We start from the raw sequence: 55,024 nt of genomic DNA, 5'->3' as shown, positions 1-55,024 counted from the left end.
CAGCTCATCCTTGACATCTTCGCCCGCCGCGCCCTTTCGCGGGAAGGCAGGCTGCAAATCGAGATGGCCCAGCTCAAATACCTGCTGCCTTTTCTCGCCAGCCGGGACGACGCGCTCTCGCGGCTCACCGGCGGCATTGGCGCGCGCGGCCCTGGCGAGACCAAGCTGGAGATTGACCGCCGCCGGATCAAAGACCGCGTCGCACGCCTGAGCGACGAGCTGAAGGAGGTGGGCCGCCAGCGGCAGCATCGCCGGAGCCGCCGCCGCAAGCACGAGGTGCCGGTGGTTTCGCTTGTCGGCTACACCAACGCGGGCAAGTCCACCCTGCTCAACAGCCTGACCGGCGCGGACATTCTCGCTGAAGACATGCTCTTCGCCACCCTTGACCCGACCTCGCGCCGCTTCCGCCTGCCCGGCGGCACAGAGGCAGTGCTGACCGACACTGTCGGCTTCATTCGCAATCTGCCCGCCGAGCTGCTCAAGGCTTTCGCCTCGACGCTGGAGGAGCTGCACGAGGCGGACTTGCTTCTGCATGTGATTGACGCAGCCAATCCCGCTTGGCCGCAGCAGGCTGAGACTGTGGACAGCCTCCTGCGCGAGCTGGAGCTGGAGCAGATTCCCTGTCTGCGGATCTACAACAAAATAGACCTGCTCCCGGACGCGCTCCTGCCGCCGCAGATTGCTGCGGCTGAGGACGGCCTTTGCCTCAGCGCGAACAGCCCGGCAGGGCTGGCTGGACTGCGGGAGCGGATTGAGGTGCTGATTGGCAAAAAATAGAGCGCTCTTCAACACGCACAGCGATTGCAACAGCGGCTCGATCAAAAAAAAACGGCCCCCCGGTTTGCTCCGGAGGGCCGCTGAAACTGTTTCTGCTGCTGCCTGCTACTTTCTCTTCACCACGCCCGGCACCCGGATGTCCTCAACCAGATGCTGGATGTGCTCCGGCGGCGGCGGGGTGACGCTGGACACCGCATAAGCAACAACGAAGTTCACCAGCGCGCCGATCGGGCCAAAGGCTTCGGGAGAAATGCCGAAGAGCCAGTTCTCAGCCACGTCCTTGGCCATCTCGGTGCCAGGCACAAAGAACCAGCCCTTGAACCAGAAGATGTAAACCATGGTCACGCCGATGCCGGAAAGCATTCCGGCGATGGCTCCCGCTTTATTGATCCGTTTGACGAAAATGCCCATCATCAGGGCCGGGAAGATGGAGGAGGCGGCCAAGCCGAAGGCCAAGGCAACCACCTGCGCGGCAAAGCCCGGAGGATTGAGGCCGAAATATCCGGCCACGATGATCGCTCCGCCCATGGCGATGCGGCCTGCCAGCAGCTCGTTCTTGTCGCTCATGTTCTTGGCGAAGATGCCTTTGAGCAGGTCATGCGAGATGGAGGAGGAGATGGCCAAGAGCAGACCGGCGGCCGTGGAAAGCGCGGCGGCAATGGCGCCTGCGGCCACCAAGGCGATGACCCAGACCGGCAGATGCGCGATCTCCGGGTTGGCCAGCACCATGATGTCGTTGTCCACCTTGACCATCTCGTTCTGCGCTGCGTCGCTGAGGTACTGAATGCGGCCGTCGCCGTTCTTGTCCTCAAACTGAAGCAGCTTGGTCGCCTCCCACTTCTTGAACCACTCAGGCCGCTCGTCGTACTTGATCCACTCGCCGGCGTTGGGGCCGGAGGTCGGCTTGATGGTTTCCATCAGGTTGAAGCGGGCCATCGCCCCGACCGCCGGAGCGGTGGTGTACAGAGCGGCGATGAAGACCAATGACCAGCCCACTGAGGAGCGCGCGTCCTTGACCTTGGGCACGGTGAAGAAGCGGGTGATGACGTGCGGCAGACCGGCGGTGCCGATCATCAGGCAGAGGGTGTAGAGAAAAATGTTCTGCATGCTGCCTTTGCGGGCGGTGTATTCGCCGAAGCCGAGATCAAGCAGGGTATTGTTCAGCTTGTCTAAGAAGAACATGCCGGAGCCGTCGTTCATCTGGCCGCCGAGACCAAGCTGCGGCACAGGGTTGCCGGTCAGCTGGAGCGAAATGAAGACAGCAGGCACGGTGTAGGCGAAGATCAGCACGCAGTACTGGGCAATTTGGGTGTAGGTGATGCCCTTCATGCCGCCCCAGACCGCATAGATGAAGACGATGAACATGCCGACCATCAGCCCGTTTTCGTAGGACATCTCGAAGAAGCGGGAGAAGGTCACGCCGACACCCTTCATCTGGCCGATGACGTAGGTCAGCGAGGCGATGATCAGACAGATGACCGCGACGATGCGGGCCGCATCCGAATAGTAGCGGTCGCCGATGAAGGCGGGCACGGTGAACTTGCCGTACTTGCGCAGATACGGCGCCAGCAGCATGGCCAGCAGGCAGTAGCCGCCGGTCCAGCCCATGACGAAGACGGACGCGTCATAGCCCTTCATGGCGATCATGCCCGCCATGGAAATGAAGGAGGCGGCGGACATCCAGTCCGCGCCGGTGGCCATGCCGTTGAGGACCGGATGCACGCCCTTGCCGGCCACGTAGAACTCGCCAGTGGAGCCGGCGCGGGACTTGACCGCGATCCAGATGTAGAGGGCGAAAGTCGCGCCCACCACCAAGTAGTTGACTAACTGCGGACTCATGGGTCAGTTCTCCTCTCAGTCTTCTTGAACGCCGAATTTCTTGTCCAACTGATTCATCCGCCAGGCGTAGACGAAAATCAGAATGACAAAGCCGTAGATCGACCCTTGCTGGGCGAACCAGAAGCCGAGCGGATAGCCGCCCAGTATCCTGATGCTGTTCAGCGGCTCGGCAAAGAGCACGCCGCAGCCGTAGGAGATGAAGAACCAGACGGCCAGACAGCCCAGCACCAGCCGGATGTTGGCCTTCCAGTACGCCTGCGCATCGTTGTTCATAAATGCCCTCCGTTAAAATTTTTAAATTTCTCCAGACGGCAGGAACACCCCGCCGCCCCAGAGAGTGTGTTTCATTTTCGTATGGCGCATAAGTTTACCTGCTGCCGTGCTTTTCGTCAAGCCTGAAAAGAATGCGGAAAAGGTTTGCCCGCCTCAGAAGCCGCGCTGACGGCCAGCGCCGTACAGCTCCTTCAGTGTGGCAATGCCGTCCTGACGGAATTTTTTCACCAAGTACAAAAAAAGATATGCTGTCTGAAGCGCGTCCTCCAGCGCGTCGTGCGGCTTGAACTTGGGCAGATTGAATTCCTCCACCAGCGCGTCGAGGTTGCAGGCCGCCGACTGGTCGCAGCCGCCGTAGAAGTCCTTGTTTTGCGCTTTTTGACAGCGGCGGGCCAGCCGCATGGTGTCAATGCTGGGATTGGAAATGGAGCCGCCCAGCTCCTTTTCCGCCGCCTTGTTGAGGAAGTGCATGTCAAGGTCGACAAAATGGCCGACCAAGAGGCTGTTGCCGCAGAATTCGATGAATTCCGGCAAAACATCCTCTAAAGGCGGCGCATCTTCCAGCTGCTCCGGGGTGATGCGGTGGATGAAGGTGGCGCTGTTCGGCTGAATGCTGTCAGGCCGGATCAGGCTGTGGAACTGCTCGCCAGGGATGATCTGCAAGTTCTCAACCCGCACCGCGCCGATGGAGATGAGCTGATCCTTGCGGCGGCTGAGGCCGGTCAGCTCGGTGTCAAAAACCGTGAAGCAGTATTCGTGCAGCGGCCTGCCTTGATTGAAATCCGTGAACAGCTGCGCATTCCGCCGCAGGATGGGATGCGGCTCGCGCAGGCCGAAGACTTTGCGCAGCAGAGTCAGCATGATCAGACCGCCGGATAGAGCGTCCGCAGCATCCCGTGCAGGCGGTCAATCACCTCAAAGGCATCGCGGAGCAGCCGCCGGTCTAATTCCGACAGATGCCCTGGATCAATATGGTTGTCCGGCTCCTCCTCCGCCTCCAGCTGGTTGAGCTGATGCACCAGCCGCAGCTGCTGCTGCATCTCGTACGCATCAGTGGCCGCTTTCAGCAGCTCGCCGCTGATGATGTTCTCCTGAGCCAGCACATGCAGGCGGGCCAAGGTGTTGGTCTCGCGGATGCCGTGCTTGAGAGCCAGCACGCGGGCGAAGTTGACAAAGGGCGTGATGCCCTGCACCTTGATGTCCAACTTGTTCTTGTGCTCGCCGTCCTTTTCAACAATGAAATTCTTGAAAAAGGAAAGCGGCGTGCGCGCGGCCATGCACTGCCGGGCAAGATGGAGCAGGTACAGCTCCTGCCGCCGGGTGACGGCGCTCAGATGCTGGCGCAGCTCGTCGGCCAGCGCGGACTTGCCGAAACCGGCGCGGAAATCAAAGAAGATGGTGGCGTGCAGCAGCTCCTGCGGATCCGGCGTGGCCGCCCAGTCAGTGAAATACTGCTTCCAGACCGAGAGCGGCTGCCGCCATTTGGGATTGACAGCCATGATGCCGCCCGGACAAAGCGGGTAGCCGCACTGCACCAAATGGCCGATGGCCCGCCGGGCGAAACCGGAGAAATACGCCGCGCATTCCTTGGCATGGGCCTCGTCCGCCGGGTCTTCGTAGATGATGGCGTTGTCCTGATCAGTGCGGAAGGTCTGTTCGCGTCGTCCTTCAGATCCCATCAGCAGCCAGCAGTAGTCTGCCGGCGGCGGCCCCAGCTCCTCTTCCAGCAGGGTGAGCAGCTGCTCCAAAATTTGATCATTGAGGATGGAGATCATCCGCGAGATGTGGCCAGCCCGCGCTCCTTCGCGGATCAGGTTGCGGATCATCTCCGGGATTTTGCGCGAGAGCGGATGCAGGCCTTCAATCTGCTGCTGCCTGCCTATTTCCTTGAACAAGGAATACGGCGCATGGCCTTGGAGCAGCGCAATGTCGTGCGAGGTGATCACGCCGATGATCCGCTCCGCCCGCTCCACAGCTAAATGATGGATGGAGGTGGACATCATCTTCAGCAGCGCGTCAAAGCAGGTGGACTCCGACAGCACCGAAGCCACGGGCGAGGACATCACCGCCCGGATCGGTTCGCCGGAGTCGCGGCCCGGCGCCAGCACTTTGTTGCGCAGGTCGCGGTCTGTGACAATACCGATGATCTTTTCCTCGTCGTCCGGCTCATGGATGAGCAGCGATGCCACGCGGAACTCGGCCATTCTGCCGGCGGCCTCGCGGATGCTTGCGTCAGCCGCGATCTTGCGCGGTGCCTGCCGGATGATGTCGCCGACCTGAATGGAGAAAAGATGCAGGTTGCTGTCGCTGCTCCGGCCCATGCGGTGCCGCCGCAGCTCGCTGTAGGCTGCGGCCACCACTTTTTCAGAGAAGCTCTTGAGGTAATACTGGGAAAAGCCGGGCTGGCTGCTGATCAGCTCGAGGAACACCGCTTTCGGCAGCAGGAAACAGAAGGTGTCCTCCACCGTCTCCACGTCGAGATTGGCGAGCGCGCCCCGGATGATGCCCAGCGCGCCGATGTAGTCGCCCTCGCCCCGGTAGTCCTTGAGTGTCACCGCGCCCTCATCGTCGATGATGAAGGACTTCACCCCGCCCTGCTGGATCAGATAGAGATAATTGATCTCGCTCTTGCCCGCTTGCAGCAGCTTGGTGCCCTTGGGGAAGAAATCAATTTTGACCTGCCGTGCCACCTGCCGGATGGTTTCAGGATCAAGCTCCTTGAAGGGCATGATTTTGCCGAGAAATTCTGCCACCGTCTCCGGTACCGCCGCCTGTCCGCCGCCTTTTTTCATGCTCTTTTCCCTTGGTGTGATAGCTGCACGATGCTGAATGCGCTTCGTGCCTTCCGGCTGCGCTCAGGGCACGAAGCTCCCTGAGCGCAGCCGAAGGGAGCCGCTGTTCTGGCCCCTATCATAGCGGCATCCGCCGCCTGCGGCCAAGGGAAAAACGAGGCAGCGCAGGCCATTTCTGCCGGGCCGCGCTTTTTTTCTTGGCATGAGCAGGCTTTTTTGTGTATGATTTTACTTTTTAGTGTCCCGCAGCCGCGCTGCACGACAGGTGCCCATCGTGAAAGTTCCATTTGCAGAAATCCCCGCCAACGGAAGCCGTTACAGCATCACGGACGACGCATGGCTGGCTGAGGCCGGTCTGCGCCGGGCCGCTTCGGTGCAGGCTGAATTGGAGCTGCATCGCAAAGGCGACAGCCGCACCGAGGTGCGCGGCAGCCTGCACACCGGCCTGCGCCTGACCTGTGACCGCTGTCTGAACGACTACGATTTTCCTGTGGACACCGACTTCTGCTTGGTGCTGGAAGTCGCGGAGGAGGCGGACTGGAGCGTCAAGGAGTTAGACAGCGCGGCGGAATTGGACGTGGTGCAGGTGGACGAGCCTGCGGCTGACTTGGAGGACATCCTCCGTCAGCAGGTGCTGCTCTGCCTGCCGGTCAAGCAGCTCTGCTCACCCGGCTGCCGTGGTCTTTGCCCCGGCTGCGGTGCCGACCTCAACTCCGGCGGCTGCGGCTGCTCGTTGGAAACGAAGAAATCCCCCTTTGCCGTTCTGGCGGCATTGAAGAACAAATAACCCTTCCGGCCCTGCCTCAGGGCGGAGACATTTCAAGGAGAACCATCATGGCCTTGCCTAAGAGAAGACATTCCTATTCCCGCACCCACAAGCGGCGGGCGCACGACTTCCTCACCGCTCCGTCCGTGGGCCGCTGCCCGAACTGCGACGAGCCGAAGATGCCGCATCAGCTCTGCTCCGGCTGCGGCAAGTACAAGGGCAAAACCATCTATCAGCTGGGCGACGAGCTGGCTTAAGCCGCTGTGAGAATAGCCCTTGACGCGATGGGCGGCGACCGGGGTTCCGGGCCGCTGATTGACGGGGCCGTCCAGGCGGTCGAGCAGCATCCGGGCATCGAGGTGCTGCTGCTCGGCCCGGAGGAGCTGCTGCGGGCCGAGCTGGCCCAGCGGGGCAAAGGCGCGGAGACGCGCCTTTCCGTCGTTCATGCCCCGCAGACTGTCTCGATGGACGAGGCGGCAGTGGACTCGGTGCGCCGGAAAAAGGACTCCACCATTATGGTGGGCTTTGATCTAGTCAAGCAAGGCCGTGCTGACGCGCTGGTCTCAGCCGGGCATTCCGGCGCGACCATGACCGCCGCCATCCTCCAGCTCGGACGGTTGAAGGGCATTTCTAGGCCCAGCATCGCCAGCGTCTTCCCCACGCTCAAAGAGCCGGTTTTAGTGACCGACATCGGCGCCAACGTGGACTGCCGCCCGCAGCATCTCTATCAGTTCGCGGTCATGGCCTCGTCCTGCTCTGAGCTGCTGCTGAACCGGGCCAAGCCCCGCGTTGGTCTTCTCAGTATTGGTGAAGAGCCGGGCAAAGGCAACGCGGCAGTGAAGGAAGCCTATGACCTGCTCAAGGCGAGCAGCCTGAACTTCATCGGCAACGTCGAAGGCCGCGATGTCTTCAGCGGTGACGTGGACGTGGTGGTCTGTGACGGCTTTGTCGGCAACATCGTTCTGAAGATCAGCGAAGGGCTGGCCGAAGCGATCCAGCAGATGCTCAAGACCGAGATTAAGAAATCCTTGGGAGCCAGCATAGCCTCCTTCTTCATCCGCCCAGCCTTCCGCGCCTTCCGCAAGCGGGTGGATTACGCCGAATACGGCGGTGCTCCCCTGCTCGGCATCAACGGAGTGGGCATCATCTGCCACGGCACGTCTTCAGCCGTGGCCATCCGCAATGCGATCAAGGAAGCGGCCAAAATGGCTGAATGCCAAGTCAACGCAGCCATCACCCGTCATCTCCAGCAGGAAGCGGTGCAGGCATGAGACGGGCGGCAGTGCTGGGCACCGGCTCCTGTCTGCCTGAACGCTCGCTGACCAACGCGGAGCTGGAGCGGATGGTGGAGACCTCGGACGAGTGGATCACCGCCCGCACCGGCATCCGCAGCCGCCGCATCGCCGGGCCAGACGAGCAGAACTACCAGCTTGCTACGCGGGCGGCCCGCCGTGCCTTGGATGCAGCCGGAGTCCGCGCCGAGGACATCGGCCTGATCATCGTCGCCACCATCAGCCCGCACATGCTGATGCCCTCCTGCGCCTGCTTTGTCCAAGCGGAGCTGGGCGCGGCCAAAGCCTTCGCCTTTGACCTCAACGCGGCCTGCTCCGGTTTTCTTTATGGGCTAGATGTGGCGGCCAAATACATCGCCGCTGATCCGAGCATGAAAGTGCTGGTGATCGGCTCGGAAACGCTTTCGGCGCGGGTGGACTGGGACGACCGCAACACCTGCATCCTTTTCGGCGACGGAGCCGGTGCCTGCGTGGTCGGCGGCGCGGAAGGACGCGGCATTGTTGATAGCTGCCTGCTTTCCGACGGCAGCCTGTGGAATCTGCTCTACATGGACAGCCCGGCCAGCACCAATCCTGACCTGCTCGACCCGAAGAGCAAAGGCTGCGTCATCCAGATGTCTGGCCGCGATGTCTTCAAATACGCCGTCAGGGCGATGGAGGATGTTGTCCGCCAATTGTTGGAGCGGCAGCGGCTCGCTGTCAAAGACCTCTCGCTCATCATTCCCCATCAGGCCAACATCCGCATTTTAGACAATCTTGCCGAACGGCTCGGCGCGGCACCGGAGCAAATTTTCTGCAACGTGAACAAATACGGCAACACCTCAGCGGCCAGCATCCCTATAGCCTTGGATGAGGCGGTGCGCGAAGGGCGGCTGCATCGCGGCGACAAGCTGCTGCTCTGCTCGTTCGGCGGCGGCTTCACTTGGGGTTCGATGCTGCTGGACTGGTAGCGTCGTTTGGCCAGACCGCGCATGGAAGGAACAGTTTCATGCACATGAGCGGGAGAGAATCATGTGCATGAGTGTCAGACGGTCATGTACATGAGTGAGAGGCAACCATGTACATGACTGCCTCGCATCTATGTGTATGGAACAGGTTCATCTATGTACATAGAACGGTTCTTCCCATGTGCATAGGGAAAAAAGTTTCATGCCCATGAACGGCAGACGGTTGCGAAGCAAAGGAGAACACGGTGGATTATTTTCTGACAGAAGAACAGCGGATGATCAAAGAGACCGCCCGCGAGCTGGCCGAGGCGAAGATCATTCCCAAGCGGGCCGAGCTGGACGAACGCAACGAGTTCGCAGGCGAGCTGCTGGCTGACATCGCTAAAGCTGATCTCTTCGCTGTGCTGGTGCCTGAAGCCTACGGAGGCATGGGCACCGGCATCTTTGACATTGTGCTGGCTCTGGAGGAGCTGGCGCGGGGCTGCGTCGGCGTGGCCACCAGCTTTGCCGCCTGCGGTCTGGGCATTTTGCCGATTCTGATTTCCGGCAGCGAGGAGCTGAAGCAGAAGTATCTGCCGGCTGTGGCTGAAGGTAAGAGTCTGGCTGCTTTTGGCCTGACTGAGGCCAACGCCGGTTCCGATGCGGCAGGCATCCGCACCACGGCTGTGGACGGCGGCGATTGCTGGATCCTCAACGGCACCAAGCAGTGGATCACCAACGGCGGCGAGGCGCAGATTTACTCGGTCATAGCTCTGACCAACCCGGAGAAAGGCATACGCGGGGCCTCGATGTTTGTGGTGGAGGACGGCGATCCCGGCTTCTCCTACGGCAAGAAGGAAAACAAGATGGGCATCCGCTCGTCCGCCACTTGCGAGCTGGTGATGAAGGACTGCCGCATTCCCAAGGATAGGCTGATCGGCAGAAAGGGCACCGGCTTTATCACGGTGATGAAGACCTTGGATGTGTCGCGGCCAGGTATTGCCAGCTTGGGCGTGGGCTTGGCGCAGGCGGCACTCGACGAAGCGGCACGCTACGCCAAGCAGCGCGTGCAGTTCGGCAAACCGATCATCAGCTTCCAGGCTGTGCAGCACATGCTGGCGGACATGGCCATTCAGACCGAGGCCGCACGGGGCTTGGTTTATGGCGCAGCCCGGCACATTGACGCGCATCCTGAGGACGCAAGCAAGATTTCCTCCATGTGCAAGGTCTTTGCCACAGACACTGCCATGAAGGTGACGACAGATGCGGTGCAAGTCATGGGCGGCTATGGCTACATGAAAGAATATCCGGTGGAAAAGATGATGCGCGATGCCAAGATACTACAAATCTATGAGGGCACAAACCAGATTCAGCGCAATGTCATTGGTCAGAAACTGAACCGGGAATACGCATGAAGATCATTGTCTGCATCAAGCAGGTGCCGGATGCCAAGGATGTGCGTCTTGATCCCAAGACCAACACCTTGGCGCGGGAAGGCGTGGCTGCGATCATGAATCCCTTTGACCGCCATGCTTTGGAAGAGGCGGTGCGCTTGAAGGAGCAGCTCGGCGGCACGGTCACGGCTCTGTCTATGGGGCCGCCCCAGGCTAAGGACGTGCTGCTGGAGGCGATTGCCTGCGGCGCGGACGAGGGCGTGCTGGTCTCTGACCGCGCCTTTGCCGGGGCAGACACGTGGGCGACTTCCTACACCCTTGCCAAAGCGGTGCAGAGCTTGGGCACGTTTGATCTGATACTCTGCGGCAAGCAGGCCATTGACGGCGACACGGCGCAAGTCGGGCCGGGACTGGCGGCGCAGCTCAAGCTGCCATACATCACCTGTGTGCAGAAGACCCGCGAGGCAACACCGACGTTTCTTCAGGTTGAGCGGATGATGGATGACGGCTACGATGTGGTGCAGCTGCCGCTGCCTGCCTTGCTGACCGTGGTCAAGGACATCAACGAGCCACGGGTGCCTTCTCTGAAAGGCAAGATGCGGGCTAACAAGGCGGAAATCAAGGTGATTTCTGCTGCGGATATCAAGGCGGAGCCACAGTACATCGGCTTGGCTGGTTCACCGACCAAGGTGGCGCGGGTCTTCTCGCCAGAGCCGCGCGGCAACCGGAGGATGTTCTCTGGCACAGCAGCGGAGCAGGTGGCGCAGTTGGTGGCGGAGATTCGGGGGTGTTTGTGAGAACAGTCAAATATACCTGTTGGCAAGACGGAGAGTTCTACTTAGGTTATCTGAACGATTATCCAGAGCATCAGACTCAGGGGATGTCGAAAGAAGAGCTGATTGCCAACCTGCAAGACCTTCGTAATGATATTGAGATGAAGGATGAATACGATTTCACGGATGCCGAGCAGGGGAAGTTTTATAGGCCGTTAGAGGAATTGGAAATCTTGCAGAAGCACCTGAGTTCAAGCCGCTTACAAGGGAAGAGATATATCGCAGGAGTTGATCGCAATGTCTGAAAAGAAATCGTGGCAAACATATGAAGAGGTTGTGACATATCTTCTAAATAAATTTGCGGAGCATTTTGGCCTTGAATGCGTAGAAGGAAAGCAGCATGTTCCAGGAACATGTGGCACTGACTGGGAAATCGATGCTAAAGGTGTTGCTAAGAATGGCGATGGTTTTCTGATTGTTGAATGTAGGCGTTATACAACATCTCGTCTTGACCAAGAAAGCGTGGCTGGGCTTGCGTTCCGTATTCAAGATACAGGTGCTCAGGGCGGTTTTGTTGTCACTCCTCTTGATTTGCAGGAAGGAGCGAAAAAAGTAGCCGCTCATGAAAATATTCACCATGTCATTCTTGACCCAAACAGTACGACAAATCAGTACGTGTTACGCTTTTTAAAGAAAGTTTTTGTTGGTGTCACAGCCTCAGTTGGTATTAGTGCAGAAGCGCGAGTGGGATTTATATCACCGGAGGAAACGAAAATAATCAACGCAATGCCTCAAGCTGAACGAGAAGCATTTATGGAAAATTTTATGGAAAATTTATAACGAAATATGCTCATAGTTGACACCACCCTATGTATCGGCTGCGGAGTCTGCGAAGCCAACTGCGCCTTTGGAGCCATCATCCTCAAGGACGGCGTTGCCGTGGTCGGCGAGGGCTGCAAGCTCTGCGGCTCCTGCGTGGACAACTGCGAACCCGGTGCCCTGCGCATTGAAACCGCTGCCAAAGCCGCGCCGAACGACTTGTCTGCTTGGTCTGGCATCTGGGTCTTTGCTGAAGCGCGGCACGGCGTGGTTGCGCCAGTGGCCTTTGAGCTGCTGGGCATTGGCAGAAAGCTGGTTGATCAGCGCGGCACTGCCCTGACCGCCGTTCTGCTGGGTGCCAATGTCGAGAGCAAGGCCGCCGAGTTGATCGCGGCTGGCGCGGACAAGGTGCTGCTGGCTGATGACCCCGCCCTTGCGCAGTACCGCGAGGATGTGTACGGAAAGGTCTTAGAGCATTTGATTATCCAGCATAAACCCGAAGTGGTGCTGGCCGGAGCAACTGCCATTGGCCGCTCGGTTATTCCGCAAGTGGCGAACGCCTTGGGCGCGGGCCTGACCGCCGACTGCACCGCCCTTGCCATCCGCCCGGAAGACGGGGTTTTGCTGCAAACCCGCCCGGCCTTTGGCGGCAACATCATGGCAACCATCGAATGCCCGCAAACCCGCCCGCAGATGGCGACGGTGCGGCCTAATGTCATGGCCCCGCTTGCGCCTGATTTGGCCCGCAGCGGCGAGGTGATCAGAGTGCCGCTCGCACCGGAGCTGCTGGCCTCTAAGGTTGAAGTGCTGGAAACGGTGTTCAGCCAGGAGCAGCAGGCGAATATTCAGGAAAAGGAAGTGTTAGTCAGCGGCGGGCGCGGCTTGGCGAGCGAGAAGGGCTTTGCCTTGCTCCACGAGCTGGCGACCGAGCTGAACGGCGCGGTGTCCGCCTCGCGGGCCGCTGTGGACGCAGGCTGGATTGGCTATCCCTGCCAAGTCGGCCAGACCGGCAAGACGGTCAGCCCCAAGCTCTACATCGCCTGCGGCATTTCCGGCGCGGTGCAGCACACGGTCGGGATGCAATCGGCAGAAACCATCGTCGCCATCAACCGCGATGAAAAGGCACCGATCTTCGACCTCGCCACCTACGGCTTGGTTGGCGATCTTTTTGAAATCCTTCCCCTGCTGACGCAGAAAATCAGGGAGCAGCGCAGGCTATGACACTTGCAGGAAAAACAGCGTTAGTCACTGGCGGCAGCCGGGGCATAGGCCGGGCGATTTGCCTGCTTTTGGCCGCTCAGGGCGCGAATGTCGGCATTAATTACGTCAGCCGGGCCGCAGCCGCTGAAGAGGTGTTGTCGGAAATCACCGCTGCGGGCGGCAAGGGCTTTGTCATCGGCTTTGACGTGACCGACAGCGCGGCAGTGCAGAACGCGGTAAAAACAATTTCCGCAGACCACGGCGGAGTTGATATACTGATCAACAACGCAGGCATCACCCGCGACGGCCTGATGGCCCGGATGAAGGACGAGGACTGGGACGCGGTGCTGAACACCAATCTCAAGGGCGCGTTTGTCTGCTCGAAAGAGGCGATGCGCGGCATGATGAAGAAACGCTGGGGCCGGATCATCAACATCAGCTCGGTGATCGGCTGCGTCGGCAACGCGGGCCAAGTGAACTACGCGGCAGCCAAGGCCGGGCTGATCGGCCTGACCAAATCAATGGCCAAAGAGCTGGCCTCGCGTAAAATTACGGTCAATTGCGTCGCGCCGGGGTATATTGTCACGGACATGACCACCGAGCTGCCGGAGGAGATCAAGGAGAGCATCCTTGCCAACATCCCGCTGGGCAGCATCGGCCAGCCGGAAGACGTGGCCGCTGCGGTGGCGTATCTTGCCGCCGAGGAAAGCGGCTATGTCACCGGCCAGACGCTGCATGTCAACGGCGGCATGTACATGGGCAATTAAGGCGGAAAGCCTGCCTCAAATGCCTTGCCGGGCACTGCGAACGCCGCATCCGAGGCTGCGAATGAGGCATTGCACGCATCGAATGCCTCATTCGCAGTGTGAAACGAGACGTTGGCAGCGTTGAATGAAGCATTCGCCGCGTCAAATGAGGCATTTGATGTTTTAAACGTCGCATTCGATGCGTGAAACGTGGCAGACGAAGCGTTGAATGAGGCATTTCGAGCTGCAAATATCTCGTTCGCAGTGTGAAACGAGGCGTTCGCAGCCGCAAACGGAGCGTTTGCAAGCGCGGACAAGGCAGTTCAGCGCGAGGAACAACTGTTCGGAACGGCGGATTTCCGTCCGAAATATTTGCATATCTAAAAAAGAACTATCAGGAGAACGAGCATGGCAGCAGTTGCGGATAAGATGATTGATATTATTGTCGAGCAGCTCAGTGTGGACAAAGAGAAGGTGGTTCCAGCCGCTTCTTTTGTGGACGATCTGGGCGCGGATTCTCTCGATCAGGTCGAGCTGATCATGGCGATGGAAGAGGCGTTTGACATCGAGATCCCGGACGAGGACGCGGAAGGCATCAAGACCGTCCAGAACGCGATTGACTACGTCGAGAAGCTCCAATAGCAGCAGGCAACAGGTCAGCAGGCGGAGCGTCCTGCTGACAGCCGCCGTTTTGACTCATTTCAACAGGATCAGGACGTGAAACAGCGACGGGTTGTTGTGACAGGAATCGGCTTGGTGACTCCGCTGGGCACCGGCACGGACAAGACGTGGGAAGGGTTGCTCGCTGGGCGCAGCGGCATCGGCCCGATCACCCGCTTTGACGCATCCGCTCATGCGGCCCGCATCGCCGCCGAGGTCAAGGATTTTGAGCCGGAACGCTGGTTCGAGCCGAAGCAGGTCAAAAATCTCGATCTTTTTGTTCAGTATGGCGTGGCCGCTGCGGACTTGGCCATGCAGGACAGCGGCTTGATCATCAGCGAGGAGCTGGCCGAGCGGGTCGGCGTGATCACCGGCTGCGGCATGGGCAGTTTGCCCACCATCGAGGAATATCATTCGGTGCTGCTGGCCAAAGGGCCGCGCCGGATCACGCCGTTCTTTATTCCGAGGGTGATTCCCAACATGCCCTCCGGCCACATTTCGATGCGTTTCGGGGCCAAAGGGCCGAATCTTGCCCTGTCAACGGCCTGCGCCGCTGGCACCCACGCGGTGGGCGAAGCGTACCGTCATATTCTTTTCGGCGACTGCGACGCGGCCATCACCGGCGGCGCGGAGGCGGTTATCTGCCCGATTGCGGTCGGCGGTTTTGCGGCGATGAAGGCTCTGTCCACCCGCAACGAAGAGCCGGAACGCGCCTCGCGGCCTTTTGACCGCGACCGCGACGGCTTCATCATGGCTGAAGGCGCGGGCATGATCCTGATCGAGGAGCTGGAGTCAGCCAAGCGGCGCGGAGCGAAGATTTACGCGGAATTAGTCGGCTACGGCCTGAGCAGCGATGCCTACCATATCGCCGCGCCGCCTGACAACGGCGAGGGCGCGGCTCGCTGCATGAAGATGGCCCTGCGCAGCGCGGGCATGAACCCGGACGAGATTGACTACATCAACGCCCACGGCACTTCCACCCCGCTCAACGACAGCTGCGAGACAGCGGCGATCAAGACGGTGTTCGGCAATCACGCTTACAAGCTGGCGGTCAGCTCGACCAAATCCATGACCGGCCACATGCTCGGCGGCGCCGGCGGGATTGAAGCGGCGTTCATTGCTCTTGCTGTGCATCATCAGTGTGCCCCGCCAACCACCAATTACGAAAATCCTGACCCGGCCTGTGATTTGGATTATGTGCCGAACACGGCCCGCAAGATGCAGATCCGGGCGGCGATGTCCAATTCTTTCGGCTTCGGCGGCACCAACGGGGTCATCATCATGAAGCGGTTTGAGGGCTGAAATCGTGAAAATTGCAGTCGGCAGCGACCACGGCGGCTTTGAGCTGAAGCAGCAGGTGGTGGAATTTCTGAGCAAGGCCGGGCATGAGGTCGAGTCCGTGGGCTGCTTCGGTCTAGCCTCGGTGGATTATCCCGATTTTGCCGAAAAGGTCTGCGCCTTGGTCAAATCAGGGGCCTGCGAGCGGGGCATACTCATCTGCGGCACCGGCATCGGCATGTCCATCGCCGCCAACCGGCACCGGGACATCCGGGCCGCGCTCTGCCACGAGGCCTTCACCGCCCGCATGAGCCGCGAGCACAACAACGCCAACGTCCTCTGCCTCGGCGCACGGGTGATAGGCCCGGAGCTGGCCTTGGAGATCGTGCGGGCGTGGGTGGCGGCGGAGTTCGCAGGCGGCAGGCACCAGCGGCGGCTGGATATGCTGAGTTAGCGATGTGATGAAATCATTTCATCACATCCGTTTTACAGCTTTCCACAAAAAATTTTAAAATGCCGACAATCTTGCTGCCGTCATCGAAAGGATAAAGAAAACTGTCAATGGTGGCGATGCTGTTTTCAAGCGACAGGAATTGCCACAGCACGCCATCTGTGACGGCTCCATAAATCGGGGATATCGGACTGCCATTCTGCTCGTTGAAGATGCGCGCCGCTTCCATTTCCGCAATGCACTGCGCGTATCCACTTCCTAAATCTGACTTTTTCGCTTCAACCAGCACCACAACCGGCGATTGAATATAGAGTTGGTTCTCGCTTTTGCTGATAATTGCATCAGGGTTTCCTGTTAAGCCTCTTTCAGAATCCACATTAAATGCATTTTGCAGAAAAAAACTGATGCCAATATGCTGACTTAGTTCAGTTAAAACATTATTGACAATCAACGATTGCCTTGCGTGTTCTGTGTTAATTTGAATCGCTCTTATGTAAGATATTTTGATGGTTTCTATGAACCATTGCGAGAGTTTCACAGGCGCAATGTGTTTATAAAGTTCATTGCCGCTTTTGATGTTTATTCCTAATATTTTATGCACCTGATTAAGCGTCTTGAAATCGCTGTATGGCATTTTATCCCTCTTTTTTGAAAATAAAGCGCAGTTTCAAACAAATGCTATCATACCGCACGTCAGGCGTGAACGCAAGCCAAACCGGTCGCTTGCCGCTGAGAGCAATTTCTCCCCATCACAATTTGCGTATCATCGCGAGAAGGCAAAAATTATGACAACCTTGAAAACAATCGACACCGATGTGCATCAATATATTCAGTACGAGCTGGAGCGGCAGGCCAACCAGCTTGAGCTGATCGCCTCGGAAAACATCGTTTCTCCGGCGGTGCTGGAAGCGCAAGGCTCTATTTTCACCAACAAATATGCGGAAGGCTATCCCGGCAAGCGCTACTACGGCGGCTGCGATTACGCCGACAAAATCGAAACTTTGGCCATTGAACGGGCGAAAGAGATTTTCGGGGCAGAGTACGTCAACGTCCAGCCGCATTCGGGCAGCCAAGCTAACATGGCAGTGTATTTTTCCTGCCTCAATCCGGGCGACAAGGTGCTGGGCATGGACTTGGCGCACGGCGGCCATCTGACTCACGGCGCGGCGGTCTCCTTTTCCGGTAAGCTCTTCAATTTCATGTCCTACGGCGTGAAGCGCGACACCGAGACCATTGACATGGCCGAGGTGGAGCGCATCGCCTTTGAGAACCGGCCCAAGCTGATCGTGGCCGGAGCCAGTGCTTATCCACGCATCATTGATTTTGAGCATTTCCGCCACATTGCCGACCAAATCGGTGCGCTTTTCATGGTGGACATGGCCCACATCGCCGGGCTGGTGGCTGCGGGCGTGCATCCCTCGCCGGTACCCTATGCCGATTTTGTCACAACCACCACCCACAAGACTTTACGCGGGCCGCGCGGCGGCTTGATTTTGGCGAAGAAAAAATACGCCAAGGCTTTGGATTCCAATATCTTCCCTGGCATTCAGGGCGGGCCGCTGGTGCATGTGATCGCAGCCAAGGCGGTCAGCTTCAGGGAGGCGATGACCGAGGAATATCGCCAATATCAGCGGCAGGTTGTGACCAACGCCCAGATGCTGGCCGCGCAGCTCAAAAGCCACGGCTTCCGCATCGTTTCCGGCGGCACGGACAATCATCTGATGCTGATTGACCTGAGCAGCAAAGGGCTGACCGGCAAAGAGGCCGAACATCTGCTCGAAGAGGCGGGCCTGACCGTGAATAAGAATGCCATTCCCTTTGACACCCAGCCGCGCTTTGTCACCAGCGGCATCCGCATCGGCACGCCGTCTGTGACCACCAGAGGGCTGAAGGAGCCGGAGATGGTCAAAATCGCCGATTGGATCAATCGCGTGCTGATCTCACGCAGCGCGGCGGTGATCGCTCAAGTGCGGCAGGAAGTACGCGAGCTGTGCGAAGAGCTGCCGCTCTATCCTGAAATGGCGAGGGAGGAGGAGTTCGCGGCCTGATGAAATGCCCCTACTGCGGCGACATCGACAACCGGGTGATTGACTCCCGCCTGAACCGCGACAAGACCATCACCCGGCGGCGGCGGCACTGCGCCGCCTGCGAGCAGCGCTTCACCACCTACGAGCGCATTGAGATGACCCTGCCCATGCTGGTGAAAAAGGATGGCCGCCGCGAGCCGTGGGACCGGGGCAAAATGCTGCTTGGTCTCGAAAAAGCCTGCGAAAAGCTGCCGGTGAGCATGGAGCAGCTCGATGCCTTTGTGGACAAGATCGAATGCAGGCTGCAAGACGTGGGCAAAAAGGAGATTCCCACCTCGCAGCTCGGCGAATGGGTGATGGAGACCCTGCCGGAGCTGGACGAGGTGGCTTATGTCCGCTTTGCCTCGGTTTATCGCCAGTTCAAGGATGTCAATGAATTCATGGAAGAACTCAAGTATTTCCTCCACAAGGAGAAATGACAGGGGACGACCTGCGCTTCATGCGCCAGGCCCTTGAGCTGGCCAAAAAAGGGCTGGGCCGCACTGCGCCGAATCCCTGCGTCGGCGCGGTGATAGTCCGGGACGGGCAGCTTGTCGGCAGCGGCTGGCACCACAAAGCTGGAACGCCTCATGCCGAGGTTCATGCCATTGCTGAGGCCGGGGCCGCCTGCGCCGGAGCCACGCTCTATGTCACCCTTGAGCCGTGCAATCACACCGGCAGAACCCCGCCGTGCAGCCGGGCGGTCTTGGCCGCCGGAATCGCCCGCGTGGTTGTGGGCATGGCGGACCCCAACCCGGTCGCCGCAGGCGGGGCGGCGTTTCTTAGCGCACATGGTGTAGAGGTCGAAATCGGCATTTTGGAGAAGGAATGCCGCCAGCTCAACTGGCCTTTCATCAAGCATTCGAGCACCGGCCTGCCGTGGGTGGTTTTGAAGGCGGGCATGAGTTTGGACGGCAGAATCAGCCGAACGCGCGGCCAAGGCGGACCGATCACCGGGCCGGAGTCGCTGCGGCGGGTGCATGAACTGCGCGACCAGCTCGATGCCATTCTGATCGGCATCGGCACCGCCTTGATTGACAATCCCTTACTCACCACGCGGATCGAGAATGGACGCGATCCGCTCCGGGTGCTTTTGGACAGCCAGCTCCGCCTGCCGCTGGAGGCGAAATTGCTGCGGCAGCAATCAGCTGCGCAGACGTGGATATTTTGCAGCCGCGAGGCATCCGCTGAAAAGCAGCGCAGGCTGGAAGCGGCTGGCGCGGTCGTTCACCGCGTTGCTATTGATGAAAACGGCCAGCTTGATCTGAAGCAGGTGCTGCGGCAAATCGGCAAGGCGGGCCTGACTTCAGTGCTGGTTGAAGGCGGCGCGGCAGTGCATGGAGCCTTTCTGCGGGCCGGGTTGGCCGATGAAGCCTGCCTTTTTGTCGCCCCGTGTTTCATCGGCGAGAATGGAACGCCGTTCCTCAGCGGTGATGCGCCTGAAGCTCTGCTGACGGAAATGACGGCGGAAAAGCTGGGGCAGGATGTGCTGCTGCGGGGTCTGCTGCAAAGCGAAGTCAGCCTGCATTGAGACGGCCGCGGCCTGACATGACGCATGTCAAGCCGCAGATGGCGCAAGTGAGGCCCGACATGCTCCATCTGCGACCGTATTTGCCTCATGTGAAGCCGTATCTGCGGCATGTCAAGACCGACACGGGGCACTCTTTTCTTTCCTTGGAGGCATTATGAACCTGCGACGAATTCTCCCCCTGCTTCCTGCGTTGTTTCTCCTGCTTTGCTCTCCCGGCAGTTCCAGCGCCAAAGAGACGGCTCCGCCCGCCTCCTCCTGCTTCAGCACTGGCTGGCCGCAGGATCAAATCGATCTCAAGCCTGATCCGGCCCTGACCTTCGGCACTCTGGAGAACGGTGTCCGCTACATGATCATGCCCAACAAGGAGCCGAAAAACCGGGTCGGGCTGTATCTGAACGTCCAGGCAGGCTCGCTGCACGAGACCGAGGCGCAGCGCGGCGCAGCGCATTATCTGGAGCACATGCTCTTCAACGGCACTCGTCATTATCCGGCGGGCAAGCTGGTGGAATACTTCCAGTCCATCGGCATGGCCTTCGGCCCGGACACCAACGCCCACACCAGCTATGACGAGACGGTCTATAAGCTCCTGCTGCCGGACGGCGGCGAAAAACATCTCGACGAAGGCCTGCTGGTGCTGGCTGATTACGCGGCGGGCGCGCTGCTGGAGCCGAAGGAGGTGGAGCGCGAGCGGGGCATCATTCTGGCCGAGAAACGTGAGCGCGACTCAGCGTCCCGGCGGGTCTTCAAGGCGGACATGGAGCAGGGTTTCGCAGGCACGCTGGTCGCGCAGCGGGATGTGATCGGCACAGATGAAGTGCTGAAAACGGCGGATGCGGCCCTGCTCCGGCAGTATTATCAGCAGTGGTACCGGCCCGGCAAGATGATCGTGGTCGCGGTCGGCGACACCAAGGTGGAGCTGGCGGAAGCACTGATCAAAAAGCATTTCGGCCCGCTCAAGGACGAGGAAAAGCAGCCAGTCTGCCCGGATTTCGGCCAAGTCGCCGAGGGCGGCATTTCCGCCTTTTATCAGCGCGAGCCGGACCTTGGCCACACCGAGCTGACGCTGGCTTCGGTCTGGAACACCAAACCGGAAGCCTTCACCAAGACTGCCGCCCTGCGGCGGCTGCAAGAGGGCGTGGCGGCGACGATGCTGAACAACCGCCTCCAGCGGCTGACCAGCAGCAAAGGCAGTCCGCTGACCAGTGCCTATTTTTATTCCTCTATCATGCTGGGACGGGTTGGCTTCAGCAGCATGAAGGCGAAAAGCTCCGCCGGGCAATGGCAGGCCAGTTTGGAGCTGCTCAACCTCACCCTGCGGCAGGCCCTGATCGAGGGCTTCGCCGAGCCGGAACTGAAACGGGCCAAAAAGGAGGTCATGAGCCAACTGCGGCAGGCGGCGGAATCTGCCGCCAGCCGGAAGAGCGACGAGATCGCCGCCGTTCTTGTCAGCTTGATCAACAGCGATGAGGTGCCGCTGTCGCCGCAGCAGGAGCTGGAGCTGTACGGCCCGGCCTTGGAGGCGCTGACCTTGGCCGAGGTCAATCAGAGCTTCCGCAGTCTCTGGCCGGAGCGGCGGCTGATCAAGGCCGCAGGCACGCTGGATTTGTCCGGCAGCGGGCCGTCCCCGGAGGAACGGCTGCTGGCGGTCTTCAAGGCTGCCGAGGCGGCGGAACTCAAGCCGTGGACAGCGCAGGCCGAGGCGGTCTTTCCCTATCTGCCGGAGCCGGAGCAGGCCGCCGAGCTGACCGGCTGCGTCGCGCACGGCAAGATCGGCGCGGAAACCTGCACCTTCAGCAACGGTCTGATCCTGAATCTGAAAAAGACCGATTTTGAGCCGAACGAGCTGCAACTCGCCGCTGTTTTCGGCAAAGGGCTGCTTGCCGAATCCAAGCCTGGCCTGGCTGTTCTGGCCAAGATGCTGCTGCCGGAAAGCGGGGTCGGCAAGCTGGATCAGGAGCAGCTTCGGGCCGCGCTGGCAAAATATTCCTTTGTCCTCAATTTTGGCGTGGATGAGGAGAGCTTTCAGTTCAAAGGGCAGGCGCTGAAGAGCGAGACCGAGCCGCTCTTCCAGCTGTTGCGCAGCAGACTTGACGATCCGGCCTTCCGGGCTGATGCCTTTGCGCGGGTCATGCGCAAAATCGAGCAGCTGTACGCTCAGATGGCAAGTTCGGTGGAAGGGGTGATGCAGCTGCGGGGCGAGAATTTTCTTGCCGGCGGCAATTCCCGCTACGGCCTGCCGCCGCTGGAGGCGCTGCAAAAGCTGACTTTGGCTGAGATCGAAGGCTGGCTGGCTCCGGCGCTGCGGGAAGAGTCGCTGGAAATTTCCGTGGTCGGCGATTTTGATCAGGAGCAGGTGCTTAAGCTGGCGGCGAAATATTTCGGCGGGCCACGCAAGGGCAGTCAGCAGGGCGCGGGAACAACAATTGCCTTTCCGGCGGGCCAGCAGCTGAAGCTCAATGTGGCGACTGCGACCGGCAAGGCCTTGGCCGCTGTCGCCTGGCCGACTGATGATTTCTGGGACATCGCCCGCACCCGGCGGCTCGGCGTGCTGGCGGCGGTGCTGGATGACCGCCTGCGCAAGCAGATCCGGGAGTCCTTGGGCGCGGCCTATTCGCCCTATGTCTATAACCAGTCGAGCACGGTTGATCCCGGTCACGGCGTGCTGCGCGCCGTGCTGCTGGCCGAGCCGGGCCAGGCCGGGCTGCTGGCCAAAAAGCTCCGGCAGGCCGGGGCGGAGCTGGCCGCAGGCAAGGTCACGCAGGAGGAGCTGACCCGCGCCCTTGAGCCGACGCTGACCTCGATCCGGGACATGGTGCGGACCAACCGCTACTGGCTGGACTCGGTGCTGATCTCGTCCTCGCGGCACCCGCAGCGGCTGGACTGGCCGACCACCATCCAGTCCGACTTCGCTGCGGTCAAACCGGAGGAAATTGCCGCGCTGGCCGCCAAGTATCTTCAGCCGGACAAGGCGGCGGAGATCATCCTCCTGCCGGAGGCTCCGACAAAGGAGGACGCAGTGCCTTCAGCCCTGCCTGCTGATAAAACGGAAAATGCGGCAGAGGCAGGGTCTCGCACCGCTCCCGGCCCCAAGCTCTGACCTGATTGCGGGCCGGAAAAACGCGGTCGCGGGCGGTGACAATCCGGCGGCTGTAGATGTCCGGCAGATCCTCCGCGCAGCTCTGGCAAAGCGCGCGCAGCTGCTCCAGCTCCTCCCGCAGCTCCGCCGGAGCGCGGCGCGGCGGGCAGCGCAGAAAGCGTTCCGCCTCTGCCTCGCAGTCGAACATGGAGCGGCGGAACTGCTCCAGCGCAGCCGGGGAAAAATTGTCCAGCATCGCGGCGAAGTTTTCTGTTGGAATGCCGCAGCGGTCGTTCACCGGAGAAAGAGTGCCGCCTAAGGCTGTGGCGGAGCTGAAACGCAGCCCGGCAAAAAGCGGATCGTGCCGCGTCAGCCACGCTGCGGCCCAGACTCCCATAGACCAAGCCAGCAAATGCAGCCTGCCGCCCTTTGGCAGGAGGGAGAACAGCCTGCCGCTGTCCATGCTGCGGTAGTCATAGACCAGCAGCACGTCTGCCGGGCCGAAATTTATATCGGCGAACGGCTCCGGCCCCATGCCCCAGCCGCTGAGGAAGAGCAGGCAGTCGCCGCTGCTGCCGCGCCGCAGCCAGCAGCTGTTCATGCGCGAAGCGCGGCGGCGATCTGCTCCGCCAGACCATCCAGCTGCGCCGTGTCCAAGGCCGCGCTGAGGGACAGCCGCAGCCGGGCAGTGTTCGGCGGCACGGTGGGCGGCCTGACCGCATGAACCCACCAGCCTTGCCTGCGCAGCCGTTCCGCCGCCGCCTGCGCCTTGGCCGGGTCGCCGATCAGCACCGGCACAATCTGGCTCGCGCCGCCGGTGGTCAGACCGAGCTGATGCAGTCTGCCACGCAGCTGTCCGGCCAGCGCTGCCAAAATTTTCCGCTCCTCGCCCATGCTCACGATATGCGGCAGCAGGAAATTGAGCCAGCTGATGCTCACCGGCGGCAGCGCGGTGGTGAAGATCAGCGGGCGGGCGGTGTTGATCAGAAAATCGCGCAGCAGGCGGCTACACACGACAAATGCCCCCTGTCCGGCCCAAGCCTTGCCAAAGGTGCCGACAAAGATGTCAATCCGCTCCAGCACCCCATGCTCTTCGGCCAGCCCAAGGCCGCATTCGCCGCGCACGCCGACCGCATGGGCCTCGTCAACATACAGCACTGCCCCGTACTGATCCCGCAGCTCGGCCAGCGCGGTCAAATCGGCGCAGTCGCCGTCCATTGAAAAAATTGACTCGGTGACAATGAAAACGGTTCCGGCGAAACCGGCGAGCTGCTGGAGCAGCTGCTCCAGCTTGCCGCAGTCCAAATGCGGATAGCGGACGAGCTTGGCGCCGGTCAGCCGCACCCCGTCAATCAGGCTGGCGTGGCAGAGGCGGTCGGCGAGAACAATGTCGCCCTTGCGGACCACAGCGGAGAGCACGCCGGTGTTGAGCTGCCAGCCGGAGTTGAAAATCAGCGCGCTCTCTTTGCCGTAAAGCCGGGCCAGCGCGTCTTCCAGCTGCTGGCAGCCTGCGCCGCTGCCGGTCATCAGGCGGGACGCGCCGCTGCCCAGAGCGGCATCAGCGAGATCGGCTCCGGCAAGGCTGGCATGAAAATCCCGCAGCAGCGCGGGGCTGCTGCCGAGGCCGAGATAATCGTTGCCGGAGAGGTTGAGATGCCGCCTGCCGTCCGCCTCAATCCAGCCTCCGGCCAGCGGCTGCGTCGGCACAAGAGAGCGCAGCAGCCCCTTGGCCTCAAGGGCGTAGAGATGATCGCAGAGACGGCGTTCCAAGGAATTGACAGGCATTTTTCGGCGGAAACAGGCGTTGTTGAGAAATTTGTCCGCAGGTCTCCGTCATGATAAATAAAAAAAAACGGGCTGTCGAGCTGTTTCGCAGCAGATGAAAAAGGCCAAAGATGAGCAGCAGATTTGGAGCTGTGAGCAAGCGTTTGTCAGCCGTCGCTGACTGCGCTCTGTTGCGGTGCGGATAAAAACTGGAAGCATGTGAAAAAACAGCGGCGGCAGCAGAAGGAGAGAGAAGTCTGCCGCAGCCGCTGAGGAGAGCTTGTTTTGCGCTGCTGCTGCGCTACGGCAGCGCGTTGATCTGCGCCACCGGATCAACGCCGGGCCGGGCGTAATCAGCAGGCGACACGCCCTGCGGCAGCGTGAATGCACGCTCCACGGCAACGAAGTCTTCCGGGCTGTCCATCTTGTCTAAATACCAGAGATCGGCGCAAAGTTTGTCAAGAGTGGCATGGCCGTAGGCCGGACAGCCTGTCTCATCCGTTCCGGCAAGACTGACAGACAGGGCTGCGCCAGTCCAAACATCGGAACGCGGTGCCTTGCGGTAGACGATGGTCGAGGCGGCCTGCGCCCAAGCGGGCCAGGCCGCGAGGTCAGCTTCAGACGGATAGAGAACATCGTAGGACTTTTTGCCGGGCGTGAGATTGAGGATGGCTTGCAGCGCGTCCTCCTTGCACCACGGCTGAATGCTCTGGACAAACAAACTGCCGCTGGCAAAATGCCGCTCAATATACCGGGCCATCAGGATGCCGGAGGTCACGCCGGGGCAGTAGTGGTCATGGAACTCAAAGGCCCGCGCTGCCTTGGTGTCCGCGCCTGCGGCCAAGGCATTGGCAATGGTCACGATGCGGAACTCGTTGCCGCCGAACACCTTGGCATCAAATTTCTGCGCGTATTCAGCAGGATTGGCGAACAGATGCTCGGCGTTGATCTGATCAACTGCCTCGGCGGAGAAGAGCGGCGCATTTTCCTCGCCAGCGGCGGGATTCACTTGCAGGTAGGCGCAGTTGCCTGATTTCTTGTCAAAGACTGCGAACCAGAGCGGCGTGCCGGACGAGCTGTGAATTTCGATCAGGCTGTGATTGCCCCGGCTGACCTTGAGGACGCTGCTCAGGCCGTCGAGCGCGCCCATGGTGGACTCGCCGCTGACAGCGGCATAGCCTGCGTTGGTCAGGGCGATGCTGTCGGAACTCTGAAAGGACGGCGACTGCTTGCGGATCATTCCTGCCGCCTTGAACGCAGCCTGCGCGCCGACATCATTCCACCGGCTGTACTCCGTGTCGGCGTTCTTCGCCCAAGCGGCGGATGCCAGCACCGCCATGCCGCTCAGAAAAAAAATTGCGGTTTTCAGACCTCTTGCTGCTGAACCCATGATGAAACCTCCTTTTTGGGAAAGAAAAAAATGCGGCGCACAGCGCGCCGTCAGTTTGCGCAAAGAAGAGGGAGAAAGGCCGCAGCGGACTTCCGGAGCCTTGCGGCTCCGGATTGTTCAGTTCTTTTTCCTGCGCTTCGGAGCTGACTCGAAGGAGATGGAGCGAGAACCTGTCCTGTTTGGCACGGCAGGCATCGCCCTGAGGAAGAGGGGGCGGCCTGAGGAGAGAAACAGGCCGGCTTCAGCAGGGCTTTGCTTGATCATCAGTAAACCACGGAAAGGCCGCCCGGACAATAAGGCGGAGACCTCATTTTTCTGGGCAATTTGCCCGTGAGCCGGGCAGATCAGCTCATTTTTCCAGCAGGCCGAGCTTGGCGGCGTAGCGGACCAAGTCGGCGGTGCTGTGCAGGTCGAGCTTGCTGAGGATGTTGGCGCGGTGGTTGGTCACAGTCTTGGCGCTGATGCAGAGCCGTTCAGCGATGTCCTTGACCGAGTCGCCGTGGGCGAGGCAGCGGAGAATCTCCTGCTCGCGGGTGGTGAGATTGCCGTAGGTCGCGTCGGACATGTCCAGCATTTCCGCCGTGTCTAACAGCCGGACAGCAATTTCCGGCGACAGGGCCGCGTCCAAGTAATGCTCGCCCCGAAGCGCCGCGTCCAGCGCGTCGCGCAGGCAGCGGGAGACCGACTCCTTGATCAGATAGCCTTCCGCGCCTGCCCGCAATGCGCCGAGGATGTAGTCAATTTTCGAATGCATGCTGACAATGACGATGCGGGTCTCCGGCAGGGCCGCCTTGAGGATGCGGGTGAGCTGGATGCCGCTGCGGTCCGGCAGCGAAAGATCAATCACCGCCAGTTCCGGCTTGAGCCGCCGCGCCTCCTCCTCGCCCCTCCGTGCGTCCGCCGCCTCTCCGGCAACCTCGAATTCAGCCATTTTGCTGACAATCTGCCGGAGACTGGCCCGGAAGATGTCGTGGTCATCAATGATGAGTATCCGCTTCCTGCCTGTCATGGCCTGCCTCCGTTCCGTCCGCCCGCTCCTTGATCAGGCCGGGCAGCTCAATGAATATTTTCACTCCTTCCTGCGGCGCGGACTGGATGCGGAACACGCCCCGCATCATCCGCACCCGCTCCTCCATGCCCAGCAGGCCGAAGCGTTTCTCCTCTCTGGCCCGGCGGTACGCCTCTTCCAATGAAAAGCCGCAGCCGTCGTCCTCAATGCGGAGAATGAGATTGGGCCAGGAGCTGATGAGGCGCAGCTCCGCCCGGCTGGCCGCCGCGTGCTTGGCGGTGTTGTTGAGCGCCTCCTGCGCCAGCCGGTAGATATTGATAGCATATTCAAAGGCAAGCTGCAAATTGTCCGCGCCGGCCTTGCTGAATTTGACCGGGATGCCGGTTTTGCGGCTGAAGTCGCGGCAGAGGTCGGCGAGCGCGCTGGCCAGCCCGATCTGCTCCAGTCCCGGCGGCCTGAGATTGTAGGACAGCTCGCGCACCGTGCGGATGCAGCGGTCAAGCTGGCGGCTCCAGCCGCGCAGTTCTTCCAGCCGCTCGTCAGCTGTCCCGCTGAACAGCTCGCCGCCCGCGATTTTCAGCGAGGACAGCTCCTGCGCCACCTGATCATGCAGATAAAGGGCGATCTGCTGCCGCTCCCGCTCCTGCACCGACAGCAGCTCCTGCGAGAGCTGATGCACCTGCTCCTCGGCCCGGCGCAGCTCGGCGTTGGCGCGGAGCAGCTCCTGCGTCCGCTCCTGCACGGTCGCTTCCAGATTTTCCTGCGAGCGGGCGAGCTGCTCGGCCATCCTGCCGAACTCATTGGCAAGAAACTCAAATTCGTCGCCGGAGCTGATCTTCAGCCGGTGGGCGAGGTTGCCCGCGCCGATCTGCCGGGTGCCTTCCTCCAGCTTCCGTACCGGCCCCAGCACCGAGCGCAGCAGGAGCAGAAAGACCGTCACCGCCAGCAGCACCGCCGCCGCGCTGCTCAGGCCGACTGCCAGCAAAGTGTGCCGATATTTCTCCGTGACAAAGGCTTCGGTCTTGGTCAGCTCCCGCAGATGCAGCTGGAGATGTCCGTCAATCACCGCCTCCATCTTGCGCAGCTCATCCCGCACAACCACGGCGATCTGGGCGAATTCCGCGTCCGGCCAGCCCGCCGCCGACTCGTTGAGGATGTACTTGGACAGGGTCATGGCCAAGATGCCGTGATGCAGCATCTCGTGCGAGGCCATCGCGGCAGCATCCTTCTTTTCATGACTGTGCCGGGCGGCATGAACACTGATCAGCTTTTTGAGCTGCCCGGCCTGAGCGGCGATTTTGCCCCGGTCAATGCGTTTGGCCCGCAGCCCTTCCTCCAAGGAAAGCAGGAGCTGCTTCAGCTCAAGCATTGCCACGGCATTGAGGGCCATGTCGTTGCGCAGGACATGAAACTGCCTGTGGATGCTGGAAAAAGTCCAAACCGAAAAAATGCCGAGCAGGAAAATGACCGCGATCAGAGGTGAAAAATACAAAATGAACCGGTTGCGCAGGCTGAGCTTACCCATTGATCAGACCGCTCCTCTTTCCTGATCCCGCATTTCAGTCCGCATGGCGGCGGCGGAAAGTTGATTGTCAAACAGCAGGACGATGCCGCACATGATTTCGCACTTTGAAAAAAATTCATGAGTTGCAGACAGGCTGGCCGCAGTCAGCTGTTTTTCAGCCAACAGAGCAGATTTCCGCCGCTTTTTTCGCCGCCGCCAACCAGACCTCTGTCAGCGGCTGTGAGAGTAAACGCGCTGACCCGGCTTGTCAATCAATAGTCCTGCTTGACGGCCAGCCTTTTTGCGGGTAAAAATGCTGCCAATGGAGGGATGCCGGAGCGGCTGAACGGGACGGTCTCGAAAACCGTTGCGGGGGCAACCTCGCCCAGGGTTCGAATCCCTGTCCCTCCGCCATTTTTATTTCCTCCTGCCGCGCAGCAAATCCTCTTCTTTGCGGAAAAATTCCAGCCCTGTTTTCTCCCCCCCCCCGCATCAGCAAATTTCTTCTTGACATCTGTTTGCGATTGAAGTTATGGTGGCCTATAGTTTAAATAATTTAACAGTTTTTTTTATATCATCGTATGAAAAAAAGGAGGAGAAGTATGCAGGGAAAAACGTAATAGGAATAATTATTATTATGCTGCATCTTTTAACCAACCACCTCTTCTCAAAGGAGAACAATTATGCGTTTTTCAGCGTTTTTTTCAGCAGCAGTTCTTTCGTTTCTTTTTCTGCTTCCTCAGCAGGGTGTCTCGCAGCAGCTGTCATGGCCCCCGCCCGCGAGCGAGCAGCTGCTTCATGCCAAGCGGGAAAAGGAGCGGCTGGCATTCTATCTCGCTGATTTACAACGTCTTTATGATGATGCCAAACGAAAGGGCGATAAACAGGAATACCGCCGCTTGAAAGATGAACTCAAGCGGATGCAGAAATTGGCAAAATCTCTTGAAAAGAGATATGAAGACATGGAGGATGAAATCAAGCTTGATCTCAAACTGAGGGAGCTTGATTACCTTTGCATGGCCAATCAAAATCCTGGCATGTGCCGGAAGTGCGAAAACGGCAGGGTGGTTGTTGACAACTCCCAAAGTCCGGGCAGCTGCATGAAGTGCGAAAATGGTCAGGCGGTATATGACAATGGGTATTTATCAGCTTGCAAACGTTGCCTGAATGGCAAAGTGGTGGCTATGAACGGAAAAACCTGCAAGCCATCTACCGAGTGCTACGAATATACTTGTCAGCAAGGACGCTGCAAGGGCACACAGATTTGGTTTCCAAGTCCGGATAACGGGCAATGCGTTGCGGCTAAATAAAACGGCAGACCATTTTTAGCGCAAGCCGCCAGCTCCGCTGCCGAAAGAAAAATTCTTTCGGCAGCGGAGCTGGCGGGTTTTTTTACGCGTTCAGCGGCCCGGAATGTGATGATGAATGCTGCCCAGCAGCTCTTCGCCGATTTCCAGCGTGGCATAGGTGCAGGGATGGCCGTATCTGCCGCCAAGCTGGAAGGAGCCGGGGTTGATGAGCAATTTGCCCGCTGTGTGATGACAGACCGCGTTGTGGGTATGGCCGTAGATCAGGCAGTCGGCCTCCGGGAAATGGGCGATCAGGCCAGGCTCAATGTCCACGCCGTGGCGACCGAACTGGTTGCCGTGAGTCAGGGCGATTTTGAAGCCGCCCAGCTCGAATTCCAGCTGTTTGGGCAGGGCGGCCTGCGTGGCCGCGCCGCAGCAGTTGCCGTGCACGGCATAGACTTTCTTGCCCCGGAACGCGTCGAGCATGAAGACATCCACGGTGTCGCCCGCATGGATGATCACCTCGCAGTCCGCGAAGCAGCGGCGGACTGCCTCCAGAAAATCAGGGGTCACGCGGGTCAGATGCGTGTCGGAAAGAATGCCTGCCTTGATCATGAAGCTCACTCCGTGGATGAAGGGAAAACGGCCCTGCCGGACAGAGCCGCTGCTCCAGTTTAAAAGAAGCGGCGGCTCTTGACAAGAAGAGACAAGGAAAGGTTGCAAAAAACAGGGCTATCCCGTAACATGCAGCCTTGCGTGCGCCGCGTTCCGCAGCGCGTCTCATTCATCCAGATTTCCAAAGGAAAAAGCCAATGTACTCAGCAGCAGACCTGCGCAAGGGCCTGAAAGTTCAAATTGACGGCGAGCCGTACATCGTCACCGAGTTCGAGTTCTCCAAGCCGGGCAAAGGCCAGGCGCTCTACCGCACCAAGATGCGCAGCCTGATCAGCGGCAACCAGCTCGTCAACACCTACCGCTCCAACGACAAGTTCGACAAGCCGGAGCTGGACGAGCGGAAAATGCAGTTCCTCTACGCGCAGGGCGAAGAATACCATTTCATGGACACCAGCAACTACGAGCAGATCTTCCTGACCAAGGAGCAGCTCGGCGACAACGTCCACTTTCTCATGGAAGGCATGGAAGTGACTGTGCTCTTCTTCGGCGGCACCCGCCCGATCGACGTGACCATTCCCAACTTTGTCAACCTGAAGGTGACGCAGGCCGACCCGTGGGCCAAAGGCGACACCGCAGGCACGGACACCAAGCCGGTGACGGTTGAAACCGGCTACCAGCTGCAAGTGCCGCCCTTTGTGGTTGAGGGCGACCTGATCCAGATTGACACCCGCTCCGGCGAGTACCTCACCCGTGTCAAGGAGTAACCCCATCCTAATCCAAGGAGGACATCATGGCGAAGCCCCGCATCCTGCTCAACCTCTTCCACCCGACCTTTGCCCATTCCAGAGGCGGCAAAGCCTTGGCCGAAGCGGCGCGGCAGCTGCCCAATCTCACCTTCCGCAATGTCTGTCAGGAATATCCTGATCTGAAGATTGACGTGAAGCAGGAGCAGAAGCTGCTGCTGGAGCATGACTTGATCGTGTTTCAGCATCCTGTCCGCTGGTACAGCGGCCCGGCTCTGCTCAAGGAATGGCTGGATCAGGTGCTGCAATGCGGTTTCGCTTATCCTCCGGGCGTGGGCGACAAGATGAACGGCAAATATTGGCTCACGGTGGTCACAACCGGCGGGCCGCAGGATGCCTACTGCTCCGGCGGGAGCAATAATTTCACCATCAGCGAGCTGTTGCGGCCTTTCCAGCAGACCGCCACGTTCTGCGGCATGACGTGGCTGCCTCCCTTTGTCGTCCACAGCGTTTTGCCGGTGACGATGGGCGGTGTCAGCGACGAGGAGCTGGCCCGGCGGGCGGAGGAATACCGCGCCCTGCTGGACAGCGTCACCGTCGGCTGATGCGCCAGACCGGCCATCATCTCGTTTACGGCTCACTGCGCGATTATCTCACCGGCGAGGAGCTGCCGGACACGGACGACGAGCGGTTCCGGCAGCAGCTTGCCCGGCTCTTGGTCGAGGAGAAAGGCTTTGCCAAATCCGAGCTGGAGCCGCGCTTGGCCATTGAGACGCTGTTCGGCGCAATATTTGTCCGCTCGGTGATTGATCTGACGGTGTCAGTCGGCAGCCAGCGGTGTTTTGTTCTCCGCTACGGGCCTGGCTCCTTGGTCACGCGGGAGAAACCGGCTTTGGCGGCAGCGCGGGTGCTTGATCCTGCCTGCTGCATTCCGTTGGCAGTGGTGACAAACGGCCAAGATGCCGAATTGCTGGAAACCAGCAGCGGCAAAGTTCTCGCCAGCGGCATGACAGCGGTTCCTGACCGTGTCCGGCTGGCGGAGCTGGCCGCGCAGCATCCGCCCCGTCCGCCGCTCACCGGCGCGGAGCGGGAGCGCAACCTGCGGGTGCTGAACGCCTTTGATCTGGAAGTCTGCTGCCGGAAGGAGCGGTGCGCCAAGTGACTGATTCTTGAAGACGCAGCAGCGTTTTCAGGAAGGAAGAGGCAGCCGTTTCTGAAGCAGCTGCAAATCCTCCCAGGCGGCCCGCTTCAGCTCCGGCTGCTGAAGCAGGAGGCGGGGAGGGTAGGTGGCCAGCACCTGCGCCGTGTCAAGCTGCGGGCAGGGGTGCAATTTTTTCCGCAGCCGCAGCAGAGGCGTTGTCCCGCTGCCCAGCAGCATTCTGGCGGCTGCCTCGCCAAAGGCGCAGATCAGCCGTGGCTGAACAGCCCGCAGCTCCGCCTCCAGCCACGGCAGGCAGGCGCGTTCCTCCGGGCAGCCGCTGCCGTGCGGTGGGGGCTGCCGCTGCGGGCATTTAATGGCGCTGGTGAGATAAACGTTCTCCCGATTCAGGCCGATGGCGGCCATCATCCGCCAGAACAGCGCGTCCTCCTCTTGACTCCAGAGCTGCCCTTGCCCGCACTCCCTGCCGACAAAACAATCGCTGATCACCATCAACTTCGGTTTTTCCGCGCCTAAACCCGGCGCAGGTTTCGCAGCGGCAGGGCAGCGGCGGCAGTCAGCAAGCTGTCGGGCGATTTCACTCAGAGCGAGCACCGCCGCCTGCGGCTGGACAGGCTCGGTCTTTTTCTCCGCAGGAGCCGTCCGCTGCTGCGGCAGCCGGGCGGGCACCGCTGTCCGTCCAGCGGCAAATCGGCGCAGCTCCGGCGCGGCAGGATAGCTGCTCAGGCCGAAGGCGGCATGAGCGGCCAGCAGGCTGCGGGTCTGGCGGAGCAGCTGAAGCAGAGCGGCGGGATCGGGCATGAGTCAGGGGGCTTTTGCCTCAATTGGCGGAGAGACATAGTATACTTCTTCGTTTTTCCTCAACATTCCGTATTTCTCTCTGGCAATCTTTTCTAAATGCCGCTCGTCGTGCTGAAGCAGCCGGATTTCCTCGTTGAGCTGAACGGTCTCCCGCAGCAGAATTTTATTTTCTTCCGCTGCCGCCTCGGCTTGTTTGTTCACTTGCCGCAAACTGCGCAGACTGCGGCCCGGCGCGAAGGCAAGAAAAAGCAGGGCAAGAACGAGCGCAGCCAGCAGCAGCCTCGCCAACGCCCGTTTTTCCCGCCTGTTGAAACCCTGCCTCCGCTGCCGCACCCTGCCTCCCGCCGCCGCTTTTTTGCGGGCAAGCGAATAATCTCACTGGATTATCTGCAAAAAACGGCTATATTGCCACAGCCGCATCCTTTTCCAACTATACCATGTCCGCGCCGAAACTTGAACGCTGCATCGTCAGCACCTGCCTGACCGGCCTCTGCACCCGCTACGACGGGCGGAGCAAGCCTGACCGCCGCTGCTTGGAATTGCTGAAGCAATTCTGCTGGCTGCCCGTCTGCCCGGAGCAGCTGGGCGGCCTGCCCACGCCCCGTGTTCCGGCTGATTTGACTGGCAGCGGCGCGGAAGTTTTGGCGGGCCGGGCAGCGGTTGTCACCAAAGAAGGCGCGGATGTCACGCGGCAGTTCATTGCCGGAGCCGAGGCTGTCTTGCAGATCGCGCAGGCGCAGAACATCCGCTTGGCCCTGCTCAAAGCCCGCAGCCCGTCCTGCGGCCTGACACCGCAGCCGGGCGTGACCGCCGCTTTGCTGCTCGCGCACGGCATCGAGGTCATGGAGTTTTAGCCGCCGCCCGCTGCTCATCAATCCGCAGCAGGCGGATGACTAAAATTCCGGCCTCGTAGAGCAGATAGAGCGGCCCGCCCATCAGGGCCATGTTGACCACGTCCGGGGTGGGTGTCAGCATGGCCGCCAAGATGGCTATGGCCAGCACGGCGTAGCGGCGGTTTTTCTCGTAAAAACGGCGGGACATTGCGCCGGTCTGGGCGGAAAAAACCATAAAGACCGGCAGCTCGAAGATCAGCCCGAAGGCGAGCACAAGCACGGTCACGAAGTTGACGAAACTGCCGACAGCGATGAAGGGCTTCAGGTGCTCGGACTGAAAGCCGAGCAGGAAGCTCGCGCCGTAGGGCAGAGTGACAAAGACGCAGAACAAACTGCCGAGATAGAAAAGCAGGCAGGTGGCGGCGGTGAACCAGAAGAGCTTCCCGCCGGTCACGGTCACGCCGAAAGGTTTGCCAAGGGCCTTCCAGAGGATGTGCATGAAGAGCGGCATCAGGCAATAAACCGCGCCAAAAAACGCGGCTTTGATATGCGCGAGAAAGGGTTCAGCCACCGAGAAAAAGTACAGCTTTTCGTGCAGATGCGCCTGAAAGACCCCGATCAGGCCGGAGGAGAGAAAGAAGATCGCCGCTGTCAGCCCGATCAGGCTGAATGCCGCAAAGCGGAGCGATTTGCGCAGCTCCGCGAGAAAAGCTGTCAGGTTTTTGAGGTGTTCTTGCACGGAATGCCGGGCCGGTTTTTACATAAGCCGCAATTTGTTGGCAGGCAGGGGCGAAAAATTTTTCGCCCCTACAGTTTCACGAACCTGCTCTTTGTAACAAACCCGCAAAGCAAAATCAATTGAATACCCGTTGCGGAGCGGCTTCAGCCGTGCTAAAAAAGCAGGCGGACAACTGACCCGCAGCCTGCTGCCCACTTTCACCTACTGCCATCATGCTTGAATTACGCTTTATTCGCGAAAACATCGCCCTTGTCCGGGAGAAATGCCTCCGCCGGGGCATGAGCACCGAACTGATCGACACCTTCACCGCCACCGATGCCCGTCGCCTGACCCTGCTGGCTGAGACCGAGCAGCTGAAAAATCAGCGCAACACTGTCTCCAAGGACATCGCCCAGCTAAAAAAGGCGGGCGAGGAGGCCAAGGCCGAGCCGCTGATTGCGGAGATGCGCCATGTTTCCGACCGGATTGCGGAATTGGACAGAGTCTTGGCCGAGGTCGAGACCGAGCTGGAAGGCGTGGTCATGTCTATTCCCAACCTCTGCGACGACTCAGTTCCCGTCGGCAAGGATGACAAGGACAATGTTGAGGTGAAACGCTGGGGCACAATTCCGGAGTTTTCCTTCCAGCCCAAGCCGCATTGGGAGATCGGCGAGCAGCTCGGCATCCTTGATTTTGAAACGGCGGCCAAACTCTCCGGGGCGCGCTTCTGCCTGCTCAAAGGCTTCGCCTCACGACTGTCGCGTGCCTTGATCAATTTTTTCCTCGACCTGCACACCCAGAAGCACGGCTACACCGAATTTCTGCCGCCCTTCATGGTCACGGCCCAGACCATGACCGGCACCGGCCAGCTGCCGAAATTCAAGGAAGATTTGTTCAAGCTTGAAGGTCGCGATCTCTGGCTGATTCCGACCGCCGAAGTGCCGCTGACCAACATCCACGCTGACGCGACCCTGAGCGAGGCCGACCTGCCGCTGAAATACACCGCCTACACGCCCTGCTTTCGCTCCGAGGCTGGCTCGTATGGCAAGGACACACGCGGCCTGATCCGCCAGCACCAGTTTGACAAAGTGGAGCTGGTGAAATTCGTCAGCCCGGAGACCTCGGCGCAGGAGCTGGAATCCCTGCTTGCGGATGCGGAAGAGGTGCTGCAACTGCTAGAATTGCCCTACCGGGTGGTTGCTCTCTGCTCCGGCGACCTTGGTTTTTCTTCCACCAAAACCTACGACATAGAAGTCTGGCTGCCCGGCCAGAACACCTACCGGGAGATTTCCTCCTGCTCCAACTTCCTTGATTTTCAGGCGCGGCGAGCGGGCATTCGCTACCGGCCTGAAGGCGGGAAGAAAAGCCGCCTCGTGCACACGCTAAACGGCTCCGGCTTGGCCGTGGGCCGCACCTTGGTGGCGATTCTGGAGAATTGTCAGCAGGCCGACGGCACGGTGAAGCTGCCCAAGGTGCTGGAGCCGTATTTCAGCAGCCGTTTCTGAGGCATGGCTTGACACGGTCGCTGCCGGGATGTATCACTAAGGAGGCGCAACAAATCTATTTCTTACGGAACTTCTGCACGGGACGAACAATGAGGAGAGCGTTATTCGCTGTCGTGTCGATGGCCTTTGCCGTCAGCGGCTTGACCACAGCTTGGGCGGGCGAAAAGGAAGAGGAGCTGCTCAAGGCGATGGAGGCTATTGTTCAGCAGTACAAAGCGGAGGAGAGCAGCCAGCAGCAGTCCATAGACACACCGCCGCCTCCCGCCACCATGTCTGCTGCTGATCAGCAAAACAGCCAGCTTCCGCAGCAAGCGCAGCCGATTCAGCCAGAGACTGCGCCGCTGCCTGAGATCTGGACGAATTCGCCCGCCGCCCAGCCGCCATCCGCAGCGGGAACTCCGACGCAGCAGGTTCCAGCGCAGCAAAGTACGCCGTCATCAGCAGTACCGCAGGAACCGGCTGCTGCGCAGCAGAACGCCGCTCCTCCGGCGGCCTCAGCAGCAGCACCGGAAGCGGCGGCCAAAGACCTCTTTCCCTTGGAGCCGCAGCCCAGCTGGCTCGCCAATGACGACATCATCAATGTGATTGAGCAGGCGGTGCGGCAGTACCGGGCTAACGATCTCGCCGGGGCGATTTCCAATCTCGATTACGCCGCCCAGCTCATCCGCCAGAAAAAAAGCGAGCGGATGAAGGCCCTGCTGCCAGAGCCACTGCCCGGCTGGCAGGCGAAAGCGGCTGCGGCCAAATCCCTCGGTGCTGCCGTCTTCGGCGGCGGCTCGACAGTCAGCCGCGACTACTTCACCGCCAGCTCGGTGCTGTCCATGGAGATCGTTTCCGACTCGCCGGTTTTGCAGTCCATCATCATGATGCTCAACAATCCGCTTTTCGCCGGAGCATCAGGCGGCAATATCCAGACCATCAAGCAGCAGCGGGCGATGATCAAATACAACGCCAACGACCGCAGCGGCGAAATCAACATTGTTGTGGCCGGGCGTTTCATTGTTACAATCAAAGGCCGCGCTGTTGATCAAGACACCATGCTCCGCTATGCTGAAGCGATGGATTTCGAGGCGTTGGCGAGGAATTAAAAACCGGCCATCAAATTTCTCCAAGGAAGTGCCTTCAAGGGTTTTTCCTATGTGAGACGGCCTCCGCCGCCCGAACTGAACTGGCCTTCTTCCGGGCGGCGGGGGTTTTTATTTTTATCCGGCAAAAGAACATGTCTGAGCAGAAATTTGTCCGCCCCGTGACTGACGAGGCGGTGCTGAAAGCGGCCAAAGAAATCATGGTCAAATTCATCGAAATCGGCAAGGTGACTCCGGCAAACTTTGAGGAGCATTACGAGCGGATTTTCAACACCATCAAGAAGTCGGCGCGAGAGTTGAACGATGACAGCGCAGCTTGATCCGCAGCTCAATTGTGCGCCGGAGCAAATCCGCCATATTCATCTGATGGGCATATGCGGCACAGCGATGGCCGCCTTAGCTGGAATGCTCAAGGAGAGCGGCTACGTGGTCAGCGGCTCAGATCAGAATGTGTATCCGCCGATGTCGGATTTTCTCGCGCAGGCTGGCATCGCAGTCATGCAAGGCTACAGGCCGGAGAATCTGGAGCCGCGCCCAGATTTGGTCATTGTCGGCAACGTCATCCGGGCCATTTACCCGGAGGCGCAGCGGCTGGCCGAGCTGCGCATTCCCTATCTCTCCATGCCGCAGGCTCTGGGGCATTTTTTTCTGCACAGCGTAATCAAGCCATTGGTTGTGGCCGGAACGCATGGCAAGACCACAACCTCCTCGCTTTTGGCCACCGCTCTGCACCGCGCCGACCGTTCGCCGGGCTTTTTCATCGGCGGGATAGTCGAGGCGTTTGGCAGCAATTACCGCATCGGCACGGGCGATTGTTTCGTGATTGAGGGCGACGAGTACGACACCGCCTTTTTCAACAAGGTTTCCAAGTTTCTGCATTACCGGCCTTTCTGCGCCATTATCACCTCAATTGAATTTGATCACGCCGACATCTTCGCCGATCTGGAGCAGATCAAGGCTTCTTTCCGCCAGTTTGTCGGCCTGATTCCTGCGGCAGGCGCGTTAATTGCCTGCATAGATGATCCGGTCGTGGCGGAGATTGCCGCGCTTTGCCCCGGTCAGGTAATCGGCTATGGCACGGGCGCAAATTGCCGCTGGCAGCTCCGGGATTTTGCCGCAAATGGGCTTGGCTCGACCTTTGCTGCGCGTAAGGACGAAAAATTGTTCGGTGAATTTTCGCTGCCCATGCCCGGCAAGCACAATGCGCTTAACGCCTTGGCCGTGATTGCTCTGCTGGAGCATCTTGGCCTCAGCGGCGAGGAAATCCGGCGCGGGCTGGCTTCGTTCGAGGGCGTGAAGCGGCGGCAGCAGGTGCGCGGCGAAGTCAACGGCATCACGGTGATGGATGATTTTGCCCATCATCCCACGGCGGTGCGCGAGACCATCAGCGCGCTGCGGCTGGCTTGGCCGGAACGCCGCCTGCTCGTCGTCTTTGAGCCGCGCACCAACACCAGCCGCAGGGCGGTATTTCAGCAGGACTACGAGACCGCTTTTGCAGGCGCGGACATGGTGGTGGTGCGGGAGATTATGCCGCTTGACCACGCCGCGCCGGGCGACAGCTTTTCCTCGCGGCAGCTGGCAGCGGCCCTGAACCAGCAGGGCATTCCGGCTGAGTATTTCCCCGACACCGATGCCATTCTTGCTTTTCTGCTCAAGCAGGCTCGGCCCGGCGACGTGATCGCCATTCTTTCCAACGGCGGGTTTGATAATATTCATGCGCGGCTGCTGGAAGCGTTCAATCGTGACTTGCAATGAAATTCAAAGGCATCAATCACCTTGCATTAGTGACGGGCGATATGAACGCCACCATCCGCTTCTGGCGCGACCTGCTCGGACTGCGCCTGATCAGCGGCTTTGGCGAGGCTGGGTTCCGTCATTATTTCTTTGAGATTGATGGAAAAGCCAGCCTGAGCTTCTTTGAATGGGACGGCGCGCAGCCCGTGGAGCGGAAGCTGCATGGCCGTCCGGTCTGCGGGCCAATCGCCTTTGATCATGTCGCCTTTGCGCTGGACTCCGCTGACGCAATTTGGACGCTGAAAGATCGTCTGGAAGCAGCGGGCTTTCCCTGCTCCGACCTGATCGACCACGGCAGCTTTCATGCCGTCTATTCCTTTGATCCCAACGGCATTGCCATTGAGTTCTGCTGCGAGGCAGAAGGGCAGGACATTCAGCACGAGACTGCCTTGCATGACGCAGACCCGTCGCCAGCGGCTTTGGAAGGCCCGGAGCCGCAGCCAAGCAAATGGCCTGCGGTGACAAAACCGACCCCTGCGACCGAACGGCAGGCAAAAGCCGGGGACAGCAGCGGTTTCTTCCAGAAATGGGCTGGCCGGTAAAATTATTCTTAAAATCATACATGCTTTTCTGTTTTGTTTCCGCTGCTTGCACACGCCGACATCTTGGATAAACAGAGAACTCATTCGTTCTTTGTCCATGCGCAGCTGCCGCACGGCATGTTCACCCGCAGCGGCGGGGTGAGCGGGCCGCCTTTCGCCAGCCTGAATCTCAGTTATGGCGTGGGCGACAGCCCGGAGAATGTCGCCGCCAACCGGCAGCGGCTCAAAGAGCACTTGGGAATCAAGCATCTTGCTTCAGCGGTGCAGGTGCATGGCGACCGGATTTTTGTGGCGGAAGATGTCAGGCATGACGTTGAATATGAAGGCGCGGACGCGCTCGTCACTGACCAGCGCGGCGTGGGGCTGCTGATTCAGCAGGCTGATTGCCAAGCGGTGCTGTTTCACGATCCGGTGCGGGAGGTCATCGGCGCGGCGCACAACGGCTGGAAGGGCAGCGTGCTGAACATCATCGCCGCCACGGTGCGTCTGATGCGGGAACGCTACGGCTGCAATCCGGCGGATTTGCGGGCGGTGATCAGCCCCTCGCTCGGCCCCTGCTGCGCGGAGTTCGTCAATTGGCGGCAGGAGCTGCCCGCGTCCATGCATCGGCATCAGGTCAGGGAAAATCACTTTGATTTCTGGGCAGTCAGCCGGGAGCAGCTGCTTGCGGCGGGAATTCAGGCGGCGCAGATTGAGACCGTCGGCATCTGCACGGTCTGCAACCGGGATTTTTTTTCCTACCGCCGGGCGGTGCGGGAGCAGGGCAGGCCGGGCCGCACCGGACGCTGCGGCTCGGTTATTGCCCTGCCGTCAGAACAGTCGTAAATTCACCCCGTCCTTGCGCAGACCGAAAATGCCTTCCGGACTGCTGCTGAAGGCCGGACTGTAGCTGCCGCCGCCGTTCCGGCTGCTCTCCGGGCTGGCGAAGACGGCAGCCGGAGCGGTTTGCGGCGGACGGCTGCTGGGCGGCAAAATTTTGACAAAGAGGGAAAGATCAGCCTCTGCGCCTTCTTCGGCCTCGTTGAGGCAGGCGGCGAAACGGGAGCAGTCGTTGAAATAGCTCTTTTTTTTCATCCAGCCCGGCGACTTGCCGGTGCGGGCGCAGTCTTGGAAGACCGCGCTGTTGATGAAGAGCACGGTGATGGTGTCCAGCGTGGCGCGGGGCAGATTGAGCCGGGCGGAGAAGGCCGCGTCCAAGCCGTCGCGCACGGTGCTGGACAGCCTGCGGGCCAATTTGGCATCCGGCTGCGGCAGGCCGAACTGCCGCTTGGCCCAAGGATGGAGCAGCAGGGCGAAAAGCAGGGCATCGTCAAAAAGCACCTTGCCCAGCTTGCCGCCTTCGCTGCAAATCCGGTCAGCTGCGGAAAGCCGGGCGGCCAGCTCCTGCTTCACCTCGGCTCCGTCCGGGCCGTTGAGCAGCTCGCTGTAGAAGGGGAAGAGCACGGCGAAGACACCGGTTTCCAAGGCCAGCTCCAGCCAGGCGCGGCTTTTGCCGCTTTGCAGATCTTTCAGCAGCTCATCGCGAAGGCGCGAAGGCGGGCACAGCTCCAGCTTGTCGCGGTGGCGGACGATGGCCTCCCACGTCGCAGCCTCGATAGTGAAACCGGCGCGGGCGGCGTGGCGCACGGCGCGCAGCATCCGCACCGGGTCGCGGATGATCCGGCGGTCAGGATCACCGACGAGGCGAACGATGCCGTCGGTCAAATCCTGCACCCCGCCGACATAATCAATCACCGTCTGGTGTTCGATCTCGTAAAAGAGCGAATTGATCGTCAGGTCGCGGCGGAAGGCATCTTCCTCCAGCGTGCCGAAGGTGTTGTTGGACGGCAACACCTGATCCGGCGCGCCGTCCTCGTCGTATTCGCTCTGCGAGCGGAGGGTGGAGACTTCAATGACCTTGTTGTCGCGGAAGAAGACCTGCACTAACCGGAAGCGGCGGCCTATGGTGCGGGAGTTGCGGAAAATCTTGCGCAGCTGGCCGGGATGGGCATCAGTGGAGATGTCAAAATCCTTCGGCCTTTTGCCGATATAGAGATCACGCACCCCGCCGCCGACTAAGTAGCCCGCATGGCCTGCGTCGCGCAGACGGCGGAGTATGGCCAGTGCGTCCGGGTCAATGTCCTCTTCACGGACCGGATGCTCTTCCGGGGGAATGACAAGAGCCTCTTTTGTTGGCTGCCGAATTTCCGCCGCGTCGCCGCTCATCTATCTGCTCTCCCCACCTTCTTTGTAAACCGACTCCGCATCGCGGACAAACTGCCGAAAAATCTCCCGCACCGGCAGAATTTCCTTCATCTTGTAGGTATTGGCCCCGGAGAAGACCAAACCGTTGTCTACATCGCCGGTGCAGGAGGCCATCAGCCGGTCATTGATGCAGTATTTGTAGCTGCACTTTTTCAGGCACTTGTATTTGCACTTCACCGGCGCGAGGTCTTCGCCGCGCTCCAGCTGGTCAATGAAGGCGGTGCGGATGGCCCGTCCGGTCATGCCCACCGGCGACTGCACGTTGACGATGTCCTCTTTCTGCGCCTTGAGATACGTTTCTTTGAACTCGCGGGAGACTGAGCATTCCTCGCTGAGGACAAAGCGCGAGGCGATCTGGATGCCGTCCGCGCCGTATTTGTCCATCATCTCGGCCATTTCAAAGCCGTTGGTGATGCCGCCTGCGGCGATCAGCGGCACCTTCGTGACCGCCTTGCGGATGTCCGGGAAAATTTCCCGTAAAGGCTTGTCAGTGCCGAGATGGCCGCCTGCCTCGGCGGACTCGACGATAATCGCCGCCGCGCCGAATTTCTCCGCCAGCTTGGCGAAGTCAGGCGAGGAGACGATGGAGACAATGGGCACGTTGTGCTCTCGGCCAATGCGGAAAATGTCGCGGGAAAAACCGGCCCCGGTGATGATCAGGTCAATCCCGGCCTCGATGGAACCCATGACCAAGTCATGAAAATCGCGCATCGCGTACATGATGTTGACCGCGATGACTCCTTTGGTCGCCGCCTTGGCGCGGCGGATGTCTTCCTGCAATTCCGGCACCGGAATGCCAGAACCGCCGATGGTGCCGATCCCGCCGCATTCCGCCACCGGCACAGCCAGGGCCGAGGTGGACACGCGGATGGACATGCCCCCCTGAATCAGCGGGATTCTGGCTGTGAGGGAACCTATTTTCAGTTCGGGCAGCTTCATTCTTTTTTCAGTGATAGCTCTTCGTGGATGGCCGCGTATGCGCCGGGACCGTGCAGACCTGTGCCAATAATGCTACGGCGGGATTCCTTTGTCAAGCATCCTCCTGCGGTCAGCCGCTGGCGCGGATTGTCTATATTACCATAATCCAGCGGCGCAGGCTTGACTTTTCCCCGGCGGACAGCTACTATTTTTATTTTTCACCGCATCGTCCGGCCCTGCCGGATTCCGTCCCGCTTTCCAAGGAGTTCCGCGTGAAATTTCAGACCGTCAACGGCTTCAAAGACATCCTGCCCGACGAGGCCCTTTGCTGGCAGCAGCTTGAGCAGACTGCCCGCAGCATCTTCCGCCGCTTCGGCCTGCGGGAAATCCGTCTGCCTCTGCTGGAGCCGACCGGCCTTTTTGCCCGCTCCATCGGCGAAGGCACGGACATAGTTGACAAGGAAATGTACACCTTTGCCGACAAAGGTCTGACCCTGCGCCCGGAGGCCACGGCCTCCATCGCCCGCGCCTATGTCGAGCACGGCCTGCATGTCCAGCAGCCGGTGCAGCGGCTCTTCACCATCGGGCCGATGTTCCGCCATGAACGCCCGCAGAAGGGCCGCCTGCGCCAATTCCATCAGATTGACGCAGAAATCATCGGCACTGCCGAACCGGCGGCGGACGCGGAGCTGATGGCCATGGCCCAGCTGCTCCTTGACGAGCTGGGGCTGCACGTCAGTTTAGAAATTAACTCCATCGGTTGCCCGCAGTGCCGCCCCGGCTTCCGCGCTCAATTGGTGCAGTATTTGCAGGAACGCAATGCCAACCTTTGCGAAGACTGCCAGCGGCGCTGCGGCAGCAATCCGCTGCGGGTCTTGGACTGCAAAAACCGGGGCTGCAAAGAGACGGTGCAGAACGCGCCGTCCATACTCGACAGCCTCTGCGGCGACTGCGCCACGCACTTCACGGCAGTGCGGCACGGGCTGGATGACTTAGGCGTGCGCTACAGCCTCAACCGCTTCATGGTGCGCGGCTTGGATTATTATGTCCGCACCACCTTTGAATTCACCACCACCGAGCTGGGAGCGCAGTCGGCGGTCGGCGGCGGCGGTCGCTATGATTTCTTGATTGAAGAGCTGGGCGGGCCGAAAAACACCCCCGGCCTCGGCTTCGGCTTGGGCATGGAGCGCCTTGTCCTGCTGCTGGAGCAGCGCGAAAATAACAAAACTGCTGTTCCCCGCGCCGATCTTTTTGTCGCCCCGCTGGGCGGGCAGGCCGCTGAATTCGCCCTGCCGTTAGTTCACGCTGTGCGCCGCCTTGGCTGCGCTGTTGCAATGGAGCACGGCAGCCGCAGCCTCAAAGCGCAGATGAAACAGGCCGACCGGGTGAAAGCCCGTTTCACGTTGATCATCGGCGAGCAGGAGCTTGAACGGCGCGAGGCCGTGCTGCGTAACATGGACAGCCAGGAGCAGAGCACGTTTTCCTTGCAGGGCACAGCGGCGGAGCTGGCGGAGAGTTTGGGGAAGGTGCTTGCGGGAGTGACAAGAAACACTGCAAATGGAAGCAAACACCTTGTGTAACTCATAATTGCTCAACAGTCAGTTACGTAGCGTGTCCATCAAAAAGTCATGCGTTTGCCTTGGAGCTGTGTTCCATCTCCTCAATCTTCCCCCGCGCCTTTTTCAGCATATGCGCCAACACCCCCATAATCTTACCAATGCTGCTGATGTAATACGAGGGCTTGTCTATAAACACCGTGTCTTCGGCAAGTTTCAGGAATTTCCATTCATCGCCGGTGGTCACGGCCCCATAAATGCACGGCAGATGCCGGTTTTCCTTCTCGTTGTACAGCTTGGCGGCGTACATCTCCGCAATGCACTGGCCCAGCCCTGAAATAATGTCCTCATTCTTCGCCTCAACCACCGCCAGAACTGGCACATCAAGGTAAAGCTGCTCGGCGGATTGGCTCAGAATGTAATCACAAAAGCCGCTCAGGCCCCGCTCTCGGTCAACCGTGAAGTCAATCCCGGAAAAAAGACTGATGCTTTCCGTCAGCATCTCCTTTGCTTCCACCAAAATATTGATGATGATCAGCTCGGAGCGGGCTTTTTCCGTGTTGATTGACAAGGCCAGCGGAACATTTCTGGCTAATGTCGCGGCAAGATAGGAACTGATCTCGGCCTCTGGCACTTCATCAAATAACGAACCAAACTCAACCGTCTTCAGCTGAAACTCAGCCTTCACTTTCTTCAGGGTGAAATCGCTATAGGCCATGATAATCTCTGCTTCTTTCAATAAACAAACAGCATATTCTGAAATGGACAGGTGTTCTTCCAGCGATACGTCCGAAAGTCACGCTGATCAGTGCTGAGTATCCTTCCGTCACGCAGCTCTTCTGCCAAAACAACCAGCGACGCATCTGCCAAATCCATCGGCAGGTCAGCGTATTTCTCCATCAGATTTAGAATAATACTGCGATGATCCTCACGAAGATCAAAAACTATGAAACTCCCTTGACGGAGACTGCGGAGGAAGCCTAATTCCGCCTCAATTCCCATGCGTTTCAGCAGCAGATGACACGTTTCGGTCAGAACCGGCCATGTCGTTATCAGCGGTTCACGCAATCTGCTGAACGCATCTATGGCCACTTGATGATACTTGTCGTCGGCATTTACCAAGGCAACCCAGAAGCCTGTGTCTGCAATAATCACAGCTTATTGCTCCAATCCAGTTCGTTCTTGTAATTTTCCGAAAGATTGCTGCCTCCATGCCCACAGCCGACCACGCCGTTCTTGCGGAAAATCTCCAGCGCATCTGGGCCGACAGCAACTTGATGCCGCGCATACAGCTCATCAATGGCAAGCTCAAGCACAGTGCGCGCATCTTTCCCCACCGTGTGCTGAAGCTGCTGCAATTTTTCGTAATGCCGATTCCCCAATTCGAGATTGAGCTGCATGATTCCCCTCCGGTTTCCTTGTTTTCGTCAGCCTTTTATTCTACTCCCCTTTCTCCAACTCCTCAATCTTCGCCTGCGCCTCTTCCCAAGCCGCATACTGCCGCTCCAAAAGCTGCTTTACCTCACCATATTCCTTGCTCGTCTTGACCCATCGCTGCTGATCTGCATACAAAGCCGGGTCGGCCATCTGTGATTCAAGCTCAATCTTCTGCGTTTCCAGCCGCTCAATCTCCTTTTCCGCATCCACCGACTTTTTCTTCCACGGCTTGACTTGGGCATTCACCTGCTCCCGCTGCTGGCCGCGCTGCTTCCTGTCTTCTTTGCGGTCAACGCTGACTGCAACAGGCTGGACAACAGCAGGTTTCGGCGCGGCAGCTTTGATATTCCTCGCGCCGCCCGCCGCTTCTTCCTCGCGCCGCTTACGAGTTTCCAAGTAATCGTCAATATTGCCGTCGTGCAGGAACGCCTGCTGGTCGCGGATTTCCAGCACCTTGTTGACAAAGGAATTAACAAAGGAGCGGTTGTGCGAAACCACGACGATCGTGCCTTCATACTGGGCCATCGCCTCTTGCAGAACCTCCTGCGAGGCAATGTCAAGGTGGTTGGTCGGCTCGTCAAGCATCATCAGGTTGGCAGGCTTGATCAGCATTTTTGCTAAAGCAACCCGGCTTTTCTCGCCGCCAGACAGCACCTGTACCTTTTTATCGACATCATCCCCAGTGAAAAGGAATGCGCCCAGCAGCGAACGCACCTTGGTTATGGTCATATCCTGCGCATTGTGATAGACAGTGTCCAAGATGCTGTACTGACCGTCCAGCTCCTGCGCCTGATGCTGGCCGAAATAGGTCATGACCACATTATGCCCCCGGCGCACAGTGCCTTCGGCTGGCTCCAGCCCGGCCATGATTTTCATCAAGGTCGTCTTGCCCGCGCCATTCACGCCGACCACTGCCAATTTGTCGCCGCGCCGCAGCGTGAACGAGACATCCTTAAAGATCGTCCTGCCGTCAAACTGCTTGCTCACCCGGTTCAGCTCCAGCACGTCGCGCCCGGAAGGAGCGGCAGGGGGGAAGGCAAAATGGATGGTGCGCTCGCTTTCCGACAGCTCAATCCGCTCAATCTTTTCCAGCTGCTTGACCCGGCTCTGCACCTGCTTGGCCTTGGTGGACTTGGCCTTGAAGCGGGTGATAAACTGCTCGGTCTGGCGAATCTGGGCCTGCTGGTTGTCGTAGGAGGCGCGCTCCATTTCCATGCGCAGGGCCTTCTCCTCCAGATATTTAGAGTAGTTGCCCTTATAGACCGTCAGTCTGCCCAGACTCAGCTCCCAGGTTTTTGTTGTCACCCGGTCTAAGAACGAACGGTCATGGGAGATAATCATTATCGCCCCTTGGTATTGCTGAAGGAATTCCTCCATCCAAGTCAGCGAGTCGAGATCAAGATGGTTGGTCGGCTCGTCCAGCAGAAGCAAGGCGGGCTGGCGCAAAAGCAGCTTGGCTAAAAGCAGGCGCATGATCCAGCCGCCGGAAAACTCTTTCACCTCTCTGTCCAAATCCGCTTTGACAAAGCCGAGGCCAAAGAGAATGCGCTCAATCTGCGGGCGGATGCGGAAGACATCGTGGCCTTCCAGCAAATGCTGCAACTCGCCTTGGCGTTCAATCAGCGCGTCCAGCTCCGGGTCATGCTGATCAATCCCGGCCATGCGCTGACTGATTTCTTCAAACTCCCGCTGATGCTGCAAGGCTTCGTCAAAGGCGTGCTCTGCTTCTTCATACAGCGTTCGGCTGCCCAGCTCAATAGTGATTTCCTGCGGCAAATACGCCACTGTAAACCACGAGGCCCGGCTGATCACGCCGGGGTCGGTCTCTATCTCCTTGCAGATGATTTTCATCAAGGTGGATTTGCCCGTGCCATTGACCCCGCTTAAACCGATGCGGTCGTTGACATGAATCTGGGCGGCGATGTCGCGGAAAAGATGCTTGGGGCCGTGCTGAAGGCTGAGGCTGCTGATGGTGAGCATGGGGAAAGGCGGGGTTCAGAGGCGTTACGGAAAATAGTTGACGAAACTTATTCAGAAACAGGCTGCTGCTGACTTGCTTGCAATTTGTTCAGCAGCACTTCAGGGGCAATGTCAAAGCCGCAGTTCCAAGCCAGTGTTGGCCACGAATCAATATAGAACTTAGAAAACATTTCTTGATCGCGCAGAGGCGCGGCGGCTTCATATTTGCTGATGATCTCGGCAAGGTCAATTTCACCGGCTTCACCGGTGTTGAAGCGGACAAAGACCTTGAAGCCATGACGGTACTCTGCGTTGAGCAGATAAGCGCATTCGTTCGTAGGGTAATCAGACAAGATGCTTTAATCTCCGGTATAATATTTCGCACCTTATCCGTTTATTGGGCATTTATTCCCGTCCTTATCCAGACAGACAAACGTGACCAGCGTCGAGAATATCTCCGGGATGCCGTCCTGCTGCGGACTGGCCACGCTGACCGCCACGCGGTAGGTGACGGAGGTGGTGCCGACACGCTCCTTCTCGACATTGAACAGCAGGACGCTGCCCAGCTCGACCCGCTTCTTGTAGCTCACTTTGTCCATGCCGACGGTGACAAAGCATTTGCCGGGATGCTCCAGCCGGGCGCAGATGTAGGCGGACTCATCCACCCATTTCAGCAGCGCGCCGCCGAAAAGATAGCCGTAGTGATTGAGATGCTCGGTGAGCACCAGCTGGTAGTTCTGCATCAGATGCCGCCAGAAGGGAACGCGCCGCCCGACGGGCAGGCGCGGATGAAACCGGGAGCAGCTGCTTCCGGCTGAAGCAAAAAATTGGGGCGGACTGTAAGCCGAATTCTGTCCCTGCGATGCTCGGCAGGCCATGATCATTTGACTGGGATGCCGGTCGCCCGGCACCTCGTGCGACCTACCCGGAAACATCAGGCGGGCAGCCCTCAAACGTTTCCCTATTTGGTCTTGCACCCGGCGGGGTTTTCCTTGCCTTGCCTGTCGCCACGCAAGCGGTGAGCTCTTACCTCGCCATTTCAACCTTGCCTGTGAACGGTCGCCCGTCCCATCGGCGGTGTCTTTTCTGTGGCACTGTCCTTCGGTTGCCCGGAGTTCCTGTTAGGAACCGCCGCGCCCTGCGGTGTTCGGACTTTCCTCCCCGGCAAAGCCGGAGCGATCATGCGTCCGCCCCAAAACTTGTCTCGGCTGATTAATGGCAGAGATGCGGGCTGCCGTCAACAAGAAAATTCCTCCGGGCCTGCCAAAGATCATCCGCATCCCGATTTCGGCCTGATGCCCTGCCGCTGCATGTCCTCGTCGAGGATTCAAGGCCAGGCAGCCGGGCTGACCGCAGGCGGTTCGTCCGCAAGCGCCCTCTGCGGGAGACACTATACCTAAGTTGTGACCTATAACTCTTGAAAAATCCATGCTTCCCTGCATGTGGTATCGTCAAGCTGACAGATGTCGCAGAAGTAATGAGCTGCCTGAGCGAAGCCGAAGGCAGCGGCGGTTTCGGCTCCGCTCAACCGCCTTGGCGTGCCGGGCAGCGATTTTGCTGATAATGATCGATTTTCTCTGCCTCTACCTGCTTTTATACGGCTCCGTCCGGCATGCTGGCGCGTGAACGAGAGAATTACAACTGATACGTTGCGATTCCTGCCCTGTGCATCGCTTTGCTGATTTTTTTGTCAAAAGTGGCAACAACAGTCCCTTTGGTATCTTTACTGTACGCAGCAATAAGAGCATCGCCGTAATCTGCAATGACAGCAGGCCACAGAGAGAGAACTGTTTGCATGTTCATTTCAGAAACTGTCGTAATTCCGGGCATGGCAATGAGATCAGAAAGAATCTCATGTATCTTTTCCGTATCTGTTCCGTAAACTGAGCTGAGTACAAAAACAAATTCGCTGATCACATGGTGGTGGCATAACACGCCGACCTTCAGTTGACCAGCTTCATGAAACAGCTTGGATATCTTCTCCTGCTGCTCCGGGTTTTTGTCCGTGACAAAGGACAGCAGACAGTTGGTGTCAATAACGATTTTTTTCATTTACACCTGCCTGCCCGTATTGCTCTGGCGGCCTGAATATCTTCCGCAATGTCTCCCGGCCCGATGCGGACAGAATTTTTATGTTTCAGAAACTCCGTCTGCATCGGCGAAACAATGATCCGTCCGTCTTCTATCTCCCAGTTCAGAGTGTCTTTTGCGGACAGCAGCAGCTTTTCTCTGATTTTTTTAGGAATAGTGGTTTGAAACTTTGAGGTTATAACTGTCTGCATAATGCGCCTCCTTTCGGATGATTGGTTAATTTTCTCCTTACAAAAGGATTATATCGTAAGAATTATTATTCTGTCAAATTTGATGCAACGCCACGGAATGACGAGGAAACACCCCTCCAATTTCCGGCATGACGGGCAAGATTTAAAAAATAAATCTGCCACCTTGTGTCATGCACGGTTATATCAGAATTCCGGTTTTCGTTATTTCTTCCAGAAAGCCGCTTTTATCGTATTTCTTTTCAAGAAGAACCGGTTCAATCCTGTCGTCCACTTCTCTCCTGATACGCCAAAGCAACGGTCTTGCGGAAAAATAATCTCCAGATATTTCATCAACTATTATCGCGACATCCACATCACTTTCTTCCCGTTGTGTTCCTCGTGCATAAGAACCGAACAGCATCATTTTTTCAAATGACATATATTGCGATAGAAGCTGCTTGTATTGCACCAGCTTTCTTATAGCTTCTTCTTTATCCATTGTTGCAGTTCCTTTGAAGTTGCAAGAATTTCTTTGCATCGCTCTTCTGTCAGACTTCTCATAAGTTGTTCTTTATGGGTCGGGTATCTGCATTCGATATTCATCGGTTCAAGCATGTCGATGAAATTTTTTTGCTCTTCCGAAAAGGAATCATAGATATTCGCTTTCTTTGCAAGATAAGAAAGACTGTGGGAAAACGGTGCAGTTGCACTGTTATTTTTCACACAACATGCCTTGAGTATTTTTTCAACAGATTGATGGGCCATAAAGCCGACGTAAAGATATCGCCTGCTTTTCAACATGGCCTCAGCCGTCTCAATGTCATATTCAGAAAGTTCAATCCAGTATTGCACTTGACCTGTCATCTGTCCGCTCATTTTTTGTTTGTGTTAAAATTTGCATAGCATCCATAGCCCGTGCAACGCCCCGGAATGACGCGGAAACACCCCGCAATTTCCGGCATGACGGGCAAGATTTGAAATGAATCTGTCACCTTATGCGCCACTGCTGCGCCATATTTTGTCGGGGTTCGCGCCTCACCCCAAGCTACAGGGCTGCCGGGCTGATAAGAAAAGATTGTTCTTTATGGAAAGAGATGAATACATACATTGATACATGCGGATTTTTTGCGAATCAAAAACCTGCCCTTCTATATACTAAAAGGTCTCCATTTTGAGATGTAAAAACCTCCCTTTTGATATATAGAAGGGAGGTTTTTTGATAGGCAGAAGCCAAGGCTTTTGATAGGCAAAACCTACGCCTTTTGACAGGCAAAACCTATGCATTTTGATAGGCAAAATCTCTGCTGTTTGTCAGCTCATAGGTTGCGGGTGAGCGGCACAAACCCCGACATGTTCGACTCGCCTTATGATTCGTTCTTCATCCCCAACCTGCCGTGCTACCGGGTGCCCAAGAAGAACAGCCCCGGTTTTTCCCGATCCGGGGTGGAAAAGGCATTGAGAGCTGTCTAAGGTTGACAAGAGGAAGTTTTACTGATGCCTGCACCTATAACGTTTGATGCACCTTCTTCTATAATTTTACTTATCCTTGAAGACATTGATATTCCTCGTTGAAATATCTTACTGGCACTCACAGCACTACCTATATTATTACCCCATTTATAGGCATCTGATCTCTTTACTTGACACAAGCCGTCTTTAATATCCTCTCTGCCCTCTGCATCCATTGCCAATTCTATCCCTCGTGTAAATCCATTCATAGTCTGAGCATCTACAGCACCTGTGGCAAAAGCAATAGAATCTGTTATAGCATTTTCAAATTCACCTCCCCAGTCAGTATTCTGTATATAATCAATAAACTCTTCTCCAGTTTTAGATGCACTGTCAATCAATTTATTTACGCTGTTAGACTTATTTTCCATTGCACGTTCCCAAAATCTTTCAGGATTTGATAAAAGATCTGCTATGTCTAGCCCCGAAGGATCAACCAACCCCACCGGATCACCCAACACATACCCATACAAATCCACATCCCCGCCCGCAAAGAAGATCGGGTCTTTGGCAACCCAGCGGCCGATTGCCGGGTCATAATCCCGGAAGCCGAACTTGACCAGCCCGGTATCCCGGTCATGCAGGCCGCCTGCAAAGCCGAAGGGCACGGCCAAGGCGGGATTGCTGTCAGAAAGGATCGTGCCGAAGGAATCATAGCTGATTGCCTTGACCACGTTGCCGTCGGCATCGGCGACCGTGCGCAGCGAGCCGACCTGATCATAGCCGAGATAATAGGTCGCGCCGCCAGCGGTCATGGCGACCGGCATTCTGCCGTCCGCATACTCAAAGCGCATCAGCAGGCTGTCGCTGCCGTCATAGACGGCCAGCAGCTGGGTCAGGCCGCGCCAGAGGTATTTTTCCGCAATGCTGCCGTTGACCTTCTTGGCAATCCTGCGGCCCAGCGGGTCGTGGAGGTAGTCGATGCTCTTGCCGTCCGGCAGCGTGACGTGCAGCAGCTCGCCACGGGAGGAATAGGCATAAGCAGTGACATCAGCACCTTGGGTTTTCTTGGTCAGAAAGCCGTCCGCATTGAACTGATAGCTCACCCCGCCTGCGGACAGCAGATGATCCTCGACCGAATAGCTGTAATCCCGACCGGATACACCTTTGAGGCTGTTCATCTCATGAGTGCGGCTGCCATTCAGCCCGTACTGATACTCCTCGACAAGGGTGCCGCCTTTTTTCACGGTCAGCAGCCTGCCCATGTCGTCATACGAATACGCATAGTCAACCGTGCTGCCGTTCACGGTCTCGGTCTTGCTCAGGATTTTGCCGTTCTTATTCCGAGTCACAGACCAGCTCGTGACAGGCTTCGCATTGACCGTGGAGTTTTCAGCAGCCAGTTCGCCGTAGCCGTTAAAGGTGCGGCTGCGGTTCAGGACATTGCCGCTGACCTGCTCCGGCAGGCCGTTGGCGGCATTTCTGCTCACGCTGTAGGCGCCGATGCCAGTCAGCAGGCCGTCATCATCATAGCTGAGATTTTCCGTGCCGCCAGCGTAGGTGATTGCGGCAAGGTCAAAGTCGTTGTTATAGGCAAAGGTCAGCGTCTGATTGAGCGTGCCGCTTTTTGTTTCCGAGGTCAGCAGGCTGCCGTCATAGCTGTAAGAAAGTGATTCTTCCGTCCCCTTTTTTATCGAGCTGATCTTGGAGCTGCACAGATAGTCGTAGTCGATATTGCCTTCAGGAGTCTGCATCCGGGTCAGCCGGTTGTCAGTGTAGATATTGCTGATCTGCGCGCCTGAAGGGAAATTGGTCTGCTTCAGCCTTCTGTCCTTGTCATAGACGTAGCTGTACGAGCCGCTGATCGGGGTTTGATAACTGCTCTGATTGTTGACCTTGTTGTAGGCAAAACCATGATTTGTGGCCGACGGATTGGTCAGCACGGTCATATTGCCGTTGCTGTCATAACTGAACTGCACCGTGCTGGCATCAGGCCGGGTCATCTTGGTCACTCTGCCGACCGCGTCATGGGTGTAGGAGGTGCTGCGGCCTTCCGGGTCGGTCTGCGAGGCAAGGAAGCCTTGGGCGTTGTAGCTGAAAGCCGCTGTCCGGGCATCCGTCGTGACTGAGGTCAGGCGGCCCTTGCTGTCGTAGGCATAGTTAGTCGGGAAGAGACCGGGAATTTCCACGCTCTTGGTGAGCAGGGTTGCCGGGTCATACTTGGCCGTCACTTTTCTGCCTTTCGGCGTGGTGACAGTCTTTTCCCCTGTCAGGATGTTATGAACAAGGGTGGTCAGTCTGCCGTCACGGGAGACCGTTTCCGTGATCAGGTCAGGCAGCTCGTTTGCATCACCGTCGGTATCCTGATAGGTCTTGTCGATCTGGGCGATTTTCATCAATCCGGCAGGCGACTGCGTGCTTGTGCTCTGCACCACCTTGTACTTGTATTCCGCATCCAAGCCGTATTCGGTCGAATTGGTCATGCCGCAGGAAAGTTCCCGCTCTTCGCTGAGTCCGTCAGCAGAACGGCTGAAACTGCTCTCATTGCCGCTTGGGTCAATGGTGACAGTGGAAAAAGCCCCGGTGGAAGCGTTGTTATCCAGATTGACTGTGCGGTTGCCCTCGCCAGTTGTCGATTCAATCCGCACGTCGCCATTGGCAAGCCGCTGCCGGGTGTATTGCCAGTGGCCGCCTTCCTCGTCAAGCACCTCGGCGATTTTGCCGTTGGCATCAAAATGATGCTCAAAACGGTTGCCGTTCGGCTCCGTCTCAACCGTCATCAGGTCGTCAGCGGTGTAGGTGAAGTTGTAGGCGCTGCTGTCCGGGTAAACGATCTGAGTGAGTTGCTTGTCCGCGTTGATGTGCAGCTCGGTGCGCAGGCCGTCCGGCGAGACAATGGCAGTCGGAATGCCGTCCGCGCCCCGCTCAATGGCCGTGACATTGCCGAACTGGTCGGTGATGGAAATCAGCTTGTCATCGGCATCATAGCTGAATTGCTGCAAGACAAGACCGCTGTCCAAATCAATGGTCTTTTTATGCAGGCCGGTGGCGGACATGATGTAGCCGAGACCGTTGTCATCAGCAAAGGGGATGTCGCCTGCGGCAAGCAACTCTGACTTGAACACAGCGGATGCAAAGGCAACTTTACGGATGCGATAGTTCAATGTATCGGCAATGAAAATATTTCCCGCTTGATCTACCGCCACTCCTTTTGGAAGATAAAGACCGGTTGCTGTTGCCGGAATATTGTCAATGTTGCCAGGGGAACCGTTGCCCGCAACCGTGGTCACAATGCCCATCGTATCCACTTTGCGGATGCGATGGTTACTGCTATCGGCAATGAAGATATTTCCCGCTTGGTCTATAGCCAATCCTGCTGGCCAAGCAAAGTGGGCCTCGGTTGCCAAACCGTTGTCACCGCTGTAGCTAGCAGAACCCTTTCCTGCTACTGTAGTGATGATACCGTCAGCACCCACCTTGCGAATACGGTATTGATAAGCACCGCACTCGTTGATAAAGAAAATATTGCCCATCTGATCTACAGCCACTCCTGTTGAATAACCGAGGTTGGCCTCAGTTGCTGAACCATTGTCGCTGTTATCGTCGCTGAGGCAGTAAGAACCGTTGCCTGCAAATGTGGTGATAATGCCGTTATAGCCGTAGCACAATAAATTGACTATAAACATGGCTGCTGAAAAATCTCATCTGTCGAACAGCCAAGTTTTCTTCTGAGTGCCTTTGCTTGCGCCCATTTATGCTCTATGGGGTTCAAATCAGGAGAATATGGCGG

The 55,024-nt window shown here is 58.5% G+C and carries 58 protein-coding genes, 1 tRNA gene and 1 other RNA gene (1 of these 60 cut by a window edge); 32 read left to right on the top strand and 28 right to left on the bottom strand.

Translation table 11 applies throughout. The features are described 5' to 3' along the window. A protein-coding gene (hflX, locus tag ACNKH3_RS12245) for a GTPase HflX (protein WP_420209427.1) crosses the window boundary here: on the top strand, positions 1–777 show its end. The gene continues 1,017 nt to the left of window position 1, outside the view; only the last 777 of its 1,794 coding nucleotides appear in the window; the start codon falls outside the window, past its left edge; its stop codon occupies positions 775–777. Positions 778–882: 105 nt separating this feature from the next. Here hflX and ACNKH3_RS12240 read toward each other — a convergent pair whose 3' ends face one another. The 4 genes from ACNKH3_RS12240 to ACNKH3_RS12225 all read right to left on the bottom strand — a co-directional run bounded on the left by ACNKH3_RS12240 (position 883) and on the right by ACNKH3_RS12225 (position 5,681). Further along, complete coding sequence (locus tag ACNKH3_RS12240; protein ID WP_420209426.1) at positions 883–2,616, bottom strand: sodium:solute symporter family protein; 1,734 nt, start codon at positions 2,614–2,616, stop codon at positions 883–885. Between the two features lie 15 nt (positions 2,617–2,631). Further along, positions 2,632–2,889, bottom strand: a complete 258-nt coding sequence (locus ACNKH3_RS12235) for a DUF4212 domain-containing protein (protein WP_417915975.1) — start codon at positions 2,887–2,889, stop codon at positions 2,632–2,634. Between the two features lie 153 nt (positions 2,890–3,042). Continuing rightward, positions 3,043–3,750, bottom strand: coding sequence for a PolC-type DNA polymerase III (locus ACNKH3_RS12230; RefSeq protein ID WP_420209425.1), 708 nt, complete (start codon positions 3,748–3,750; stop codon positions 3,043–3,045). Between the two features lie 2 nt (positions 3,751–3,752). Beyond that, positions 3,753–5,681, bottom strand: coding sequence for a DUF294 nucleotidyltransferase-like domain-containing protein (locus tag ACNKH3_RS12225; protein WP_417915963.1), 1,929 nt, complete (start codon positions 5,679–5,681; stop codon positions 3,753–3,755). Between the two features lie 274 nt (positions 5,682–5,955). Between ACNKH3_RS12225 and ACNKH3_RS12220 the strand changes: the two genes are divergently transcribed. The 13 genes from ACNKH3_RS12220 (at position 5,956) to rpiB (ending at position 15,989) form a co-directional block, all read left to right on the top strand. Next, the gene (locus tag ACNKH3_RS12220; protein WP_420209424.1) at positions 5,956–6,468 is read left to right on the top strand and encodes a YceD family protein; all 513 of its coding nucleotides are present in this window, start codon (positions 5,956–5,958) and stop codon (positions 6,466–6,468) included. Positions 6,469–6,515: 47 nt separating this feature from the next. Further along, positions 6,516–6,704 carry a 50S ribosomal protein L32 gene (gene rpmF / locus ACNKH3_RS12215; RefSeq protein WP_420209423.1) on the top strand — a complete coding sequence of 63 codons (189 nt, stop codon included), beginning with the start codon at positions 6,516–6,518 and terminating at the stop codon, positions 6,702–6,704. Between the two features lie 6 nt (positions 6,705–6,710). Next, positions 6,711–7,718: a phosphate acyltransferase PlsX gene (plsX, locus tag ACNKH3_RS12210; protein WP_420209422.1), complete on the top strand. Its 1,008-nt coding sequence runs from the start codon at positions 6,711–6,713 to the stop codon at positions 7,716–7,718. Then, a complete protein-coding gene (locus tag ACNKH3_RS12205) occupies positions 7,715–8,689 on the top strand; it encodes a beta-ketoacyl-ACP synthase III (protein ID WP_420209421.1) in 975 nt (324 codons plus the stop codon). The genes plsX and ACNKH3_RS12205 overlap by 4 nt, the downstream gene beginning before the upstream one ends. Before the next feature lie 242 nt (positions 8,690–8,931). Further along, the gene (locus ACNKH3_RS12200) at positions 8,932–10,080 is read left to right on the top strand and encodes an acyl-CoA dehydrogenase family protein (protein ID WP_417915994.1); all 1,149 of its coding nucleotides are present in this window, start codon (positions 8,932–8,934) and stop codon (positions 10,078–10,080) included. Next, positions 10,077–10,856, top strand: a complete 780-nt coding sequence (locus ACNKH3_RS12195) for an electron transfer flavoprotein subunit beta/FixA family protein (protein WP_417915995.1) — start codon at positions 10,077–10,079, stop codon at positions 10,854–10,856. Before ACNKH3_RS12200 ends, ACNKH3_RS12195 begins: the two co-directional genes overlap by 4 nt. Continuing rightward, the gene (locus ACNKH3_RS12190; RefSeq protein ID WP_420209420.1) at positions 10,847–11,137 is read left to right on the top strand and encodes a hypothetical protein; all 291 of its coding nucleotides are present in this window, start codon (positions 10,847–10,849) and stop codon (positions 11,135–11,137) included. Before ACNKH3_RS12195 ends, ACNKH3_RS12190 begins: the two co-directional genes overlap by 10 nt. Continuing rightward, positions 11,130–11,672 (top strand): restriction endonuclease, encoded by a 543-nt coding sequence (locus tag ACNKH3_RS12185; RefSeq protein ID WP_417915997.1) that lies wholly within the window; start codon positions 11,130–11,132, stop codon positions 11,670–11,672. The genes ACNKH3_RS12190 and ACNKH3_RS12185 overlap by 8 nt, the downstream gene beginning before the upstream one ends. Before the next feature lie 6 nt (positions 11,673–11,678). Next, complete coding sequence (locus tag ACNKH3_RS12180) at positions 11,679–12,872, top strand: FAD-binding protein (RefSeq protein ID WP_417915998.1); 1,194 nt, start codon at positions 11,679–11,681, stop codon at positions 12,870–12,872. Further along, on the top strand, positions 12,869–13,618 hold the full coding sequence (gene fabG, locus ACNKH3_RS12175; protein WP_417915999.1) for a 3-oxoacyl-ACP reductase FabG: 750 nt from the start codon (positions 12,869–12,871) through the stop codon (positions 13,616–13,618). The genes ACNKH3_RS12180 and fabG overlap by 4 nt, the downstream gene beginning before the upstream one ends. A 387-nt stretch (positions 13,619–14,005) precedes the next feature. Further along, a complete protein-coding gene (gene acpP / locus ACNKH3_RS12170) occupies positions 14,006–14,239 on the top strand; it encodes an acyl carrier protein (RefSeq protein WP_417916000.1) in 234 nt (77 codons plus the stop codon). Positions 14,240–14,314: 75 nt separating this feature from the next. After that, a complete protein-coding gene (gene fabF / locus ACNKH3_RS12165; protein ID WP_417916001.1) occupies positions 14,315–15,559 on the top strand; it encodes a beta-ketoacyl-ACP synthase II in 1,245 nt (414 codons plus the stop codon). Between the two features lie 4 nt (positions 15,560–15,563). Further along, a complete protein-coding gene (gene rpiB / locus ACNKH3_RS12160) occupies positions 15,564–15,989 on the top strand; it encodes a ribose 5-phosphate isomerase B (protein ID WP_417916002.1) in 426 nt (141 codons plus the stop codon). Positions 15,990–16,002: 13 nt separating this feature from the next. On the opposite strand, the gene ACNKH3_RS12155 is transcribed toward rpiB, so the two are convergent. Next, the gene (locus ACNKH3_RS12155; protein ID WP_417916003.1) at positions 16,003–16,620 is read right to left on the bottom strand and encodes a hypothetical protein; all 618 of its coding nucleotides are present in this window, start codon (positions 16,618–16,620) and stop codon (positions 16,003–16,005) included. A 151-nt stretch (positions 16,621–16,771) separates the two neighbouring features. Between ACNKH3_RS12155 and glyA the strand changes: the two genes are divergently transcribed. The 4 genes from glyA to ACNKH3_RS12135 all read left to right on the top strand — a co-directional run bounded on the left by glyA (position 16,772) and on the right by ACNKH3_RS12135 (position 22,680). Beyond that, positions 16,772–18,034 carry a serine hydroxymethyltransferase gene (gene glyA, locus ACNKH3_RS12150; protein ID WP_420209419.1) on the top strand — a complete coding sequence of 421 codons (1,263 nt, stop codon included), beginning with the start codon at positions 16,772–16,774 and terminating at the stop codon, positions 18,032–18,034. After that, entirely contained in the window at positions 18,034–18,492 is a 459-nt protein-coding gene (gene nrdR / locus ACNKH3_RS12145; RefSeq protein ID WP_417916989.1) for a transcriptional regulator NrdR, read from the top strand. The genes glyA and nrdR overlap by 1 nt, the downstream gene beginning before the upstream one ends. Then, positions 18,489–19,583, top strand: a complete 1,095-nt coding sequence (ribD, locus tag ACNKH3_RS12140; protein WP_420209418.1) for a bifunctional diaminohydroxyphosphoribosylaminopyrimidine deaminase/5-amino-6-(5-phosphoribosylamino)uracil reductase RibD — start codon at positions 18,489–18,491, stop codon at positions 19,581–19,583. Before nrdR ends, ribD begins: the two co-directional genes overlap by 4 nt. Positions 19,584–19,737: 154 nt before the next feature. Continuing rightward, positions 19,738–22,680 carry a M16 family metallopeptidase gene (locus ACNKH3_RS12135; protein WP_420209417.1) on the top strand — a complete coding sequence of 981 codons (2,943 nt, stop codon included), beginning with the start codon at positions 19,738–19,740 and terminating at the stop codon, positions 22,678–22,680. Here the strand turns inward: ACNKH3_RS12135 and ACNKH3_RS12130 are convergent. The 5 genes from ACNKH3_RS12130 to ACNKH3_RS12110 all read right to left on the bottom strand — a co-directional run bounded on the left by ACNKH3_RS12130 (position 22,562) and on the right by ACNKH3_RS12110 (position 28,347). Next, entirely contained in the window at positions 22,562–23,260 is a 699-nt protein-coding gene (locus ACNKH3_RS12130; protein ID WP_417915868.1) for a pimeloyl-ACP methyl esterase BioG family protein, read from the bottom strand. The genes ACNKH3_RS12135 and ACNKH3_RS12130 overlap by 119 nt on opposite strands. Then, positions 23,257–24,444 carry an aminotransferase class I/II-fold pyridoxal phosphate-dependent enzyme gene (locus ACNKH3_RS12125; protein ID WP_420209416.1) on the bottom strand — a complete coding sequence of 396 codons (1,188 nt, stop codon included), beginning with the start codon at positions 24,442–24,444 and terminating at the stop codon, positions 23,257–23,259. The genes ACNKH3_RS12130 and ACNKH3_RS12125 overlap by 4 nt, the downstream gene beginning before the upstream one ends. Before the next feature lie 280 nt (positions 24,445–24,724). Continuing rightward, positions 24,725–25,813 carry an FmdE family protein gene (locus tag ACNKH3_RS12120; protein ID WP_420209415.1) on the bottom strand — a complete coding sequence of 363 codons (1,089 nt, stop codon included), beginning with the start codon at positions 25,811–25,813 and terminating at the stop codon, positions 24,725–24,727. A gap of 349 nt (positions 25,814–26,162) precedes the next feature. Further along, a complete protein-coding gene (locus ACNKH3_RS12115) occupies positions 26,163–26,822 on the bottom strand; it encodes a response regulator (protein ID WP_417916504.1) in 660 nt (219 codons plus the stop codon). Beyond that, on the bottom strand, positions 26,791–28,347 hold the full coding sequence (locus tag ACNKH3_RS12110; RefSeq protein WP_417916503.1) for a HAMP domain-containing protein: 1,557 nt from the start codon (positions 28,345–28,347) through the stop codon (positions 26,791–26,793). The genes ACNKH3_RS12115 and ACNKH3_RS12110 overlap by 32 nt, the downstream gene beginning before the upstream one ends. A gap of 303 nt (positions 28,348–28,650) precedes the next feature. On the opposite strand from ACNKH3_RS12110, the gene ACNKH3_RS12105 reads away from it, so the two are divergent. Both ACNKH3_RS12105 and ACNKH3_RS12100 read left to right on the top strand, forming a co-directional pair. Next, positions 28,651–28,740 (top strand) — tRNA-Ser (locus tag ACNKH3_RS12105). A 269-nt stretch (positions 28,741–29,009) separates the two neighbouring features. Continuing rightward, positions 29,010–29,636: a hypothetical protein gene (locus tag ACNKH3_RS12100; protein ID WP_417916502.1), complete on the top strand. Its 627-nt coding sequence runs from the start codon at positions 29,010–29,012 to the stop codon at positions 29,634–29,636. Positions 29,637–29,726: 90 nt separating this feature from the next. On the opposite strand, the gene ACNKH3_RS12095 is transcribed toward ACNKH3_RS12100, so the two are convergent. Further along, on the bottom strand, positions 29,727–30,338 hold the full coding sequence (locus ACNKH3_RS12095) for a metallophosphoesterase family protein (RefSeq protein WP_420209414.1): 612 nt from the start codon (positions 30,336–30,338) through the stop codon (positions 29,727–29,729). Between the two features lie 89 nt (positions 30,339–30,427). Between ACNKH3_RS12095 and efp the strand changes: the two genes are divergently transcribed. Genes efp through ACNKH3_RS12080 form a run of 3 tightly spaced genes read left to right on the top strand, consistent with a single transcriptional unit; the run spans position 30,428 to position 32,135 of the window. Next, positions 30,428–30,994, top strand: coding sequence for an elongation factor P (gene efp, locus ACNKH3_RS12090; RefSeq protein ID WP_420209413.1), 567 nt, complete (start codon positions 30,428–30,430; stop codon positions 30,992–30,994). A gap of 26 nt (positions 30,995–31,020) precedes the next feature. Next, entirely contained in the window at positions 31,021–31,578 is a 558-nt protein-coding gene (locus tag ACNKH3_RS12085) for an NAD(P)H-dependent oxidoreductase (RefSeq protein WP_417917063.1), read from the top strand. Then, positions 31,578–32,135: a type I restriction enzyme HsdR N-terminal domain-containing protein gene (locus ACNKH3_RS12080; protein WP_417917064.1), complete on the top strand. Its 558-nt coding sequence runs from the start codon at positions 31,578–31,580 to the stop codon at positions 32,133–32,135. The genes ACNKH3_RS12085 and ACNKH3_RS12080 overlap by 1 nt, the downstream gene beginning before the upstream one ends. Positions 32,136–32,162: 27 nt before the next feature. On the opposite strand, the gene ACNKH3_RS12075 is transcribed toward ACNKH3_RS12080, so the two are convergent. Continuing rightward, positions 32,163–32,933, bottom strand: coding sequence for a uracil-DNA glycosylase (locus tag ACNKH3_RS12075; RefSeq protein WP_417917065.1), 771 nt, complete (start codon positions 32,931–32,933; stop codon positions 32,163–32,165). A gap of 3 nt (positions 32,934–32,936) precedes the next feature. Then, the gene (locus tag ACNKH3_RS12070; RefSeq protein WP_417917066.1) at positions 32,937–33,221 is read right to left on the bottom strand and encodes an FtsB family cell division protein; all 285 of its coding nucleotides are present in this window, start codon (positions 33,219–33,221) and stop codon (positions 32,937–32,939) included. 149 nt (positions 33,222–33,370) lie between these two features. On the opposite strand from ACNKH3_RS12070, the gene ACNKH3_RS12065 reads away from it, so the two are divergent. Continuing rightward, positions 33,371–33,787, top strand: coding sequence for a DUF523 domain-containing protein (locus ACNKH3_RS12065; RefSeq protein WP_420209412.1), 417 nt, complete (start codon positions 33,371–33,373; stop codon positions 33,785–33,787). On the opposite strand, the gene tatC is transcribed toward ACNKH3_RS12065, so the two are convergent. After that, on the bottom strand, positions 33,774–34,505 hold the full coding sequence (gene tatC, locus ACNKH3_RS12060; protein ID WP_420209411.1) for a twin-arginine translocase subunit TatC: 732 nt from the start codon (positions 34,503–34,505) through the stop codon (positions 33,774–33,776). The genes ACNKH3_RS12065 and tatC overlap by 14 nt on opposite strands. Positions 34,506–34,717: 212 nt before the next feature. On the opposite strand from tatC, the gene serS reads away from it, so the two are divergent. From serS to pgeF, 6 genes are all read left to right on the top strand, one after another. Next, entirely contained in the window at positions 34,718–35,989 is a 1,272-nt protein-coding gene (serS, locus tag ACNKH3_RS12055; RefSeq protein WP_417916535.1) for a serine--tRNA ligase, read from the top strand. Between the two features lie 89 nt (positions 35,990–36,078). Next, on the top strand, positions 36,079–37,077 hold the full coding sequence (locus ACNKH3_RS12050) for a hypothetical protein (RefSeq protein ID WP_417916534.1): 999 nt from the start codon (positions 36,079–36,081) through the stop codon (positions 37,075–37,077). Positions 37,078–37,208: 131 nt separating this feature from the next. Next, positions 37,209–37,394 (top strand): hypothetical protein, encoded by a 186-nt coding sequence (locus ACNKH3_RS12045; protein WP_420209410.1) that lies wholly within the window; start codon positions 37,209–37,211, stop codon positions 37,392–37,394. Next, positions 37,378–38,829, top strand: a complete 1,452-nt coding sequence (gene mpl / locus ACNKH3_RS12040) for a UDP-N-acetylmuramate:L-alanyl-gamma-D-glutamyl-meso-diaminopimelate ligase (RefSeq protein ID WP_420209409.1) — start codon at positions 37,378–37,380, stop codon at positions 38,827–38,829. Before ACNKH3_RS12045 ends, mpl begins: the two co-directional genes overlap by 17 nt. Then, positions 38,826–39,410 (top strand): VOC family protein, encoded by a 585-nt coding sequence (locus ACNKH3_RS12035; RefSeq protein ID WP_417916739.1) that lies wholly within the window; start codon positions 38,826–38,828, stop codon positions 39,408–39,410. Before mpl ends, ACNKH3_RS12035 begins: the two co-directional genes overlap by 4 nt. A 63-nt stretch (positions 39,411–39,473) precedes the next feature. Further along, the gene (pgeF, locus tag ACNKH3_RS12030) at positions 39,474–40,235 is read left to right on the top strand and encodes a peptidoglycan editing factor PgeF (protein WP_420209408.1); all 762 of its coding nucleotides are present in this window, start codon (positions 39,474–39,476) and stop codon (positions 40,233–40,235) included. Here the strand turns inward: pgeF and ACNKH3_RS12025 are convergent. Together ACNKH3_RS12025 and ACNKH3_RS12020 are read right to left on the bottom strand one after the other, a co-directional pair. Beyond that, entirely contained in the window at positions 40,221–41,615 is a 1,395-nt protein-coding gene (locus ACNKH3_RS12025; RefSeq protein ID WP_420209407.1) for a poly(A) polymerase, read from the bottom strand. The two genes, pgeF and ACNKH3_RS12025, sit on opposite strands and share 15 nt — an antisense overlap. Beyond that, positions 41,616–42,593 (bottom strand): NAD(P)H-dependent flavin oxidoreductase, encoded by a 978-nt coding sequence (locus tag ACNKH3_RS12020; RefSeq protein WP_420209406.1) that lies wholly within the window; start codon positions 42,591–42,593, stop codon positions 41,616–41,618. It abuts the gene before it with no gap. Positions 42,594–42,844: 251 nt separating this feature from the next. On the opposite strand from ACNKH3_RS12020, the gene hisS reads away from it, so the two are divergent. Next, positions 42,845–44,152 carry a histidine--tRNA ligase gene (gene hisS, locus ACNKH3_RS12015; protein ID WP_420209405.1) on the top strand — a complete coding sequence of 436 codons (1,308 nt, stop codon included), beginning with the start codon at positions 42,845–42,847 and terminating at the stop codon, positions 44,150–44,152. A gap of 46 nt (positions 44,153–44,198) precedes the next feature. Here the strand turns inward: hisS and ACNKH3_RS12010 are convergent, their stop codons facing one another. From ACNKH3_RS12010 to ACNKH3_RS11960, 11 genes are all read right to left on the bottom strand, one after another. Beyond that, a complete protein-coding gene (locus ACNKH3_RS12010) occupies positions 44,199–44,846 on the bottom strand; it encodes a hypothetical protein (protein WP_420209404.1) in 648 nt (215 codons plus the stop codon). 17 nt (positions 44,847–44,863) lie between these two features. Beyond that, entirely contained in the window at positions 44,864–45,283 is a 420-nt protein-coding gene (locus ACNKH3_RS12005) for a type II toxin-antitoxin system VapC family toxin (protein WP_420209403.1), read from the bottom strand. Further along, positions 45,280–45,528 carry a hypothetical protein gene (locus tag ACNKH3_RS12000; protein WP_420209402.1) on the bottom strand — a complete coding sequence of 83 codons (249 nt, stop codon included), beginning with the start codon at positions 45,526–45,528 and terminating at the stop codon, positions 45,280–45,282. The genes ACNKH3_RS12005 and ACNKH3_RS12000 overlap by 4 nt, the downstream gene beginning before the upstream one ends. Before the next feature lie 40 nt (positions 45,529–45,568). Further along, on the bottom strand, positions 45,569–47,545 hold the full coding sequence (locus ACNKH3_RS11995) for an ABC-F family ATP-binding cassette domain-containing protein (protein ID WP_420209401.1): 1,977 nt from the start codon (positions 47,543–47,545) through the stop codon (positions 45,569–45,571). A 47-nt stretch (positions 47,546–47,592) separates the two neighbouring features. Further along, a complete protein-coding gene (locus ACNKH3_RS11990) occupies positions 47,593–47,877 on the bottom strand; it encodes a DUF2442 domain-containing protein (RefSeq protein ID WP_420209400.1) in 285 nt (94 codons plus the stop codon). Positions 47,878–47,910: 33 nt separating this feature from the next. After that, a complete protein-coding gene (locus tag ACNKH3_RS11985; protein ID WP_420209399.1) occupies positions 47,911–48,267 on the bottom strand; it encodes an acyl-CoA thioesterase in 357 nt (118 codons plus the stop codon). A gap of 81 nt (positions 48,268–48,348) precedes the next feature. Beyond that, positions 48,349–48,719: RNase P RNA component class A (gene rnpB / locus ACNKH3_RS11980), an RNA gene on the bottom strand. Between the two features lie 440 nt (positions 48,720–49,159). After that, positions 49,160–49,576 carry a PIN domain-containing protein gene (locus ACNKH3_RS11975; RefSeq protein WP_420209398.1) on the bottom strand — a complete coding sequence of 139 codons (417 nt, stop codon included), beginning with the start codon at positions 49,574–49,576 and terminating at the stop codon, positions 49,160–49,162. Continuing rightward, positions 49,573–49,806, bottom strand: a complete 234-nt coding sequence (locus ACNKH3_RS11970; protein WP_420209397.1) for an AbrB/MazE/SpoVT family DNA-binding domain-containing protein — start codon at positions 49,804–49,806, stop codon at positions 49,573–49,575. Before ACNKH3_RS11970 ends, ACNKH3_RS11975 begins: the two co-directional genes overlap by 4 nt. Before the next feature lie 178 nt (positions 49,807–49,984). Further along, positions 49,985–50,284 (bottom strand): nucleotidyltransferase family protein, encoded by a 300-nt coding sequence (locus ACNKH3_RS11965; protein WP_420209396.1) that lies wholly within the window; start codon positions 50,282–50,284, stop codon positions 49,985–49,987. Further along, positions 50,263–50,649 (bottom strand): HEPN domain-containing protein, encoded by a 387-nt coding sequence (locus ACNKH3_RS11960; RefSeq protein ID WP_420209395.1) that lies wholly within the window; start codon positions 50,647–50,649, stop codon positions 50,263–50,265. Before ACNKH3_RS11960 ends, ACNKH3_RS11965 begins: the two co-directional genes overlap by 22 nt. A gap of 465 nt (positions 50,650–51,114) precedes the next feature. Here ACNKH3_RS11960 and ACNKH3_RS11955 point away from each other — a divergent pair, with 465 nt between their 5' ends. Then, positions 51,115–51,255, top strand: coding sequence for a hypothetical protein (locus ACNKH3_RS11955; RefSeq protein WP_420209394.1), 141 nt, complete (start codon positions 51,115–51,117; stop codon positions 51,253–51,255). Here the strand turns inward: ACNKH3_RS11955 and ACNKH3_RS11950 are convergent. Next, positions 51,252–54,920, bottom strand: coding sequence for an RHS repeat-associated core domain-containing protein (locus ACNKH3_RS11950; RefSeq protein ID WP_420209393.1), 3,669 nt, complete (start codon positions 54,918–54,920; stop codon positions 51,252–51,254). The genes ACNKH3_RS11955 and ACNKH3_RS11950 overlap by 4 nt on opposite strands. Positions 54,921–55,024: the final 104 nt, after the last annotated feature.

Origin of the sequence: Candidatus Electronema sp. JC (genome assembly GCF_048287365.2) — a bacterium.
Lineage (GTDB): Bacteria > Desulfobacterota > Desulfobulbia > Desulfobulbales > Desulfobulbaceae > Electronema.
This window is presented reverse-complemented; position numbering and strand designations above follow the sequence as displayed.

Bases quoted from the DNA above. Each gene is read 5' to 3' on its own strand.
- ACNKH3_RS12075 (WP_417917065.1), bottom strand. From the start codon at position 32,933: ATGCCCGATCCCGCCGCTCTGCTTCAGCTGCTCCGCCAGACCCGCAGC.
- ACNKH3_RS12130 (WP_417915868.1), bottom strand. From the start codon at position 23,260: ATGAACAGCTGCTGGCTGCGGCGCGGCAGCAGCGGCGACTGCCTGCTC.
- ACNKH3_RS11995 (WP_420209401.1), bottom strand. From the start codon at position 47,545: ATGCTCACCATCAGCAGCCTCAGCCTTCAGCACGGCCCCAAGCATCTT.
- ACNKH3_RS11950 (WP_420209393.1), bottom strand. From the start codon at position 54,920: ATGTTTATAGTCAATTTATTGTGCTACGGCTATAACGGCATTATCACC.
- rpmF (WP_420209423.1), top strand. From the start codon at position 6,516: ATGGCCTTGCCTAAGAGAAGACATTCCTATTCCCGCACCCACAAGCGG.
- ACNKH3_RS12135 (WP_420209417.1), top strand. From the start codon at position 19,738: ATGAACCTGCGACGAATTCTCCCCCTGCTTCCTGCGTTGTTTCTCCTG.
- ACNKH3_RS12110 (WP_417916503.1), bottom strand. From the start codon at position 28,347: ATGGGTAAGCTCAGCCTGCGCAACCGGTTCATTTTGTATTTTTCACCT.
- fabG (WP_417915999.1), top strand. From the start codon at position 12,869: ATGACACTTGCAGGAAAAACAGCGTTAGTCACTGGCGGCAGCCGGGGC.
- ACNKH3_RS11970 (WP_420209397.1), bottom strand. From the start codon at position 49,806: ATGCAGACAGTTATAACCTCAAAGTTTCAAACCACTATTCCTAAAAAA.
- glyA (WP_420209419.1), top strand. From the start codon at position 16,772: ATGACAACCTTGAAAACAATCGACACCGATGTGCATCAATATATTCAG.
- efp (WP_420209413.1), top strand. From the start codon at position 30,428: ATGTACTCAGCAGCAGACCTGCGCAAGGGCCTGAAAGTTCAAATTGAC.
- ribD (WP_420209418.1), top strand. From the start codon at position 18,489: ATGACAGGGGACGACCTGCGCTTCATGCGCCAGGCCCTTGAGCTGGCC.
- ACNKH3_RS12085 (WP_417917063.1), top strand. From the start codon at position 31,021: ATGGCGAAGCCCCGCATCCTGCTCAACCTCTTCCACCCGACCTTTGCC.
- ACNKH3_RS12010 (WP_420209404.1), bottom strand. From the start codon at position 44,846: ATGGCCTATAGCGATTTCACCCTGAAGAAAGTGAAGGCTGAGTTTCAG.
- ACNKH3_RS12205 (WP_420209421.1), top strand. From the start codon at position 7,715: ATGAGACGGGCGGCAGTGCTGGGCACCGGCTCCTGTCTGCCTGAACGC.
- ACNKH3_RS12235 (WP_417915975.1), bottom strand. From the start codon at position 2,889: ATGAACAACGATGCGCAGGCGTACTGGAAGGCCAACATCCGGCTGGTG.
- ACNKH3_RS12155 (WP_417916003.1), bottom strand. From the start codon at position 16,620: ATGCCATACAGCGATTTCAAGACGCTTAATCAGGTGCATAAAATATTA.
- ACNKH3_RS12240 (WP_420209426.1), bottom strand. From the start codon at position 2,616: ATGAGTCCGCAGTTAGTCAACTACTTGGTGGTGGGCGCGACTTTCGCC.
- ACNKH3_RS12185 (WP_417915997.1), top strand. From the start codon at position 11,130: ATGTCTGAAAAGAAATCGTGGCAAACATATGAAGAGGTTGTGACATAT.
- mpl (WP_420209409.1), top strand. From the start codon at position 37,378: ATGACAGCGCAGCTTGATCCGCAGCTCAATTGTGCGCCGGAGCAAATC.
- nrdR (WP_417916989.1), top strand. From the start codon at position 18,034: ATGAAATGCCCCTACTGCGGCGACATCGACAACCGGGTGATTGACTCC.
- ACNKH3_RS11960 (WP_420209395.1), bottom strand. From the start codon at position 50,649: ATGACAGGTCAAGTGCAATACTGGATTGAACTTTCTGAATATGACATT.
- ACNKH3_RS12230 (WP_420209425.1), bottom strand. From the start codon at position 3,750: ATGCTGACTCTGCTGCGCAAAGTCTTCGGCCTGCGCGAGCCGCATCCC.
- ACNKH3_RS12080 (WP_417917064.1), top strand. From the start codon at position 31,578: ATGCGCCAGACCGGCCATCATCTCGTTTACGGCTCACTGCGCGATTAT.
- acpP (WP_417916000.1), top strand. From the start codon at position 14,006: ATGGCAGCAGTTGCGGATAAGATGATTGATATTATTGTCGAGCAGCTC.
- ACNKH3_RS12125 (WP_420209416.1), bottom strand. From the start codon at position 24,444: ATGCCTGTCAATTCCTTGGAACGCCGTCTCTGCGATCATCTCTACGCC.
- ACNKH3_RS12020 (WP_420209406.1), bottom strand. From the start codon at position 42,593: ATGAAGCTGCCCGAACTGAAAATAGGTTCCCTCACAGCCAGAATCCCG.
- serS (WP_417916535.1), top strand. From the start codon at position 34,718: ATGCTTGAATTACGCTTTATTCGCGAAAACATCGCCCTTGTCCGGGAG.
- ACNKH3_RS12120 (WP_420209415.1), bottom strand. From the start codon at position 25,813: ATGGGTTCAGCAGCAAGAGGTCTGAAAACCGCAATTTTTTTTCTGAGC.
- ACNKH3_RS12115 (WP_417916504.1), bottom strand. From the start codon at position 26,822: ATGACAGGCAGGAAGCGGATACTCATCATTGATGACCACGACATCTTC.
- ACNKH3_RS12045 (WP_420209410.1), top strand. From the start codon at position 37,209: ATGTCTGAGCAGAAATTTGTCCGCCCCGTGACTGACGAGGCGGTGCTG.
- ACNKH3_RS12000 (WP_420209402.1), bottom strand. From the start codon at position 45,528: ATGCAGCTCAATCTCGAATTGGGGAATCGGCATTACGAAAAATTGCAG.
- ACNKH3_RS12225 (WP_417915963.1), bottom strand. From the start codon at position 5,681: ATGAAAAAAGGCGGCGGACAGGCGGCGGTACCGGAGACGGTGGCAGAA.
- ACNKH3_RS11985 (WP_420209399.1), bottom strand. From the start codon at position 48,267: ATGCAGAACTACCAGCTGGTGCTCACCGAGCATCTCAATCACTACGGC.
- ACNKH3_RS12025 (WP_420209407.1), bottom strand. From the start codon at position 41,615: ATGAGCGGCGACGCGGCGGAAATTCGGCAGCCAACAAAAGAGGCTCTT.
- ACNKH3_RS11975 (WP_420209398.1), bottom strand. From the start codon at position 49,576: ATGAAAAAAATCGTTATTGACACCAACTGTCTGCTGTCCTTTGTCACG.
- ACNKH3_RS12100 (WP_417916502.1), top strand. From the start codon at position 29,010: ATGCGTTTTTCAGCGTTTTTTTCAGCAGCAGTTCTTTCGTTTCTTTTT.
- ACNKH3_RS12050 (WP_417916534.1), top strand. From the start codon at position 36,079: ATGAGGAGAGCGTTATTCGCTGTCGTGTCGATGGCCTTTGCCGTCAGC.
- ACNKH3_RS11965 (WP_420209396.1), bottom strand. From the start codon at position 50,284: ATGGATAAAGAAGAAGCTATAAGAAAGCTGGTGCAATACAAGCAGCTT.
- ACNKH3_RS12180 (WP_417915998.1), top strand. From the start codon at position 11,679: ATGCTCATAGTTGACACCACCCTATGTATCGGCTGCGGAGTCTGCGAA.
- ACNKH3_RS12035 (WP_417916739.1), top strand. From the start codon at position 38,826: ATGAAATTCAAAGGCATCAATCACCTTGCATTAGTGACGGGCGATATG.
- ACNKH3_RS12195 (WP_417915995.1), top strand. From the start codon at position 10,077: ATGAAGATCATTGTCTGCATCAAGCAGGTGCCGGATGCCAAGGATGTG.
- ACNKH3_RS12065 (WP_420209412.1), top strand. From the start codon at position 33,371: ATGTCCGCGCCGAAACTTGAACGCTGCATCGTCAGCACCTGCCTGACC.